The organism is Streptomyces sp. SCSIO 75703, assembly GCF_036607905.1.
Classification (GTDB): domain Bacteria; phylum Actinomycetota; class Actinomycetes; order Streptomycetales; family Streptomycetaceae; genus Streptomyces.
In genome coordinates this window covers 339,311-396,386 of record NZ_CP144555.1, presented here as the reverse complement: position 1 = coordinate 396,386, position 57,076 = coordinate 339,311, and the positions used below count along the sequence as shown (strand labels likewise).

The window sequence follows — 57,076 nt, the reverse complement described above, 5'->3', positions numbered from 1 at the left end:
GCCCAGCAAGTACGTGCACAAGAAGCCGCGGGCGAGCTACGCCACGCGTACCATGCGCTGGGGCGGGATCATCCTCGGCCTCTTCATCGTGTGGCACATCCTCGACCTGACGACCGGCACCGTGCACACCGGCGGTTTCGAGGCCGGCAAGCCCTACCAGAACGTCGTGGACACCTTCTCCACCTGGTACGGCAACGTCATCTACCTCGTCGCCATGCTCGCGCTCGGCCTGCACGTGCGGCACGGCTTCTGGAGCGCGGCCCAGACCCTCGGCGCCGGCAGCCGCACCCGCGACCGCGCCCTGAAGACCGTCGCCAACGTCCTCGCGCTGCTGCTCACGGCCGGTTTCATCGCCGTGCCCGTGGGCGTCATGACCGGATTGGTGAGCTGAAGATGACCTCCTACGCCGACTACACGGCCGGTGCCCCGATCACCGACACCAAGGCCCCCGCCGGACCCATCAACGAGCGCTGGGACACCCGCCGCTTCCAGGCGAAGCTGGTCAACCCGGCCAACCGGCGCAAGCAGACCGTCATCGTCGTCGGCACCGGGCTCGCCGGCGGCTCCGCCGGCGCCACCCTCGCCGAACAGGGCTACCACGTCATCCAGTTCTGCTACACGGACTCCCCGCGCCGCGCCCACTCCATCGCCGCCCAGGGCGGCATCAACGCCGCCAAGAACTACCGCAACGACGGCGACTCGATCCACCGCCTCTTCTACGACACCGTCAAGGGCGGCGACTTCCGCTCCCGCGAGTCCAACGTGCACCGGCTCGCGCAGATCTCCGTCGAGATCATCGACCAGTGCGTGGCGCAGGGCGTGCCCTTCGCCCGCGAGTACGGCGGCCTGCTCGACACCCGCTCCTTCGGCGGCGTCCAGGTCTCCCGCACCTTCTACGCCCGCGGCCAGACGGGCCAGCAGCTCCTGCTCGGCGCCTACCAGGCGCTGTCCCGGCAGATCGCGGCCGGCACCATCGAGATGCACGCCCGCACCGAGATGCTCGACCTGATCGTCGTCGACGGCCGGGCCCGCGGCATCGTCGCCCGCGACCTGGTCACCGGGAAGATCGACACCTACTTCGCGGACGCCGTGGTCCTCGCCACCGGCGGGTACGGCAACGTCTTCTACCTGTCGACGAACGCCATGAACTCCAACGCGACCGCCGTCTGGCGGGCGCACCGGCGCGGCGCCTACTTCGCCAACCCCTGCTTCACCCAGATCCACCCCACCTGCATCCCGCGCACCGGCGACCACCAGTCCAAGCTGACCCTGATGAGCGAGTCGCTGCGCAACGACGGCCGCATCTGGGTGCCGAAGCGCATGGGCGACGACCGGCCGCCGAACGAGATCCCCGAGGACGAGCGCGACTACTACCTGGAGCGCATCTACCCGTCCTTCGGCAACCTGGTGCCCCGCGACATCGCCTCCCGCGCCGCGAAGAACGTCTGCGACGAGGGCCGGGGCGTCGGCCCGGGCGGTCAGGGCGTCTACCTGGACTTCGCCGACGCCATCGCGCGGATGGGCCGCGAGGCGGTGGAGGCCAAGTACGGCAACCTCTTCGACATGTACCAGCGCATCACCGACGAGGACCCCTACCGGGTGCCGATGCGCATCTACCCGGCCGTGCACTACACGATGGGCGGGCTGTGGGTCGACTACGACCTGGAGACCACCGTCCCCGGCCTCTTCGCCATCGGCGAGGCCAACTTCTCCGACCACGGGGCCAACCGGCTCGGCGCCTCCGCGCTGATGCAGGGCCTGGCCGACGGCTACTTCGTCCTGCCGGCCACCATCAACGACTACCTGGCCCGCAACCCGCACAAGGACGAGGTCGACGCCTCCCACCCCCAGGTGCAGGAGGTGCTGGCCGAGACCGAGGACCGGCTCAACCTGCTGCTGTCCGTCGACGGCGACCGCACCCCGGACTCCTTCCACCGCGAGATCGGCGAGCTGATGTGGGAGTTCTGCGGCATGGCGCGCACCGAGTCCGGTCTGCGCAAGGCACTGGAGGCCATCCCGGCGATCCGCGAGGAGTTCTGGCGCCGCATCAAGGTGCCGGGCACCGGCGAGGAGTTCAACCAGTCGCTGGAGAAGGCCAACCGCATCGTCGACTACCTGGAACTGGCCGAGCTGATGTGCCTGGACGCCCTGCACCGCTCCGAGTCCTGCGGCGGCCACTTCCGCGAGGAGTCCCAGACCCCCGACGGCGAGGCGGAGCGCAGGGACGACCTGTTCTCCTACGCCGCGGCCTGGGAGTTCACGGGCACGGGCGAGGCCCCGGCCCTGCACCGGGAAGACCTGGTCTTCGAGTACGTCCACCCCACTCAGCGGAGCTACGCATGAAGCTCACCCTGCGCGTCTGGCGGCAGAAGAACGCCGACGCCGACGGCGCCATGTCCACGTACGAGGTGGACGGCATCTCGCCCGACATGTCCTTCCTGGAGATGCTCGACACCCTCAACGAGGAGCTCATCCTCAATGGCGAGGACCCGGTCGCCTTCGACCACGACTGCCGCGAGGGCATCTGCGGCGCCTGCTCGCTCGTCATCAACGGCGACGCGCACGGCCCGGAGCGCACCACCACCTGCCAGCTCCACATGCGGTCCTTCTCGGACGGCGACACGATCGACATCGAGCCGTGGCGGGCCTCGGCCTTCCCGGTCGTGAAGGACCTCGTCGTCGACCGCTCGTCCTTCGACCGCATCATCCAGGCCGGCGGCTACGTCTCCGTGCCGACCGGTGCCGCGCCGGAGGCCCACGCCACCCCGGTGCCCAAGCCGGACGCCGAGTTCGCCTTCGAGCACGCCGAGTGCATCGGCTGCGGCGCCTGCGTCGCGGCCTGCCCGAACGGCGCGGCGATGCTCTTCACCTCCGCGAAGATCAACCACCTCAACGTGCTGCCGCAGGGCGCCCCCGAGCGCGAGACCCGGGTGCTGGACATGGTGGCGCAGATGGACGAGGAGGGTTTCGGCGGCTGCACCCTCGCCGGGGAGTGCGCCACGGCCTGCCCGAAGGGCATCCCGCTGATGTCCATCACCAGCATGAACAAGGAGTGGCTGCGCGCCACCCGCAAGGTGGCCAAGCGCTAGAGGGACGGGCCCCGGTCCCCGGGGCCCACGACAGTCGTTCGCCGGGAAGCGCGGACGGGCGGGGCCGGGTGTGGTGCTCATTCTCGGCCCCGTCTCGCATGCCGGCGGCGGCACGCCGCGAGCCGGCCCGGCCCGCGCCCGCGCGGCGCCGTTCAGCATCCCCTCACCCTCCCCTCATCCCGTCTCCCGGCCCAGGTCACGCGGACGCCAACCGGCAACGGAAGAACAGGAGCGGCGGGACCGTACCCCACGGCCCGCCGCCCGCTGCCGCCGCACCGGCCCCCAGTCAGGAGACCCGCCATGACCGGCGTACTGACCCTCGACCGTCCCCCGCAGCCGCCCGCGCCCACCCGCTACACCGTCTCCCTCGCCCGCGACGAGGAGGACGTACGGGCCGCGCAGCGGCTGCGGCACGACGTCTTCGCCGCGGAGATGGGCGCCCTGCTCACCACCCCGCAGCCCGGACTCGACATCGACTCCTTCGACGCCTACTGCGACCACCTCCTGGTCCGCGAGGAGACCACCGGGCAGGTCGTCGGCACCTACCGGCTGCTGCCGCCCGAGCGCGCCGCCGTCGCCGGACGGCTCTACGCGGAGGGCGAGTTCGACCTCGCCCCGCTCGCCCCGATCCGCCCCGGCCTGGTCGAGGTCGGCCGCTCCTGCGTCCACCCCGACCACCGCGGCGGCGCCGTCATCGGCCTCATATGGGCGGGCCTCGCCCGCTACATGGCCGAGCGCGGCCACGCCTGGCTCGCCGGCTGCTGCTCCCTCCCGCTCGCCGACGGCGGCCACACCGCCGCCGCCACCTGGGAGCGAGTGCGCGAGCGCCACCTCGCCCCCGAGACGTACCGGGTCCGGCCGCTGCTGCCCTGGCAGCCGCGGCCCGCCGCGCCCTCGGGCCGCACCGAACTGCCCGCCCTGCTGCGCGGCTACCTCCGGCTCGGCGCCTGGGTCTGCGGCGAGCCCGCGCACGACGCCGACTTCGGCGTCGCCGACCTGTACGTCCTGCTGGCGATGGACCGGGTCGACCCCCGCTACCTGCGGCACTTCCTCTCGCTCCTGCCGGCCTGATGGACACCTGGTCGCCCACCGCGCCCTGCACCCCGGCGGGCTGCGTGCCGCGGGGGGCGGTGCCGGTGGCGCTCCCGCGCGCGGTGGCGCGGCTCGTCGCGCTCACCGCCCTGCTGGCCGCCGGGGCCGCCCTGGCGCCGCTGCGCCGCCTGGTCCCGGACGCCTGGGTGCGCCGCTGGTGCCGGACCCTGGTCCGCGCCGCCGGGGTCCGGGTCCGCGTCACCGGCGCCGCCGCGCCCGCCGGCGGGCTGCTCCTCGTCGCCGACCACGTCTCCTGGCTGGACATCCCGCTGCTCGCCGCCGTGCGCCCGGCCCGGATGGTCGCCAAGAGCGAGATCCGCCGCTGGCCGGTGGCCGGGGCGCTCGCGGCGCGCGGCGGCACCCTGTTCATCGAACGCGACCGGCCGCGCGCCCTGCCCGGCACCGTCGCCCGGATCGCCGGGGTGCTGCGCGCGGGCGCCGCCGTCGCGGTCTTCCCCGAGGGCAGCACCTGGTGCGGCCGGGCCCGGGGGCGCTTCCGCCGGGCCGTCTTCCAGGCCGCCCTGGACGCCGGGGTGCCCGTCCAGCCCGTACGCGTCCGCTACCGGGCGGGGGACGGTGCGCCCGCCACGGCCGCCGCGTTCGTCGGCGAGGACACCCTGCTCGCCTCCGTCTGGCGGGTGGTCTCGGCGCGGCACCTGAGCGCCGAGGTGGACGTGCTCCCCGCCGTGCCGCCCGGCCGTCACCGCGACCGCCGCTCCCTGTGCGCGGCGGCCCGGCCCGGACACGCCGGGGGACCGGCCGCCACGCTCGGTCATCAGAATGTGGCGAAATCAGAGAATATATGCCTTTGTGAGCGAAGTTCCGTTTCCCCGCTGCCGATGCGGACAACCGGAGGGCAGGCACCGGAAGGAGGGTGATGACAGATGATCACCCGTGAAGAGATCGCCAACGTCCTGGACCAGCCGGTCTACGACGGCGAGGGCAACAAGATCGGCGACGCCAAGCACGTGTTCTTCGACGACATGACCGGGCGACCCGAGTGGGTGACCGTCAGGACGGGACTCTTCGGCTCCAGCGAGTCGTTCGTGCCGGTCCACGACGCGGCGCTCGTCCAGGACCACCTGGAGGTCCCGTACGGCAAGGACCAGGTCAAGGGCGCGCCCAACGTCGACGTCGACGCGGGCGGCCATCTGTCGGAGACCGAGGAGCACCGGCTCTACGACTACTACGGGATCAACTGGGACAGCGTGCTGAGCGAGGCCGAGCGGCCCGCCCCGGACGACACCACCACCGCCGGAACGGCCGCCGGGGCCGCCCCCGCCGGGACGGACACCGGCATGGGCACGGGCACCGGCATGGGAGCCGCCGGAGCCGCCGGAACGGCGGGCCTGACCGGGACCGCGGACACCGCCGGACGCCCCGGCGAGGCCGGCCGGACCGGTCCGCGCGACGACGCCATGACCCGCTCCGAGGAGCAGATGCACGTCCGGGTCGAGCGGCGCGAGAGCGGCCGGGCCCGGCTGCGCAAGTACGTCGTCACCGAGGACGTCGAGCAGACCGTCCCCGTCAGCCACGAGGAAGTCCGCGTGGAACGGGAGCCGATCACCGAGGCCAACCGCGACGCGGCCCTGGCCGGGCCGGACATCGGCGAGGCCGAGCACGAGGTCGTCCTGCACGAGGAGCGCCCCGTGGTGGAGACCGAGACGGTGCCCGTCGAACGGGTCCGGCTCACCACCGAGCAGCACACCGAGCAGGAGACCGTACGGGGCCGGGTGCGCAAGGAGCGGATCGAGGCGGAGACCATGACGGACCAGGAGGGCGACACCGGCGGCACCTGGCGGGGCCGCGAGTGAACGCCCGCGGCGGTCACGTCCCCGGCACGCGCCGGTGAAGCGCCTTCACCGGCGCGTGCCGCCGTCCGCCAGCGCCCGCGCCAGATAGGGCGCCGTCGCGCTGCCCGAGGCCCGCGCCACCTCGGCCGGCGTCCCCGCCGCGACGATCCGGCCCCCGGCGTCGCCGCCGCCCGGCCCCAGGTCGATCACCCGGTCCGCGCCCGCCACCACGCTCATGTCGTGCTCGACGACGACCACCGTGTTCCCGGCGTCGACCAGACCGTGCACCTGCCGCATCAGCACCTCGACGTCGGCCGGGTGCAGCCCCGTGGTCGGCTCGTCCAGCAGGTAGATGTATTGACCCGCAGCGTTGTTGACACGGCTGATGGGCGGGTGTCCGTCCAGTGCGGTGTGGCAGCGGTGGTGGTTGTAGGTGTGGAGGAAGTCTGCCAGGGCTTCGGTCCGTTCGGTGTTTGAGGTGTAGGGCCGCAGGTAGGCCCATTCGTCGAGCAGGGTGCGGTTGAAGCGTTCGACCTTGCCGTTGGTCTGCGGCCGGTAGGCCCGGGTCAGCTTGCCGGTCGCGCCGAGCTCGGCCAGGACTGCCTTCCAGGCCAGGCCCTTGCGGTAGGCCCAGGCGTTGTCGGTCAGCACCCGCTCGATCCGGGTGATGCCCTGGCTGTGGAAGAACGTGGCCGCGCGGGTGAGGAAGCCCGCGCAGGTCGCGGTCTTCTCGTCGCCGTGGATCTCGCTGTAGGCGAGGCGGGTGTGGTCGTCGACGGCGGAGTGGACGTAGTCGAAGCCCATGTTGTTGCGGGTGGCCCGGCCGGCCTGGCGGCCCAGCGCTTTGTGACCGCCGCCGTCGGGGATCCGGCCGAGTTTCTTCACGTCGACGTGGATGAGTTCCCCGGGACGCTCGCGTTCGTAGCGGCGGATCAGCGTGCCGGTGGGGCGGTCGAGCCAGGCCAGGCGGTTGAGCCGGTGGCGGGTCAGGATCCGGTGGACGGTCGAGGCGGGCAGGCCCAGGATCGGGCCGATCCTGGCCGGCCCGAGCTTGCGGCTCTGTCGCAGGTCGCAGACGCGGGTTTCGACCGAGGCCGCGGTCCGGTGCGGCGTCGTGTGAGGCCGGCTCGACCGGTCGTGCAGGCCCGCCTCGCCTTCAGCCCGCCACCTGCGGATCCATTTGTGAGCCGTGGCCCGGGAGATACCCATCTCGGCGGCCACGTGAGCGACCGGACGGCCTGAGCAGACACGTTCGACCAGCAGTCTTCTACCGAAGACGGTCAGCCGGGCATTACGGTGGGGCACGAAGACCTCCGTGCGGTGAGTTCCTAGACAGCTCCCACCACACCGGAGGTCTTCGCCATGTTCAAGATCCAGCAGTGTCAACAACGCTCGTGATCAATACAGGTAGAGCGTGTGCCCGCGCCGGCTCCGCTGCAACTCGCTCGCCAGCTTGACGCGTTGTGCCTCTCCGCCGGACAGCTCCGTCGCGGGCTGTCCCAGGCGCAGGTAGCCGAGGCCGACCGCCAGCAGCGCCGACAGGCTGCGCGCCACCGCCGGCCGGTCGGCGAAGAAGGCCCCCGCCTCCTCCACCGTCAGGTCCAGCACCTGGGCGATGTTCCGTCCCCGGTACGTCACCTCCAGCGTCGCCGGGCCGTAACGCGCCCCGCCGCAGTCCGGGCAGGGCGCGTACGTGCTCGGCAGGAACAACAGCTCGACGCTGACGAAGCCCTCGCCCTGGCAGGTCTCGCAGCGCCCGCCGGAGGCGGTGTTGAAGGAGAACCGGCCGGCGCCGTACCCGCGTGCGCGGGCCGCGTCCGTGGCGGCGAAGAGCCGGCGCACCACGTCGAACAGCCCCGTGTACGTGGCCAGGTTGGAACGCGGGGTGCGCCCGATGGGCTTCTGGTCGACGCGCACCAGCCGCCGCACGCCGGGCAGGTCCTCGGTGATCGCGTCCAGGAGCGTCGACTTGCCGGAGCCGGACACACCGGTCACGGCGGTGAGCACGCCGAGCGGCACCTCGGCCCGCACCCCGCGCAGGTTGTGCCGGGTCACCGGGCCGACCGTCAGCGTGCCCCGGGCCTCGCGCACCGGCCGTGCGGGCGCGGGGGAGCGGTCGAAGAGGTACCGGGCCGTCGCCGAGCACGCCGTGCCGGCCAGCCCGTCCACGGGCCCGCTGTACAGCACCCGGCCGCCGTGCTCGCCCGCCCCCGGGCCCACGTCGACGATCCAGTCGGCCTCGCGGACCACGCCGAGGTGGTGCTCGACCACGAACACCGAGTTCCCGGCCGCCTTCAGCCGCCCCAGGATCGTCAGCAGCGCCTCCGTGTCCGCCGGGTGCAGTCCCGCGGACGGCTCGTCGAGGACGTAGACCACGCCGAACAGTCCCGAGCGCAACTGGGTCGCGAGCCGCAGCCGTTGCAGCTCGCCCGCCGAGAGGGTCGGCGCCGGCCGGTCCAGGCTCAGGTAGCCGAGGCCCAGTTCGACGACGGGCCTCACCCGGGAGACGAGGTCTGCGGTGAGCACCCGTGCCGTCTCGCCCTCGGTGGGCAGCACGCCGGCGAGGTCCGCGAGCGGCAGCGCGGCCAGTTCGGTGACCGTCCGCCCGCCGACGGTCACCGCCAGCGCCTCCCGCCGCAGCCGGGCCCCGCCGCACACCGGGCAGGGCTCGCTGGTCAGATGGCGCTCCGCCCGCGCCCTGAGCGCCGGGCTCCGGGACTGCGCGAAGGTCTTCAGGACGTACCGGCGGGCGCTCGTGTACGTCCCCTGGTACGGCCGCTGGACGCGGCCCGCCTCCCGGACCGGGTGCACCGTCACCACCGGCTGCTCGTCCGTGAACAGGATCCACTCCCGCTCCCGCGCCGGCAGCTCGCGCCAGGGCCGGTCCACGTCGTGGCCCAGCGCGTCGAGGACGTCCCGCAGGTTCTTGCCCTGCCAGGCGCCCGGCCAGGCCGCGACGGCGCCCTCGCGGATGGACAGCGACGGGTCGGGGACCAGCGACTCCTCGGTGACCCGGTGCACCCGGCCGAGCCCCTCGCACTCCGGGCACGCCCCGGCCGCCGTGTGCGGGGAGAAGGCGTCCGAGTCCAGCCGCGGCGCCCCCGGCGGGTAGGTCCCGGCGCGCGAGAACAGCATCCGCAGCGAGTTGGACAGGGTGGTGACCGTGCCCACCGAGGACCGGGAGGTCGGTGCCGCCCGGCGCTGCTGGAGCGACACGGCGGGCGGCAGCCCGGTGATCTCGCCCACCTTCGGCGCACCCACCTGGTGGATCAGCCGGCGCGCGTAGGGCGCGACCGACTCGAAGTAGCGCCGCTGCGCCTCCGCGTAGACGGTGCCGAAGGCGAGGGAGGACTTGCCGGAGCCCGACACCCCGGTGAAGACGGCCACGACGTCGCGCGGGACGTCGACGTCCACACCCCGCAGGTTGTGCTCACGGGCGCCGCGCACCCGGACGTAGGGGTCGTGGGGGCTGTGCATCGGCGGGCTCCGTAGGGGGTGCGGTCTCGGTCTGCGCCACGGGCTCCGGGCCCGGCGGCGGCGCCGGGGCGCCGGCCGGCCGCCGTCGCGCGCGGTGGTGACGCCCCGTCGTCATCGTCCGCCGTCCCGGCCCCCGGCACCAACCGAGCCGTCCGGCGCCGCGGCGGTCGCCGCGATCCGGGCCAGCCGGCGGTAGGAGTCCAGCAGCGCCGTCCGGTCGTACGTACTGGTCGTCACCAGGACCTCCTGCGCGCCCGAGTCGCGCAGCAGCGCCTCCAGCTCCGCCGCCACCTGTTCCTCGGTGCCCGCGATGTGCCCCCGCAGACCGGACTCGTACAGGTCGCGCTCCTTCGCGGTCATCGTCCGGGCCTCGACGGCCTCGGCCGGGGCGAGCGGCGGGAAGGTGCCGCGGGTGCGGGCGTGCGCCATCGACCACGCCTCCGGCACCAGCAGGCGCCGCGCCTGCCCGGGCGTCCCGGCCACGGCCACGGTCCCCGACACGATCACGTACGGCTCCGCGCTCCACTGCGAGGGGCGGAACCCGGCGCGGTAGCGCTCGATGCCGCGCAGCATCCGCTCCCGGCCGCGCAGGTCCCCGATGACCATCGGCAGGCCCGCCCGCGCGGCCACCTCCGCGCCCTCGCCCATCGCCAGCACGAACGGCGGGACGCGCAGCCCCTCCGCCGGGCGCGCCCGCACGCCCGTGGGGGAGGTGCCCCGGAACCAGCCCAGCAACTCCGCGAGCTGTCCCTCGAAGTCCTCCGCGTCCCCCTTGTCGCGGCCCAGCGCCCGGCGTACCCCGTCGGTGAAGCCGACCGAGCGGCCGAGCCCCATGTCGATCCGTCCCGGGAAGAGCGACTCCAGCACGCCGAACTGCTCGGCGACGACCAGCGTGCGGTGGTTGGGCAGCATCACGCCCCCGGTGCCGACCCGGATGCGGCCGGTCGCGCCCGCCACGGCGGCGGCCAGCACCGTCGGCGCCGAACCGGCCACCCCGGGCACCCCGTGGTGCTCGGCGACCCAGAAGCGGCGGAAGCCGAGCCGCTCCGCCTCCCGGGCCAGCGCCACGGTGTCGCGCAGCGCCCGCGCGGCGTCGTGGCCCTCGCGCACGCGGGAACGGTCGAGGACGGAGAACGGCGTGGTGGCGATCAGGGAACTCACACCCTGTTCAACGCCCGCGCGCCGCCGGGATTCCCCCGGCCGCCCCGGCCTCGCCTACGGTGGGGGCGTGACCGACCGCACCGCGCGCCCCCTGGCCGTGTTCGACCTCGACAACACCCTCGCCTCCACCGCACACCGGCAGCACTTCCTGGAGCGCCGGCCGCGCGACTGGGAGGCGTTCTTCGCCGCCGCGCCCGACGACCCGCCGCTCGCCGAGGGCCTCGCCCTGGTGCGCGAGAGCGCCCGCGTCTGCGAGGTGGTCTACCTGACCGGGCGGCCCGAGCGCTGCCGGCGGGACACCCACGACTGGCTGTCGGCGCACGGGCTGCCCGAGGGACGCGTGCACATGCGGCGCGACGCCGACCGCAGGCCGGCCCGGCTCACCAAGCTGGAGGTGCTGCGCCGGCTCGCCCGCACCCGCGAGGTCCGGGTCCTCGTCGACGACGACGCGCTGGTCTGCGAGGACGCCCGCCGGGCCGGGTTCACCGTGGTCCGCGCGGACTGGGCGCTCCCCTCGGCGGCGCTGCGGGACGCGCAGGAACGCCAGGGCCGCACCTGACGGACCGGCGGCCCCGGACCGCCCCGGCGCCGGGGCGGTCCGGGGCTGGTCCGGGGCTCCGGCGCCACCGCACCCGGCGGCGCGTCAGTCCTCGGTGCCCTCCAGGCGGAAGCCGACCTTGAGGCACACCTGCCAGTGCGCCACCCGCCCCTCCTCGATCTGCCCCCGGACCTGCGCCACCTCGAACCAGTCCAGGTTGCGCAGGGTCTTCGAGGCCCGGTCGATCCCGTTGCGGACGGCCTGGTCGACGCCGTCGGGCGAGGTGCCGACGATCTCGGTGACCCGGTAGGTGTGGTTCGACATGCCGGTGCTCCTTCCGCGCGGTCACGGCGGCGGCGGTGCCGGCGGTCCCGCCCGGCGCCGTGCGTCACTCCACGGTGCCCCACCCCGCCGCCGGGCGCGAGGCGACGCGGGGGCGGGCGACGGTGTCGAAACCGCCACGACCTTCACATTGGCCTTGACCTTACGAATGGTCCATACCAAAATCCCAGTCACCCGTTCGAGCCACTGGCTCGTCCCCCACGTCGGGTCTCCCTTCGCGTGCGCAGGACTCCGGTCCGCCCGCCGCCCCTGTCCGTCAGACAGAAAGACCCCCTCGTGAGACGTCGTCGCCTGCTCGCCCTTGTCTGTGTGTCCGCCTCCCTGCTCGCCGGCTGCGGCCTCCTGTCCGAGGGCGGTGCCGACGACCGGCGCTCCGTGACCGTGTGGCTGATGAAGAACAGCGCCTCGCAGGACTTCCTCAACCGCTTCAAGGAGGAGTTCGAGCGCGAGCACCCCAAGCTCGCCCTCGACATCCGCATCCAGGAGTGGACCGGCATCGGCGACAAGGTGCAGGCCGCGCTGAAGGCCGACGGCACCGAGAACGGCCCCGACGTCATCGAGGTGGGCAACACCCAGGTCGCCCAGTACGCCGAAGGCGGTCGCCTCCAGGACCTCACCCTGGAGTCCATGCGCAACTGGGGCATCCGCGAGTGGCTGCCCGGCCTCGCCGAACCGGGCCAGTACATGTCCCAGCAGTTCGGCATCCCCTGGTACGCCGCCAACCGCGTCGTCATCTACCGCAAGGACCTCTTCGAGGAGGCCGGGATCGGCGAGCCGCCCCGCACCCGCGAGGAGTGGATCAGCGCCACCGAGAAGCTCGACACCGGCGGCAACCAGGGCATCTACCTGGCCGGCCAGGACTGGTACACCCTCTCCGGCTTCATCTGGGACGAGGGCGGCGAACTCGCCCAGCAGAAGGGCGGCATCTGGAAGGGCTCCCTCGACAGCGACGCCGCCCTCGCCGGCATGGAGTTCTACCGCGAACTGCAGGCCCTCGGCCGCGGCCCCGCCGACGCCGACGAGGAACACCCGCCGCAGGCCGGCGTCTTCGCCAAGGGACGGGTCGCCCAGATCATCGCCGTGCCCGGCGTCGCCCAGACCATCCTGCGCGAGAACCCCGAACTGAAGGGCAAGCTCGGCTTCTTCCCCGTCCCCGGCAAGACCGCCGACCGGCCCGGTGCCGTCTTCACCGGCGGCTCCGACCTCGTCGTGCCCAGGAACACCGACAACCTGGAGGGCGCCGTCGCGGTCATCGAGGCCCTCGCCGGCGCCAAGTGGAACACCGAACTGGCCCGCGCCATGAACTACGTCCCCAACAAGGAGTCCCTCGCCGACGCCGTCGCCGGCGAGGAGGGCGTCGCCGCCATGGCGGCCGGCGCCGCCCACGGCCGCGCCACCCCCGCCACGCCCCGCTGGGGCGCCGTCGAGGCCGACAACCCGATCAAGGACTACATGACCAAGGTGCTCACCGGCGGCGACGCCCGCGAGGAGGCCCGCCGCTCCTCCGAGCGCATCACCGAACTGCTCGACCTCAACGCCCGCTGACGCGGCGGCGCGGCACCCCGCGCCACCGCGCGGCGACGCCCGGCGGGCTCAGCGCACCACGCTCAGCGACAGGGCGAACCGCCCCTCGCCGTCCGTCCACCAGTGGGACAGCTCCAGCCCGGCCGCCGCGAGTTCCGCGCTCACCCCCTCGCGCCGGAACTTCGCGGACACCTCGGTCCGCAGCTCCTCCCCGGCGGCGAAGTGCACGGCCAGCCCGAGCGCGCCCACCTTCACCGTCTGCGCGGTGCGCGCCCGCAGCCGCATCTCGATCCACTCCCGCCCGGCGTCCCACAGCGCCACGTGGTCGAAGGCGTCGGGCTCGAAGTCGGCGCCGAGTTCGCGGTTGACCACCGCCAGCACGTTCTTGTCGAACGCGGCCGTCACCCCGGCCGCGTCGTCGTACGCACGCACCAGCACGTCCGGGTCCTTCACCAGGTCCGTGCCGAGCAGCAGGGCGTCGCCGGAGGCGAGCATCGCCCGCACCGAGGCGAGGAACGCGGCCCGCTCGGCGGGCAGCAGGTTGCCGACCGTGCCGCCGAGGAACGCCACCAGGCGCGGGCCCGGCGTCGGCGGCAGCGTCAGCGCCGACGTGAAGTCGGCGAGCAGCGCGTGCACCTCCAGGCCGGGCCGCTCGGCCGCGATTGCCCGGCCGGCCCCGGTGAGCGCGCTCTCGCTGACGTCCACCGGCACATAGCCGCGCAGCGAGGTGAGGGCGTCGAGCAGGTAGCGCGTCTTCTCCGAGGAACCCGACCCCAGCTCCACGAGCGTGCGGGCGCCGGTCGCGGCGGCGATCTCCCCGGCCCGGTCCGCGAGGATCTCCCGCTCGGCCCGGGTGGGGTAGTACTCGGGCAGCGCCGTGATCTCCTCGAACAGCTCGCTGCCCCGGGCGTCGTAGAACCACTTGGGCGGCAGCCACTTCGGCATCGCGGTCAGCCCCGTCAGGACGTCGGCGCGCAGCGCCGCCCCCGTGGCGTCCTCGGCCAGCGTGCGGGTCAGTCGGAACGGGCTCACGTGCGGGACTCCTTCACCGAGGCGGACGGGGGAGCGGGGGAGCGTACGGGCGCGCCCGGCTCCTCCAGCGGGGTGAGCAGCACCGTCGTGCGGCTCGCGACGAGCAGGGTGCGGTCCGGCACCTCCCGCCAGCGCGGGTCCTCGTCGTACGGCTCCGAGGCGACGACGGTGCCGCCGCGCGGCCGGGCCAGGTACCACAGGGTGTCGCCCCAGGCGGTGGCGGCGATCGTGTCGCCGTCGGTCAGCAGCAGGTTCAGCCGCGAGCCGGGGGCCGCCGCGGCGACCTCCCGGACCGTGTCCGCCAGCGCCCGGCCCGCCGTGTGCCCGGGGCCGGCGCGCCGCCCGCCCGCCGCCGGGGTCGGCACGACGGCCGAGCCCCGCCCCGGCTCCCGCGCGGCCCCGGCGCGCAGCCGGTGCAGCACCAGCGCCCACACCAGCGCCGAGTCGTTGCGCGCCTCCAGCGACAGCAACTCCTCCGCCGGCAGCAGCGCCGCCGCCCGCGCCAGCGAACCGGGCCAGCCGGTCACCGCCCCGTTGTGGCTGAACAGCCAGGTCCCCGCGGTGAACGGCGCCGCCGCGGCCTCCGCGTCCGCACCCGTCAGGGTGGCGTCCCGGACCGCCGCCAGCAGCGCCCGGGTGCGCACCACCCGGGCCAGGTCGGCGAAGGACTGGTCCGCCCAGATCGGCCCCGCGCGCCGGTAGCGGGCCGGCACCCGGTCGTACGGGGCGTACCAGCCGACGCCGAACCCGTCGGCGTTGACCGTCCCGTACCGCTGCCGGCCGGGCGCCCAGGACTGGCGGTACAGCCCCTGCGGGGGCTCCACGAGGAGCCGGCCCAGCGGTTCGGCCGGTCCCAGGTAGGCGATGTGACGGCACATCAGGCGACCTCCGCCGACCGGGCGGTGCGGAAGCCGGAGAAGATCTGCCGCCTGACCGGCAGGTCCCAGCTGCGGAAGGTGCCGCGGCAGGCCACCGCGTCCACCGCGAACGAACCGCCGCGCAGCACCTTGTGCTCCGGCCCGAAGAACACCTCCGAGTACTCCCGGTACGGGAACGCCCGGAAGCCCGGGTACGGGGCGAAGTCGCTCGACGTCCACTCCCACACGTCGCCGATGAGCTGCCCCACGCCGAGCGGGGAGCGTCCCGCCGGGTAGCCGCCCGCGGGCGCCGGCCGCAAGTGCCGCTGGCCCAGGTTGGCGTGGTCCGGGCCCGGATCGGCGTCGCCCCACGGATAGCGCCGGGAGCGGCCGGAGGCCGGATCGTGCCGGGCGGCCTTCTCCCACTCGGCCTCGGTGGGCAGCCGCCGCCCGGCCCACCGGGCGTACGCGTCCGCCTCGTACCAGCTCACGTGGACCACCGGCTCCCCGGGCGGCACCGCCTCCGTGACGCCGAAGCGGCGCCGCAGCCACTGCCCGCCGTCCCGGCGCCAGTACAGCGGCGCGGTCAGCCCGTGCCGGCGGACGAGGTCCCAGCCGCCGGGAGCCCACCAGCGCGGGTCCGTGTAGCCGCCGTCCTCGATGAACCCCAGGTAGGCCGCGTTCGTCACCGGAGTGGTGTCCAGGAAGAAGGCGTTCACCTCGCGCCGGTGCGCGGGCCGCTCGTTGTCCAGCGCCCACGGCTCGGTGGAGGTGCCCATCGTGAACGGGCCGCCCGGCACCAGCACCTCGGCCGGCCCCGTGAACGGCGGCACCGGATCGGGGTCGGGCGCGGTCAGCGCCGGCGGGCCGGTGCGCAACTGGTGGGTGATGAGCATCGTCTCGTCGTGCTGCTGCTCGTGCTGGGCGACCATCCCGAAGGCGAAGCCCGCCTCGGTCAGCCGGCTCCCGCGGAACGCGGCGCCCTCCAGCACGTCCAGCGCGCGCGAGCGCACCTCGGCCGCGTACCGGCGGGCCTCCTCGGGCGGCAGCAGCGGCAGCCGGGGCCGTTCGGCACGAGGGTGCTCGAAGGCGTCGTAGAGGCTGTCGATCTCGGGGCGGATCGCCTCCTGTCCGGCGACCGCCCGCAGCAGCCACAGCTCCTCCTGGTTGCCGATGTGCGCCAGGTCCCACACCAGCGGCGACATGAGCGGCGAGTGCTGCGCGATCAGGTCGGGCTCCTCGACGCAGCCGGTGAGCAGCGCGGTGCGGTCGCGGGCGGCGGTGAGGGTGGCGAGGGCGCGTTCGCGCAGCACCTCGGGGTCGGTGACGGGGTCGGTCATGGGCGGACGTCCTTCCCGTGCGGGTGGCGGAGCGTGCCGTCGGGCCGGTCCAGCAGATCGTCGGCGGGACAGCGGCCCCGGACGACGTAGCGGTCCAGATACCCCGTGACGGCGTCGGTCACGACGGTGGTGGCGCCGAGCCGGGGCAGCGCGTCGAGCGCCGCCGCGAAGCAGACGCCGGCCGCCTCCCGCAGCTCGGGGTCGGCGAGACCGGCGCGTGCCGCGTCACGCCACAGCGGATTGTGCGGGGCGGGCAGGCCGAGGGTCCGCTCCGCCAGCGGCTTCACCGCCCGGTACGCGGTCTCGGACGCCTGCGGATCGTCGAACAGCGCCGCCGCCACGGCCAGCGGCACGATCCAGCCGTCGTCGCCGGGCTGTGCGTCGATCATGCGCAGTTCCAGGTGGCCGCGCGGCCGGACCGGCGGGAACACCGTGGTCAGGTGGTAGTCGAGATCGTCCCGGGTCGGCGCCCTGGGCGCACGGGACCGGGTCCACTCCCGGAAGCTCAGCCCCGTCGGCACCTGCCAGGGACCGTCGCCCTCGGCGCGCACGCACATCACCGGGGCGTCCAGCACGTGCCGGGCCCAGGAACGGCGCGGGGCGGCGTCCAGCGGGGGACCGCCGGCCCGGCCGACGCCGATCTGCGTCCACCGCAGTTGCCGGGTGGAGCGCCAGCCGGTCGGCCGGTCGGCGGCGAAGGGGGAGTTGGCGAAGGCGGCCACCAGGACCGCGCCGAGGTGGTGCGCGAGCCACCAGCGCCGCACGTGTCCGAGCGGACCCGGCTCCTCGTGGCCGGCGTCCACGCACACCTGCACCGACGCCGAGGCGCACATCATGGCGCGGCCGGCCGGTCCCGCGCGGTCCAGGCACGCCTCCATGGCGTCGTAGCGGGGCCGGCGCAGATAGCGCCGGGGCGGGTGCCAGGGGTCGTGGCCGAGGCCGACGAGGGCCAGTCCCTCCTCGCGCAGGACCGCGCGGACGGTGTCGAGGTCGGCGGAGACGGCGCCGACGCACTCCATGAGGGAGGTGGCGGGGAGCGAGCTCAGCTCGAGCTGGCCGCCGGGTTCGATGGTGAGGGCCGAGGACAGGGGCACGGCCCGCAGGGCCGCGTAGACCGCCGCGAGCCGGTCGTGGGGGACGGGGCGGCGGGGGGCGGCCCGTTCGTGGACGAGCCATTCCACCTCGACGCCGAGGCGGCGCGGTGGCCCGGTCTTGAAGCAGATGCCCTGGACCAGGGCCTCGGCCTCGGCCTCCCCGATGGCGGTGCGTGACCCCGCCGGGCCACGTAACGAATCTGACATGTCGGGATCTTCCTCCCTGAGATTCCACCAGGCCCGGCCCGGGGTCCGCCGGGCCGGGGTGGTGCGCTCACCCCAGCCAAGACCCTCGTGCCGCTCGGCACAAGGGTGCGTATCGGGGCGATTCGCCTCGGTTCTCTCCACGGTCCCGCGGCGCTCCGGACGGCCCCGGCCGGGCCGGGACCGGGGGGAATCCGGGGCACCGCCCCACCAGGATCACTCAGGTTTCCCGCGTGGGCACGGCGGACCGGTCCGCGCGGGAGCGGCGGGCGGACCCGGTCCCCGCGCGGCCGGCGGCCGGCGTCAGCTCCAGCCGTACCGCTGCCGCAGCCGGTCGCGGACCAGGTCGAACCGCATCCGGTCCAGGGCGCACGCCTCGCGCCGCATGCCCTCGTCGTGGAGCCGCAGCACCCGGTCCACGTCGACCCAGGAATCGCGCCCCGACCGGTCCCAGGGGCCGCTGCCGATCGGCACCCACTCCCGGTCGCCGTCGTGCCGCTTGCTGGAGAGCTGCACGGCCAGCACCGTCCCGGCCGGCTCGCGGGCGACGACCAGCACCGGCCGGTCCTTGCCCCGGCCGTCGTTCTCCTCGAACGGCACCCACGTCCAGACGATCTCGCCGGGATCGGGGTCCCCGTCGTGCGCGGGGGAGTACTCGGTGCGCACCCGGCCCACCTCGCGGGGGTCGGCCTCGGTGGTGGCGGCCGGGCCGTCGCGGCCGGGCACGTTCTCGTAGGGGTCTGACGTCTCAGGCATGAAGGCACTCACGGCCGTACCGTACGGGACACCGCCGTTCGCGTGATCAGGACTCCCCTCCGGCGGGCCGGGGGACACCCGCACCCGCACGCGGGGCACCCGAGTGGCACCGCCCGCCCCGAACGGCCAGCATGCAAGCCAGGACCACCGGACCCCACCCGCGACTCCCCGGACCGGAAGCCCGCCACCCCGGCCGGCGCGAGCGCAGAAAGCCGACCTCATGACCGAGAAACCCACCGTGACCGTCCTGGGCACCGGCATCATGGGCGCCGCCATGGCCCGCAACCTCGCCCGCGCCGGACACCCTGTGACCGCGTGGAACCGCAGCCGGGCCAAGGCCGAACCCCTCGCCGCCGACGGCATCCGGATCGCCGACACCCCCGAGGACGCCGTCCGGGACGCCGGCACCGTCCTGACCATGCTCTACGACGGCCCGGCCGCCCTGGACGTCATGCGCAGGGCCGCGCCCGGACTGCGGTCCGGCGCCGCCTGGGTGCAGTCGGCCACCGCCGGCATCGACGCCATCGGCGCACTGGCCGACTTCGCGCGCGCCCACGGCCTGGTCTTCTTCGACGCGCCCGTGCTCGGCACGAGGGCGCCCGCCGAGGCCGGCCGGCTCCTCGTCCTCGCCGCCGGGCCCAGCGGCGTCCGTGACGCGGTCACGCCCGTCTTCGACGCGATCGGCTCCCGCACCGTGTGGACCGGCGAGGACGGCGCCGCCGGCAGCGCCACCCGGCTCAAACTCGTCGCCAACAGCTGGCTCATCGCGGCGACCAACGCGCTCGGCGAGGTCCTCGCCCTCGCCGGGGCGCTGGACGTGGACCCGGACCGCTTCTTCGACGCCATCTCCGGCGGACCGCTCGACATGGGCTACCTGCACGCCAAGGCCAAGCTGATCCGCGACGGGGCCCTGTCCCCGCCCCAGTTCGCCGTCGACACCGCGGCCAAGGACGCCCGGCTCATCGTCGAGGCCGGCACGCGCCACGGCATCCGCCTCGATGTCGCCGAGGCCGGCGCCGGCCGGCTGGAACGGGCCTCCGCGCAGGGCCACGGCGACCAGGACATGGCCGCCTCCTACTACGCCAGCTTCGGCGGAGAACCCTCCCGCTGAACCCGGCCCGCGCTTTGGCCCGGCCCGCGCTTTGGCCCGGCCCGCGTCTTGGCGCGGCCCGCGCCCCGGCATGACTCGTGCCGCCACGGGGCAGCGGGAGAAACGAAACGCCCCGGCCCACCGGCCCACCACCCCCCGGAGGAAACCATGTCCAGGCCGCCGCTTCCGCCCGAGGCCGTCGCCCTGCTGCGCCGCCCCAACCCCTGCGTCATGGCCACCGTCCGCGCCGACGGCGCCCCCGTCTCCACGCCCACCTGGTACCTGTGGGAGGACGACGGCCGGGTCCTGGTCAACCTCGACGAGGGCCGCGTACGCCTCGGGCACCTGCGCCGCGACCCCCGGATGTCGCTCACCGTGCTCGACGCGGACTCCTGGTACACCCACGTCACCCTCATCGGCCGCGTCGCCGAACTCCGCGACGACACCGGGCTCGTGGACATCGACCGGCTCTCCGTCCACTACGGCGGCAAGCCCTACCCGGTACGCGACCGGGGCCGGGTCAGCGCCCTCGTCGAGGTCGAGCGCTGGCACGGCTGGGGCACCCTGAAGGACAGCGACCAGGCGTCGGGCTGAGCCGGGGGCCGGGGCGGCGGGGCCCGGTCCCCGGGTTGCCGTGGTGCCCGCCGGGTACCCGGCCGGCATGAAGTGGCGACAGGTGCAGGACGGCCCCTCGGCCGTGTACGTCGTGGTGCTCGACCCCGGCGAGGAGGCCGTCGACCGGCTCACCGCCTTCGCGCGGGACCGGTCGCTCGGCGCCTCCCAGGTGACCGCCGTGGGCGCCTTCTCGGAGGCGGTCGTCGGCTGGTTCGACCGCGCCGAGCACGACTACCGCCCCCTGCCGGTCGGGGCGCAGTGCGAGGTGCTGTCCCTGATCGGGGACGTCGCCGTCGGCCCCGGCGGCCCCGCCCCGCACCTGCACGCCGTCCTCGGACTCTCCGACGGCACCACCCGCGGCGGCCACCTGCTCTCCGGCCGGGTCTGGCCGACCCTGGAGGTCATCGTCCGGGACAGCCCCGCCGAACTCGCCAAGACCCACCGCCCCGACCTCGGACTCGCCCTGATCGACCTCGGCTGAGCGGCGCCGGGGCGTTTCACCGGGCCGGGTACGGGCTACGCGGCCCGCACGGAGTCCCACGGCAGCGCATCCACGGAGGCCCCCATGACACGGCGGATACGGGACGTGATGTCACCGGCGGCAGCGGCCGTCGAACCCATGACCACGGTGGCGCGGGCCGCCCTGCTGATGCGCGAGGAGGACGTCGGGGACCTCCTGGTCACCTACGACTGCGACCTGTTCGGTGTGCTCACCGACCGGGACATCGTGCTGCGCGCCGTCGCGGAGGGCCGCGACCCCGGCACCACCACGGTGGGCGCGGTCTGCACGCCGCCGCCCGTGGTGACCCTCGCCCCCGAGGACACCACCGACCACGCGGCCGACCTGATGCGGCGCCACGCCGTCCGCCGGCTCCCCGTCGTGGAGCGGGGCGGCGTCCCGGTCGGCGTCGTCTCCCTCGGCGACCTCGCCGTCGCGGAGGACCCCGGCTCGGCGCTGGCGGACATCAGCCGGGCCGCCCCCGACCACTGACGGAGGAACCATGAGCGACCGACGCCCCCACGGCGCCACGGACCCGGTCCCCCGCGCCCGCTCCGGCGTGATCGGCCGCCGCTTCCCGCGCACCGGCACCGAGCCGGTCACCGCGCAGAGCCCGCTCGGCCTGCGCCTGCTGCTGTCCGGCGTCTTCCTGCCGCTCTTCGTGGCGGGCACCGCCTACTTCGCGGTGTGGGCCGCGGACTCCGGCTCCGGCGACACCCCGAGCCGCGGGGCCCTCGTCGTCTTCGCCATCGTCTGCGCGGCGCTCGCCCTGCTCGCCGCGGCGGACCTGCTGGTCGTCCTGCGCCGCCTGCGCCGCGAACGCGGGACCCCCTCGCCGGCCCCCTGAGCGGCGGGCCCCGCGCCGTCCTCAGACGACGCCGTCCGCCCGCAGCGCGGCGATCTCGGCGGCGGAGTGGCCGAGCCCGGTGAGGATCGCCTCCGTGTGCTCGCCGACCGCCGGTACGGGGTCCATCCGGGCCGGCATCCCCGCGAGGTCGGCCGGCGGCAGCAGCGCCCGGACCGTGGCGCCGCCCGGCACGCCGACCGGACGCCAGCGGTCGCGCCCGGCCAGGACGGGATGGCCGAGGAAGGCGGCGACGTCGTTGACCCCGGCCGAGGCCACGCCCACGCGCCGCAGCGCGTCGAGGACGTCCCCGCTGTCGGAGCGGGCGATCCGCGCGGCGATGACGGCGTCCACCTCGTCGCGGTGGGCGACCCGGTCGGCGCCGGTGGCGAAGCGGGGGTCGCCGGTCAGCTCCGGCCGGCCGAGGAAGTCGGCGCACAGGGCGGCCCATTCGCGTTCGTTCTGCACGGAGAGCAGCACTTCGACGCCGTCGGCCGCCCGGTAGGTGCCGTACGGCGCGATGGTGGCGTGCCGGGTGCCCAGGCGCGGGGGCTGCGTGCCGCCGTGCTCGGTGTAGTAGGCGGGCTGGCCCATCCACTCGGCCAGGGCCTCGAAGAGGGAGACCTCGACGGGAGGGGCGGTGCCCGTGGTCGCGCGGGTGTAGAGGGCGGTGAGGACGCCGCTGTAGGCGTACATCCCGGCGGCGATGTCGGCGACGGAGATGCCGGTGCGGGCGGTGTGCTCCGGGGTGCCCGTCAGCGAGACCAGCCCGGTCTGGCACTGCACCAGGAGGTCGTACGCCTTGCGGTCGGCCCACGGCCCGCTCGTGCCGTATCCGGAGACGGTGCACGGGATCAGCCGGGGGCGGTCCGCGGTGACGGAGGCGGGGTCGAGGCCGAGCCGGGCGGCGGCGCCGGGCGCGAGGTTCTGGACGAAGACGTCGGCGTCGTCGAGGAGCCGGTGCAGGACCTCCCGGCCGCGGGGGTCCTTCAGGTCGAGGGTCAGGGACTCCTTGGACCGGTTCAGCCAGACGAAATAGCTGGAGTGACCGTGCACGGTGGTGTCGTAGCGGCGGGCGAAGTCGCCCTCGCCCGGCCGCTCCACCTTGATCACACGGGCGCCGAGGTCGGCGAGCTGCCGGGTGGCGTAGGGCGCGGCCACCGCCTGCTCCAGGCTGACCACCGTGACCCCGGAGAGGGGAAGCCGCTGCACGCCGATGTCTCCTGCCGCCGAGCCGGACGCCCCCGGCGGCTCGGGCCGGACGGGCCTTGGTCCGCGCAGTTCTACGGCCCCGGCCCCGCCCTGTCAACGCCGCCCCGGCCCGGTCGGGCGTCCGCCCTCCGGCCAGTGCCGGTGCCGGTGCCGGCCGGGCACCGGTGGCGGGCGGCCGGGGCTCACGGTCCGGCCGGGCCCCGGTGGGCCGGGGAGGGCCCGCTGCGGGAGACGACCCGGCTGCCGTGGTCGTCGACCACGCGCACCTGGAGGGAACCGCAGGCGCACCGGGTCCACACCGTGCTGCCCGCCGCCGTGGTGTGGGCCGACACCCTCCGGAAGGGCTCGGCGCCGTCGGGCCACCCGCAGTGCGGGCAGGCGGCACCGGTCGTGCTGTGCATGGCGGCTCCTCGTGCGTCGGACGCGCGCGGCGCAGGGCCGCCGCGCGGGGCGTGACCCGCCGTCACACCACCGACAGGGTGCGGCCCGGGAGCCCCGTCCGTCCACGCCGCCCCCGCGCCGGCCGCGAACCCCGGCTGTCCCGCGGGTCTCGCCGGCGGGCCCGGCCGCGCGCAGGAGCGTCCCCGCCCGGGGAGGGGAGCCGAAGGGGCGGGACTCGGAGCGGTGCCGGTGAGAGCGTCCCCGTATCCGCCGGACGGGACCGCGGGCGGTGCGCCGCGGTCCCGTCCGGTACGGGGCGTCGGGGTGCCGGTCAGGCGGCGACGGCCTCGGCGGCGTGGCCGTGCAGGCGGGCGATCACCTCGGAGAGCTGCCCCGCGACCTCGGCGTCGTCGGCCGGGTGGGTCTCGGCGAAGCGGGTCACCGAACCGGGGATGGAGAGCTTGACGTCCTCCAGGACCTTGCCGCCGGCGATGCCCACCGACTTGCGGGTCTCGTCCTGCGCCCACACGCCGCCGTACTGGCCGAAGGCGGTGCCGATCACGGCGACGGGCTTGCCGCCGAAGGCGCCGGCGCCGAAGGGGCGCGACAGCCAGTCGATGGCGTTCTTCAGGACGGCCGGAATCGTGCCGTTGTACTCGGGCGAGAACAGCAGGAAGGCGTCGGAGGAGCCGGCGGTCTCGCGCAGGCGGGCCGCGGCGGCCGGCACCCGGCCCTCGACGTCGAGGTCCTCGTTGTAGAAGGGGATGTCGGCGAGGCCCTCGTACACCTGGACCTCCGCGCCCTCGGGGGCGAGCCCGACGGCGGCCTCCGCGAGCTGACGGTTGTGCGAACCGGCGCGAAGGCTGCCGACGAGCGCGAGGATGCGGACAGACATGAGTCACTCCCAGGGAACCGCTGTAACAGGGCGTCAATGATCCGGACCGAGGTCCGTTTAATGTTCTAGCATCTTAAACGGACCAGGGTCCAGTTTCTTCCCGATGCTTTACGCTGGCTTCATGTCCGCCGCCCTGTCGCCCTCCTCCGAGCCCCGGGACGCCGACCACCCCGAGGCCGAGCTGCTGCGGCTCGGCGCCCTGGCCGCGGAGGACGAGCCCTGCCTGCGCGCCGACGCCGCGCGCAACCGCGCCCGCCTGCTGGAGGCAGCCGCCAGGCTGGTGGCCGAGCACGGCGCGGCCGGCCTCACCATGGAGGCCGTGGCCACGGCGGCCTCGGTGGGCAAGGGCACCGTCTTCCGCCGCTTCGGCGACCGCACCGGCCTGCTGTCGGCGCTCCTCGACCACTCCGAGAAGAAGTTCCAGGCCGCGCTCCTCGCCGGCCCGCCCCCGCTCGGCCCCGGGGCGCCGGCCGGGGCGCGGCTGCGGGCCTTCGGCCGCGCCTCGCTCCGCCGCTGCATGGACGAACTCGCCCTCCAGCTCGCCGCCGAGCCGGTCCCCGAGCGCCGCTACACCTCCCCGCCCCGCCGCTTCCTGCGCGGTCACCTCGTCCTGCTGCTGCGCGAGGCCGCCCCGGACGCCGACGCGGAGATCCTCTCCCACACGTTGATGGCCCACCTCGACCCGGCCCTCGTCCACCACCTCACCGCGCAGTGCGGCATGCCCCTGGAGCGGCTGGAGGCGGGCTGGCTGGATCTCGTCGCCCGGGTGACCCGCGCCCCGCACGAGGAGGAGACCCCGGCCCCCGCGCCCGCCGAGGGCCGCGAGGAGCGGCCCGGGTGCTCCGAGCAGGACGGCTCCCTCCTGCCGCCCCGCTGAGCGGCCCCCCGCGCACCGGCCCCGCCGACCGCCTCCGCGCACCGCACCGGAGGAGTGAACCCCCCCCGCAGGAGGCCGAGTTCGCCCACCCGGCCGCCGGCTCACCGGGCTCTGCCAAGATGCCGTACGTCATGGTGCAGATTCCGAGAACACCCGACCCCGCGCCTCCGGCGCCCCTCACCGTCCCCACGAGCACCGACGTGGCCCGCCGGGCCGGCGTCTCCCGCGCGACCGTCTCCTACGTCCTCAACGGCAGCGGCACCGTCCGGATCAGCGAACCCACCCGCCGCCGCGTCCGGCAGGCCGCCAGAGAACTGGGCTACGTCCCCCACGCCGCCGCCCGCGCCCTGCGCTCCGGACACAGCCGCATGGTCCTGGTGACCGCCCCCTCCTACCCGGCCGGCCCCCTCTACCACCGCTTCCTCGACGAACTCCAGTGGGCCCTCGGCCGGCTCGGCTACACCGTCGTCCAGCACGGCACCGGCCCCCGCCACGGCACCCGCGGCCCCCACGGCGACGACGCCGCCCGTGCCTGGGCCGAACTCCGCCCGGTCGCCGTCCTGGTGCCCGGCTCCGGGCTGCGCCCCGACGCCGTCGACCTGCTCAGACGCTCCGGCGCCCGCGCCGTCCTCACCCTCGGCCCGGAGACCGTCCCGGGCGCCCACGCCCTGATCACCGACCACGAGGCCGTCGGCCACCGCGCCGGCCGCCACCTGTACGACCGCGGCCGCCGCCGCATCGGCGTCGTCGTCCCCGCCGAAGCGGGCCACGAGGTCTTCGCCACGCCGCGCCTCGCCGGTGTCCGCCGCGCCGTCGCCGGCACCACCGCCACCGTCACCGAACTGCCCCTCGCCTACACCGAGGGCGCCGCAGCCCGGCTCGCCGCCGAATGGGGCCCGCTCGGCCCCGACGCGGTCTTCGCCTACAACGACGAGTACGCCATGCTGCTCATGCGCGCCCTCCAGGACGCCGGCCTGCGCGTCCCCGAGGACGTCGCCCTGCTCGGCGCGGACGACCTGATGCTCGGCCGCCTGCTGCGGCCCCGCCTGAGCACCGTCCACCTGGAACTGCCCTCCGGCCGCGACCTCGCCGCCCTGGTCGACCGCGCGGTCCGCGACCCCGCCGCCCCGCCCGAGCGGCACACCGTGCTGGGCGCCCGGGTGGTGCACCGCGAGTCGAGCTGACCCGGCGAACGGGGCCGCGCCGGTGCCGTACGCCGCGTGGCGCACGCCGGGCACCGGCGGCGGACGGCCCCACGACGTCGGCGGGCGGGTGGGCAGCGCCACGATGTCGGCGGGCAGGACAGGGTGGGCGCCACGACGTCGGCTGGTCCGGCGGGGCGGCGCCCGGACGTCGTACGGGCCGGGTGGGGGCGGTGTCTCCCGCCGCCTCACCCGGCCCGTACGAGCGTTCCGAAGAGCGTCGCTAGCCCGCCTGCCCGTCGGTGCCCGCCTGCCCGGCCTGGGCCTGCTGCTCGGCCACCGACTTGCGCACCTCGTCCATGTCCAGCCGCCGGGCCTGCCCGATCACGTCGGTCAGCGCCTCCTCGGGCAGCGCGCCGGGCTGTGCGAACACGGCCACCTGGTCCCGGACGATCATCAGCGTCGGAATCGACTGGATGCCGAAGGCCGCCGCCAGCTCCGGCTGCGCCTCGGTGTCCACCTTGCCGAACACCAGGTCCGGGTTGTTCTCGGCGGCCTTCTCGTAGACCGGGGCGAACTGACGGCACGGGCCGCACCAGGACGCCCAGAAGTCGATCAGGACGAACTCGTTGTCCGTGACCGTCTGGTCGAAGTTCTCCTTGGTCAGCTCCACGGTGCTGCTCATGACGTCATCCCTCTTCCTGTGGTCGGTCCCGCCGTCGGCGGAGGCCGTCGGCACAACACGGCCGAACCGGTGGCTATTCCGCGCACGTACCCATGTGGCCGGGCCGCACACCACCCCCCACACTGGCCCCATGACGCAGACGGAATCCAACGCGTACGACGTCGTCGTGATCGGCGCGGGCCCCGTGGGCGAGAACGTCGCCGACCGCACCCGCGCGGCCGGACTCTCCACCGCGATCGTGGAGAGCGAACTGGTCGGCGGCGAGTGCTCCTACTGGGCCTGCATGCCCAGCAAGGCCCTGCTGCGCCCCGTCATCACCCACGACGACGCCCGCCACACGGCCGGCCTGGCCCAGGCGGTCCGCGGCCCCCTCGACACCGCCGCGGTCCTCGCCCACCGCGACGAGTTCACCTCGCACTGGAAGGACGACGGCCAGGTCGCGTGGGTCGAGGGCATCGGCGCCGACCTGTACCGGGGGCGGGGGCGGCTCGCCGGCCCCCGCGCCGTGGAGGTCACCGGGCCCGACGGCGGGGTCCTCACCCTCACCGCCCGGCACGCGGTGGCCGTCTGCACCGGCAGCCGCGCCGCCCTGCCCGGTCTGCCCGGACTCGACGCCGTACGCCCCTGGACCAGCCGCGAGGCCACCAGCGCCCGTGCCGCGCCCGGCAGGCTGATCGTGGTCGGCGGCGGGGTCGTCGCCGTCGAGATGGCCACCGCCTGGCAGGCCCTCGGCGCCCGGGTGACGCTCCTGGTGCGGGGCAAGGGGCTCCTCGCCCGCATGGAGCCGTTCGCCGGCGAACTGGTCGCCGCGGCCCTCACCGAGGCCGGCGCCGAGATCCGCACCGGCACCTCGGTCGAGTCCGTCACCCGCGAGGGAGGCACCGTCGTCGCCGTCACCGACGCGGGCGACCGGATCGAGGCCGACGAGATCCTGTTCGCCACCGGCCGGGCCCCGCGCACCGACGACATCGGCCTGGAGACCGTCGGCCTGGAACCGGGCTCCTGGCTCCCCGTCGACGACAGCCTCCTGGTCGACGGCCACGACTGGCTCTACGCCGTCGGAGACGTCAACCACCGCGCCCTCCTCACCCACCAGGGCAAGTACCAGGCGCGGATCGCGGGCGCCGCCATCGCCGCCCGCGCCGCCGGGGACTCCCCCCTGGAGTCAGAGCCGTGGGGCGCGCACGCCGCGACCGCCGACCACGAGGCCGTGCCGCAGGTGGTCTTCACCGACCCGGAGGCGGCGGCCGTCGGCCTCTCCCTCGCCGAGGCCGAGCAGGCCGGGCACCGGGTCCGCGCCGTCGACGTGGACCTGTCCACGGTGGCCGGCGCGAGCCTGTACCGCGACGGCTACACGGGCCGGGCCCGCATGGTCGTCGACCTGGAGGACGAGATCGTCCGCGGGGTGACCTTCGTCGGACCGGGCGTCGGGGAGCTGATCCACTCCGCCACGATCGCCGTCGCCGGCCGGGTCCCCGTCGACCGCCTCTGGCACGCGGTCCCGTCCTACCCGACGATCAGCGAGGTCTGGCTGCGGCTGCTGGAGACCTACCGCGACACGTGAACGCCCCGCCCCGCAGGGTGAGGGCCGACAGAGGGGCCGACAGCGGGGGCGGGGAGACGGTGGTCCCGGGGCCGCCCCGGGGCGGACCCGGAGCGGCTGGGCGGGGGCCCAGGGGAGCCGGGGCCGGGAGCGGAGGTGATCCCGGCGGGTGCTCGGGGAGGTCCGGCGGGCGCGCGGAACGGCAGGCCGGGCGCGCCGAGGGGCAGGACGGGGGCTCAGGGCAGGTTGAAGCCGAGGGCCGCGGCGGCCCGCTCCGCTGTCGGCTGGGCCCAGCGCTCGGCCACCGCCTGGTGCGACGCGAGCGAGCGCGGCTCCGCCCGGTCCACGTACAGCGTGCCGTCCAGGTGGTCCGTCTCGTGCTGCACGATCCGCGCTGGCCAGCCGGTGACCACCTCGTCCAGCGGGCGCCCGCGCTCGTCCAGCCCGGTCAGCCGCACCGACACCGGCCGCGCCACGACGGCCTGCCAGCCCGGCACGCTCAGACAGCCCTCGTAGAACGCGGCCCGGTCGCCGCCGACCGGTGCGTACACGGGGTTGACCAGCACCCGGAAGGGCACCGGCACGCGCGCGCGGGCCGTGCGCACCTCCTCCGGGACCGTCGCCGGGTCCTCGATCACCGCGATCCTCAGCCCCACGCCCACCTGCGGCGCGGCCAGGCCCACGCCCGGTGCCGCGTGCATGGTGAGCCGCAGCGCCTCGACGAACCGGGCGAGCAGCGCGGGCCCCAACTGGCCGTCGTACGGTTCGGCGGGACGGCGCAGCACCGGATCGCCGGCCGCGACGATCGGCACCGGCCCACCGGCGCCGACCAGCGCCTCGACCCGTTCGGCGAGGGACGCGTGATCATTCGGGGTTCCCATGCGCCTCAGCATGGCACGGCCCGCGGGGGGTGCCGGCGCGTCCGCCCGGCGGGCGGCCGGAACCGGACGGCCGGTGCGGACGTCCCCCACGCGCCGTGCCCCGGGCGTGCGGCCAGGCGTGCCCCGGGCGTGCGCCCGGCGCTCGATCAGGCGCGCGCCGGGGCGTTCTCGGGGAAGTCCCCGGTGAGCGCGGCGGCGATCCGCAGGTGCGTCTCCGCCTCCTCCTGACGCCCCTGCCGTTCGAGGGTGCGGCCCAGCATCAGCCGGGCGTAGTGCTCGACCGGATCGCGTTCCACGATGACGCGCAGCTCGGCCTCGGCGCGCCGCAACTGGGCCGAGTGGTAGTAGGAGCGGGCCAGCAGCAGCCGCGGCCCGGTCTCGCCGGGCACCTCGTCGACGAGCCCGCCGAGGACCCGCGCGGCGGCGGCGTAGTCCGCGGCCTCGAAGAACTGCCGGGCGCGCTCCCAGCGCTCGGCGGGCGTTCCGTGCTCGTAGTACGTCGTGTCCACTCGTGACCTCCTTCGGGTAAGAGCGGCAACCGCCCCAGGTGGTTGAATATTCCACCACCTTGGTGGGGCCCGAGACGCCCGAGACCGCTGTGGTGTGCGAGGTGCCCGAGGGCTGCGCGAGGCGCTTGGGTGCCCGAGGTGCCTGTGGCGGCCGGGGCGCGCCGGCCCACGGGCAGGCGCCCCGGACGCGACGGTGGGCGGTGGGGGAGGGGAACGGGGAAACGGCGGCGCCCGGTGGAACTGACGCGGGGGCCGCACCGGGGCTAGGGTCGGCGCCATGAGCAATCTCGATCGCGAGGCGGTCCCCGCCCTGTGCGGCGGCCGCGGCTTCGTGGTGGCGGAGCCCGTACGGGAACTCCTCAGCCCCCGTCACGTCCAGCTCGGCGAGTCCACCGAGGTCCGGCGCCTCCTGCCCAACCTGGGCCGGCGCATGGTCGGCGCCTGGTGTTTCGTCGATCACTACGGCCCGGACGACATCGCCGACGAGCCCGGCATGCAGGTGCCGCCCCACCCGCACATGGGCCTGCAGACGGTGAGCTGGCTGCACCAGGGCGAGGTCCTGCACCGGGACTCCACCGGCAGTCTCCAGACGATCCGCCCGCGCCAGCTCGGCCTGATGACCTCCGGCCGGGCGATCAGCCACTCGGAGGAGAGCCCGCGCTCGCACGCCCGCTACCTGCACGGCGCCCAGCTCTGGGTCGCCCTGCCGGACGGGCACCGCCACACCGACCCGCACTTCGAGTTCCACTCCGAGCTGCCCCAGGTGACGGCGCCGGGGCTGACGGCCACCCTGCTCCTCGGCGAGCTGGACGGTGCGGCCTCGCCGGGCACCACGTACACGCCGATCATCGGCGCCGACCTGGCGCTGAGCGGCGGCGCGGACGTACGTCTCCCGCTGGAGCCGGACTTCGAGTACGCGGTCCTGTCCATGTCCGGCGAGGTCCACGTCGACGGTGTCCCGGTCCTGCCGGGCTCGATGCTCTACCTCGGCTGCGGCCGCGACGAACTCCCCCTGCGCGCCGAGTCCGACGCGGGCCTGATGCTGCTCGGCGGCGAGCCCTTCGAAGAAGAGCTGATCATGTTCTGGAACTGGATCGGCCGGTCGCAGGACGAGATCGAGCAGGCCCGCCGGGACTGGATGGAGGGGACGCGCTTCGGGGAGGTCAAGGGGTACGACGGGGCTCCGCTGCCGGCCCCCGAGCTCCCGCCGGTGCCACTGAAGCCGCGCGGAAGGGTGCGTTGACCTGCGGAAACGGCTGATTGGTCGGTGACGGACGGGCGGCTCGCCGTCGTGCGTTGCCTCCCGTCCCTCCATCGCGTGCGGGAGGGCGGCTGGACGTGCTGCAGGCCCCCTGTGCGGGGCCAGGCAATCCCACGGTGTGTCCGTCTGTGGGCGGCTGTGGCAGGACTCTTGCTAACCCATTGCTAACTCTACTGACGAGTCATCAGGTGTCGGCGGAGGTTCGTGTCGTACCTTCGCGACGGTGCAGTGGTCATCGCGGCTTGGGTGGCCACCGCACGGATGCTGACCTGGCGGGTGACTGAGTCACGCTCCGGTGCGGGAACTCGGTACTCGGCCTGTCGGTTTGTGGGAATTCGACAAGGTGTGAGCGGCCGTAGGGGGTGAGCGCTCTTGGCGCTGCTCCTTGGAGGGGTGTCGTGGTGGAGCGCTCCCAGCAGGTTCTTCGTTTGCTGGTGGTACACGCAGGGCGCCTGCTTTGACCTGCGGAAACGATAGTGCTGTAGGTGGTGGCCGCCAATTTGGTCCGGGAATGGCCCGGACGGTGATCGGCGGAACACCTCCCATCGCGCGGAGGTGGTGCGCCGGTCCGGGTGCTGATGGTGCCGACGGTGGCTGTCGCGCACGGCCGTGCCGTCGTCGGCGACGTCCGGGAGGACCTTCTGCAGGTCTTGGGCCGGTTTTCTCAGCCCACGATGTTGCGGCAGCCGTTCACTCTGCCTCCTCTCCTGGCTGCTCCTCGAAGGCAGTCACGTCGGCCGCACTCAGTCCGCAGCAGCCGATGAGGGCGGTGTCGAAGCGCAAGCGTGCCAGGGAGGCGAGGGGCTGGTGAGTACCCCGTAGCCCCCTCACATCGGTGCGCTTCTGCGCTCGGTCGTGGCATGTCGTGCGATGTGGTCTTTTCTAGGATCTCGCTGGTCCGTGAGGAACCTGTGGGTGCTGTTCGCGTGTGCTCTGGGATGTCGGCCACTGCACGGCGGAGCGATGCCGTGCCGCACGCGGTGGCGGGTGGTGTTGGCTCATCCCTGATGGTTCGTTTGCTTGCCGTTTGGAGACGAAGCCGACTCGGAGGCGATGATCTACTGAGAGGATGGTCAAGGGCTTGAAGGTGAAGGGCAGTTGCTGGGTGAGGAGCCGCGTGTGACCGGCATGATCAACGGGCGGTTTCATCTGCTGCCGCAGGCGGAGAAGCGCCAGGGCGGTATGTCCGAGGTGCGTAAGGCAGTGGATGTCCTGAGCTCGGAGGGCGCGTACGCGGCAGTGAAACTGCTCAAGCGGCGCGACGACGAGGAAAGTACGCGGATTTTCCTCGACCGCGAGACCGCATCGTTGCGGGCGCTGACTCATCCGAACATCGTGCGGATGCTGGACTCGGGCTGGGACGAGAGGCTGGAGCAGTACTTCATCGTTCTGGAGTGGGTCGACAGGAGTCTGAAGGATGAGATGAACGGGGGCCGGCCGCTGGACTGGCCGGCCTACTTCGCCCGGATCGGGCGGCCGTTGGCATCTGCTCTCGCCTACGCTCACGAGCAGCGGGTGGAGCACCGGGACATCAAGCCCGGAAACGTCCTCCTGACCAGTGACGGCACGGTCAAGCTCGCCGACTTCGGGATCGCCAAGGTCGTGGAGACGGCAGCGGCGCCCGCGACGGACCACACGGTCGCTGACTACGGTTCCAGCCTGTACAAGCCGTTGGAGAAGAGCAGCGTCGGCTGGGTCAGGGACGTCTACGCGTACGCCGTCCTGGCCATCCAGGTCCTGTCCAACAGCAAGGCCCGCGACTACCCCGGACTGCTGTCCGCGCTGGACGAGCTGGAGATGGACACCGATGTCCGCGCGATTCTGAAGTCCTGCATCGACCTCGAACCGCAGAAGAGGCCGGCCAACGCCATCGTGCTGGAGCACCAGCTGCTGGAGGCGGAGCGACGGTGCGGCAACCGGGACGCGCGGCAGCGCAACTCGGTGTGGCTGAAGATGACCAAGAGCGCCGCAGAGAAGCTCGTCACCGTGCCGGAGGGAGAGGAACTGAGCCTCGACCAGGTCATAGCACGTGCCAAGTCGGAGGTGATGTCCGACATCTCGGGCACGGTGCACGTCGACTACGGCTGGAACCCGGCCACGAAAGAGGTCGACACCGAGACGGTTCGGGTCTTCGGCCGGAAGCTGTTCCTGCGCATGGTCGGCGACGACCACAACTCCGACCGGTGCGTCATCGTGTCCGCGGAAGAGCGGCCGGAGGAGTGGCTGGCGAAACGCCGGGAGTCTGCGCTCAAGCTTGATCCGATTCTGAGCTGGACCTTCTACGATCCCGGCGAGGACCCGGCCAACCGCGGGCTGAACGTGCTGCTGGCGGGCCTCGAAACGCATGTGGAGGCCCGCGAGGAGAAGGGCCACGAGGACCGGCGGCAGAACCTCGGGGACCTTTTCGACGGCTGGCGGCACGTCCTGGACGCCCGCGAGGAGATCGCAGCGAACGGGCGGCAGCCCGTCGCCTACGACAGGACGGAGGGCACCTCGTACACGCGGTCCTTCCGCCTGGGCGCCACCGAAACGGTGGTGGAGATCGGTGACGAGTGGTCGGTCGTGGAGTACCCCTACAGCCGGCCCATCGACCGGGGTGTCGTCACCGGTCGGACCGAGGACACCGTCCAGCTCCGGATGACCCGTGCCAAGACGACGCTGCCGCGCCGCGGTTATCTGCTGCCCTTCCTCGGCCCCAGCCAGAGCGCCATCAACCGGCAGCGCGACGCGCTGTCCACGGTCGCCGCCCAGCAGAGCAGCAACCCTCATCTGGGCAAGATCATCGAGAATCCGCAGGGGATGCCGGTCCTGCCTTCGGCCGAGGTCACCTCCTGGGTCCGCGCCGACCTCGACCAGAGTAAACGGGATGTCGTCGTGCGCGCGCTGGGGACGCAGGACCTGGTGCTGGTCGAGGGCCCGCCCGGCACCGGCAAGACCACGGTGATTGCGGAGATCGTCGAGCAGACCCTCAGCCGCAAGCCGGACGCACGGATCCTCATCGTCAGCCAGACCCACATCGCCATCGACAACGCGCTGCGCCGACTGGAGGAGGCGGGTATCGACGGCCTGGTGCGCCTGGGCCGCCCCGACGATCCGCGCATCGATCCCGCCGCGCAATCGCTGCTGCTGGACCGGCAGGTCAAGAGGTGGACGCAGAGCGTTCGGGCCCGGGCGGAGAGGCACCTGGAAGCGGTTGCGACCCGGCAGAAGCTGGAGGCACGGCACCTGAAGGCGGCACTCCTGCTGGAGGAGGCGGCCGCTGTCGCCACCGACCTCGCGCACGTCGAGGCCCGGCTCGCGGAACTGACCGCTCAGCCTCTGCCCGACCGCACCACCTCCGCGCGGGAACTGGGAGAGGAAGCGGTCACCGTCGGCGCCCGCCTAGAGACACTCCTCGAACAGCGCGCGGCCCTGGTCGCCGAGATCCAGAGCGCCCTGGACGGTGACCTCACCCTGCGCGAGGCCATGACCGCGCGGGAGTGCCGGGACGCCGTCGAGGCCCTGTTTCCGGCAGCGGGCCCCGGACAGGACCTCATGCGGCTGCTGCGCCTGCAGGGCGAATGGCTCAAGCGGATCGGCAGCGACCCGCACCTGATCGCCAGTTTCCTGCGGACCCGGAACGTGGTGGGCGGCACGGCCCTGGGCTTCTTGGGGCATCCGGCAGCACGTGCCCTGGACTTCGACCTGTGCATCTTTGACGAGGCGTCGAAAGCGACCGCGACTGAGGCGCTGGTCCCGCTGGCCCGCGCGAAGCGGTGGGTGCTGGTGGGGGACACCAGGCAGCTCCCGCCGATCGACGAGGACCTGCTGCGCAACGGCAAGGCCATGGAAGACCACCAGCTGACCCCGGAGATCGTGCAGACGACGCTGTTCCAGCACCTGGCGGACAATACACAGCCGCCGGTCAAGCACCTGCTGCGCGAGCAGTACAGGATGACGCCTGCCATCGGCAACATGATCAGCAGCTGCTTCTACGACAACGAGCTACTCTCTCCCAATCCGCACGAGCTGCCGGGGTACAAGGGCATCAACCGGCCTGTGCTCTGGATGGACACCAGCTTTCATCCGGGGCGGCGTGAGACGGAGCGGTCCGGCATCGAGACCAGCGTCTCCAACCGGCTTGAGGCGCAGATCGCGGAGAAACGTCTGGAGATCATCGACTACGCGATCGGGAAGGGAGCGATCCAGCCGCCCGGCGGCAAGCCTCTGGAGGTTCTGGTCATCGCGCCCTACGGCCGTCAGGTCGAGACGCTCAAGAAGCAGCTGGCCAAGAAGAAGCTGAGGCACTTCACGCCCGAAGTGCTCTCCGTCGATGCCGTGCAGGGCCGCGAGTGCGACCTCGCGGTCTTCTGCGTGACCCGCAGCAACTCCGACGGCCAGTTCGGGTTCCTGGGGCAGCCCTACTGGCGGCGCATCAACGTCGCTCTCTCCCGCGCCCGGTTCGGGCTGATCATCGTAGGAGACGCCGGCTTCTGCCGCAGCAAACCCGGCGCCCTGCGCAACGTCCTCGACTACATGAGCAGCCACCCGGAAGACTGCGAGATCCGCGATGCCAACGTTCAGTGAGGACAGCCTGCTGGCCGTCCGCTTCGGAAATGCCCGCACCGGCTTCGACCTCGTCGGTATCGTCGACGCGGCCCTGCCCGTCGCCCGCATCACCGCCGAGGTCCTCGCCCAGGACAGCAAGGACCTCCCCCTGCTGGAGGAGTACGTCCTGCGGCTCGTCGACCAAGGGGAGAGGACACCGGAATCCATCGCCGGGTTCCTCGGCCTGGACGTCGCCATGGTCAACCAGACCCTGGCGGTCCTCTTCGGCTCCGACGACCTGCGCTGGACCGCTCCCGTGCCCGGCACAGCGCCCGTTCCGCTGCTGCGCCTGACCGAGAAGGGCCGCTTCACCGCGACGAAGGCGGCTGCCATCGTCCCGGTCCGGGTCAGCCAGTCCCTCGTCTTTGACCAGATGCTATGGCGGGCCTCCCCCTACAGCCGCCGCAGCACCATCGCCCGGGACGTGGCCACCGAAGCCGGCATGATCATGCTGCCTGCCGCGCGGTCCGGTCCCGTCGAGGACGGCGAGGTGACCGCCGAGGAGATCACCACCCTCCTTCAGGAGAACGGCACAACCACCCGCGAAGTCCTGCAGATCAAAAGCATCGTCCAGACCCGGACCCGTCACGTCCTGCCGGTCAAGCTCCTCGTCTACGCGGACGCTGAACGCGTCGACATCGAGCTCGGTGTCGTCATCGACGGCGAACTGAGCGACCGCCACGAGATCGAACTGATCGGCTTCGGCGGCGCCAAGGGCCTCGGCATCAACGTAGAGCCCGAGCCTGAGCGCCCCCTGCTGGAGCCCGACCTCGAAAAGGCCCGGATCCCCCTGCAGGAGGTCACCCAGAAACGCGCAGAGCAGGCCGCCGTCCAGCTCAACTCCCCGGCACCCCTCCCCTCAGAGCCGGAAGCCCAAAAGCCGCAGGCAGAGGAGATCCGCGCAATCGGTGTCTTCGAGCACCCCGAGCTCCTCGACGAAGCCCTCACCAGCGCCCGGAAACGCATCCTGATCATCTCGCCGTGGATCACCGGCGCGATCGTCACCACGGCGTTCGTAGGTAAACTGGAACGCCGACTGCAGCGGGGTGTGAAGGTCGACATCGCCTACGGCTACGACGACAGCGAGAACAGGACCGACCCGAACGCCATCAGAAGGCTCACCAACCTCGCTGCGCGATACCCCGAGAAGCTGCGCGTGGCACGCCTCAAGAGCAACCACGCCAAGATCCTCCTCTTCGACGACGCCTGGGTGACCACCTCCTTCAACTGGCTCTCATTCAAGGGCGACCCGGACCGCACCTACCGCGTGGAGGAGGGCACCCTGATCCGAAACCGAGAGAAATCCGACACCTACTACACCCGCTACCTCGAACTCATCGACGACAACCGCCGATAGGCCCGCACTGCGGAGCCCTGCCTGCTCCGAGCCGACTCCCTGACCCTTGGGTCGGAAGGGTGGGAGCGGCTGTCCGGCTGGCAACAGGACCAGGTGGAAGCCGCCGCGAAGACGGAGCTGGCCCGCCTGGAGGCCCTGTTGGCGCAGCAGGGTGGCGCGCCGCGGCCGCTGGCCGACCGCTCACCGACCGGCGGTCGGAGATCGACGGCGAGCCCCGGATCACCGGCGCGTACGGGTGGCTGATCCGGCGGGGCCTGGTGCCGTGGCCGTCCTGCTCGGACCCGCAGTTTCGCCTCCCACTCACGCGGAGCAGTCTCGGAGTGAGCCGTCCTTGACGAGCGACGGGGGTTCGTTCATCCATGTCGCGCGGGGACGGACCCGACGAACGGTCCTTCGCAGTGACCGCGCGCACGAACCGGTGCAGGGGAGGCAAGGATCCAACCGACTGGTCCCCGCCGCTGGCCGAGGCTCGCTGCACCTATCCCACCGACTGGGTGGCGGCGAAGCTGCGCTGGAACCTTGCTGTCGACGGCCGAGAGCGGGCCGCGCTTGGCTAGTACTCCAGCAGTACTTCGTGGCTTGACGTGGGGAAACATCGAGCGGTGGGAGTGTAGCGGGCAGGATGCTGTCGCGGACGGCTTCTGCCCGCAGGCCCCTTGAAGGAGTACCCACGACGGCGATAGTGGCAGCGGCGGGCCACCGCCTGGCGTCGTCGGCGCCACCGCGACCAACTCAGCGCGCGGGTGCGGGCGCGGGGATCTCGAGGCGCGCGAGCTGCCAGGAGTCGCCGCGCTTCTGCCACAGTGAGCGCGATGACCTCGGCATCCTCACTGGTGGATCCCCCTTTTCGCCTGGCAATGCGGGACTGCGTACGTGGAGCATTGGCCCGGATACGGCCATCGTGGCCGAGGTCCTCGCATTCGCGCATGTCAAGCGAGGGGAACCCCTGACGGCACTCCAACCGCAGCGATAGGGTGAACCTCCGGCGAAAGTGTGACGTGCCCGGACAGGCCAGCACGAGAGGGTGACGCGGGGGAGATGACTGAGGTGCCCGCGCAGATCGGCCGGTACACGGTCGAGCGCGAGCTGGGTGCGGGGGCATGGGGCAGGTCTATCTGGCCTACTCACCCGGTGGTGACCCGGTCGCGGTGAAGGTGATCAGGAACGACAGGCTCGACCAGGCGACCAGAGCGCGCTTCGAGAAAGAGGCACTGATTGCCCGGAAGGTCGTAGTGACCTGAGTCAGAGATTCGGTGGCAGTAGGCGGCGACTTTGTCGAGGATTTCGTCGGCCGTTTTGGTCCAGATGAAGGGCCTGGGTTGGTCGTTCCAGTCGGCCAGCCAGGCCCGGATATCGCGTTCGAGAGCCTGGACGGAGCGGTGGACGCCGCGCTTGAGCTTCTTCTGTGTGAGTTCGGCGAACCACCGCTCGACCAGGTTCAGCCACGACGCGCTGGTAGGTGTGAAGTGCAGGTGGAAGCGCGGGTGGGCCAGCAGCCACTTCTTGATCTCGGGCGTCTTGTGCGTCGCGTAGTTGTCGAGGATCAGGTGGACCTGCAGGCCGGCGGGGACTTCCCTGTCGAGCTCGGCCAGGAACTTCTTGAACTCGACGGCCCGGTGGCGGCGGTGGAGCGAGCCGATGACTTTTCCGGTCGCCAGTTCCAGGGCGGCGAACAGGGTGGTCGTGCCCGCTCGGACGTAGTCGTGGCTGCGGCGTTCAGGGACCCCGGGCATCATCGGCAGGACCGGCTGGGAGCGGTCCAGGGCCTGGATCTGGGACTTCTCGTCCACGCAGAGGACCAGGGCCTTCTCCGGCGGGTCGAGGTAGAGGCCGACGACGTCGCGGACCTTGTCGACGAACAGCGGGTCGGTGGACAGCTTGAAGGTCTGTGAGCGGTGCGGGGCCAGGGCGAACGCCCGCCAGATCCGCGAGATCGTCGACTGCGACATCCCGGTGGCGGCCGCCATCGATCTGGTCGACCAATGGGTGGCGTTCTTCGGCTTCTCCTCAAGCGTCTTGACGATGACCCGCTCGACATCCGCGTCAGTGATCTTGCGCGGGACGCCCGGACGCGGATCGTCACACAGGCCGTCCAGGCCTCGTTCGAGGAAGCGGCGCCGCCAGGTGCGGACCGTGTCCGGACTGACCCTCAGCCGGCGGGACACCTCCATGATCGAGTACCCCTCGGCGCACTCCAGCACGATCCGCGACCGCAAGGCCAGAGCCTGGGCCGTCGTGCGACGACGGACCCAGCCCTCCAGCGCGGCTCGTTGGGCATCAGTCACCGACAGCGGCGGAATCTTCGGACCCGGACGACTCATACCCAACCAACGACGAATCTCCGACTCAGGTCAGTAGGGACCAACCGGGTGGCACGCTTCCTCGACGCCGATCCGTATGCCGACCGCCGTGGATGGCCGTGGAGTACGTGCCCGGCCGTACCGTCCTGGAGCAGGTGGAGAACGCCGGGACCCTGCCGGTGCCTCTGGTGGCCAGCCTCGGCGCGCTGCTCGCCGAGGGCCTGGAGGCGGTGCACGCCGTCGACCTGCTGCACCGCGACCTCAAGCCGCAGAATGTCATGCTCGGCGAGTACGGCCCGATCCTGATCGACTTCGGGCTCGGGGCGTTCATGGACGCGGGCAAGGACACGCTCACCCAGGAAGGCGTGATCGTCGGCACGGTGCGCTGCATGCCGCCGGAGCAGGCGTTCGGCCGCTCCCGGGTGAAGGCGCCGGCCGACGTGTACGGCTTGGGCATGGTCCTGCTGTACGCGGCGACCGGCCACTACCCGTACGAGGGCAACGGCTGGCCGGCGATCGTGGCCAAGGTGACCGACGAGACCCAGGCGCCGGACCTCTCCGGGCTGCCCGGGGCGCTCGCCCCGCTGGTCACCGCGATGCTCGCGCATGCTCCGGAGGACCGGCCCACCCTCACCGAGGTCACCAGTCAGTGCGTGGCGCTGATGAGGGCCGCGGGGCTCACACCGGCCGAGGCGCGGCACGCCCTGATCGACGCCTCGGCCCTCCCCGGCGGGATGGCCGGGGAGCGTCGGCCGGGGCCTTCGCCGGCGGTGTGGGAGCGCATCACCGCCCAGTACGCCGACGCCCTCAACGTGCACACTTCGGTCGTGGACGAGGAAGGTCTCGACAGCCCGCTGGACCGCCCTGACCGCATCGACCCGGTCAAGGACGAGGAGCAGGCCGCGCCTGCGGTCCCGGCGGGGGTCGGCGCCGAGCCCACTGCCGCACCGCCGGACAAGGGCCGGGAGGGTCGTCCCCGCGCATGCGGGGGTAGCTCGCCGCGGGGGAGGGGCCGCTGACCTGGGGCAACGCCTGATTCCCGGCGACCGGCGACCGGCGACCGGTGACCGGTGGGCGGGCGGTCGGGCGCTGCGTCCCGCTGGCCGCCCGTTCGCGGGACGACGGCTGAGCGGAGTGCGGCCCGGAGTCGGGAAGGCAGGCGTTTCAGCGGTGCGAGGTCGCGCGCGACCCGCGCGATGAGCGGGACGGGCCAGGAAGGCCCTTTCCGACGAGGCGTGCCTTGTCGAGGACGCCTCTGCGGCGGGGCACCGGAGCGCGTGGCGGACGTCGGGCAGACGGGTGGTGAGCGCGGTCCGCGGGGCCGGGGCTGTTCCACGGCGCGATGACCGCGGGCGATGACCCCAGGACGGCGTTCGGGACACCCCGGCCGGTCCCTGGGCGTGCTCCACCGGGGGTGGTCACGACGCCGTGGGCGCCCCCGACGACGAGGGTGTGGCGGTGATCCCCGGCCGGTCCGGGCCGCGGATCGTGCGCTGCGAAGGGGGTCGCAGCAGGCGGGGTAGCCGATCGGGTCGGCCTCGGTGGGAGCGCGGAGCGCCGGACAGCCTGCGGCCGCAGGGAGAGCCGACGGGGGTGCGGCGGCTCCGGTGGGGGTTTCCCTCGGCGTTCAGGGCGGAGGGGCGAGGCGCGGGCCCCCGCCGGCCGGGGTGGAGAAGGCGGGGAGGCCGGCGCCGCGGCGCGCAGCGTGCCCTGGGATCAGCCCCACGGTCACGTACGACCCGGGCGAACTCCTTGCCCGCGCCGACGCGGGGGCCGGTCACCCCCAGGCCGGGTCGTGCGGGTGGGCGGGTCCACGCCAGTTCCGTCCCCGGACGGCGGATGGGCCGGGGAGCGGGGTGGGCCATGTGCGGGCGTTCCACGGTTTTCACGAAATGACGCGTGTCGGCGACGGCCGCGAAATGCCGAACGTGCCTGGTTTCCCTCGGGCTGCCCCTTTCCTGTCGGGGCCCTCGAATGCGCTTCAGTGTAGGGAGGGAACCGCATGGGCTACCAATACCTGGTTCGCGGGTATTGAGAGGGTGCCGATATCAATACCCCCCTGGGTCAAGCCTGGGGGAATGTCTGGGGCCGACTCTTCACCGCGCTGTCATGGTGCTGCAAAGCAATGGCAATGAAGCCGCCGACCAGGTCGGCCGGCTCGGTCGAGGTGAAAGGGAGGGGAACATGGCCGACTTCAGCCGTGCGCGGTCCATCCTCGAAGACGCCCTCGTGGACGACCCGGACAACGGTGTTCACCGGGTCCGACGCAGTGTCTTCACCGACGAGGAGCTCTTCGAGCTGGAGATGAAGCACATCTTCGAGGGGAACTGGGTCTACCTTGCGCACGAGAGTCAGATCCCCGAGGCCGGGGACTACTTCACGACGTACATCGGCCGTCAGCCCGTCGTCATCTCCCGCGACAAACAGGGCGAGTTGCACTGCCTGATCAACGCGTGCAGCCACCGCGGCGCGATGCTCTGCCGCAGGAAGACGGACAACCGCACCACCTTCACCTGCCCCTTCCACGGATGGACGTTCAGCAACAGCGGACGGCTGCTGAAGGTGAAGGACCCGCGCGAGGCCGGCTACCCGGAGCAGTTCCACACCGACGGTTCGCACGACCTGAAGAAGGTCGCCCGCTTCGCGTCCTACCGCGGGTTCCTGTTCGGCAGCCTGAACCCGGACGTCAAGCCGCTCACCGCACACCTGGGGGATGCGGCGGTCGTCATCGACATGATCGTCGACCAGTCGCCGGAGGGCATGGAGGTGCTGCGCGGCTCGTCGACGTACTACTACGACGGCAACTGGAAGCTGCAGGCGGAGAACGGCGCCGACGGCTACCACGTCTCCGCCACTCACTGGAACTACGCCGCCACCCAGGCCCGCCGCACCTCGGGCGAGTCGAAGAACGACGCGAAGACGATGGACGCGGGCGGCTGGTCCAAGCAGAAGGGCGGTTTCTACTCCTTCGACCACGGCCATCTGCTGCTGTGGACCAAGTGGCTGGACCCCGCCAACCGGCCGCTGTACGAGAAGCGGGACGAACTGGCCGCCGAGTTCGGGGAAGAGAAGGCCGACTGGATGATCGGCGTCTCCCGGAATCTGTGCCTGTACCCGAACGTCTACCTGATGGACCAGTTCAGCTCCCAGATCCGGCACTTCCGGCCCATATCCGTCGACAGGACCGAGGTCACCATCTACTGCATCGCCCCCAAGGGCGAGCCGGCCGAGGCCCGCGCCCGCCGCATCCGGCAGTACGAGGACTTCTTCAACGCCACCGGCATGGCCACGCCGGACGACCTGGAGGAGTTCCGCTCCTGCCAGATGACCTACCTCGCCGAGTCCATGCCCTGGAACGACCTCAGCCGCGGCGCCGTGCACCAGATCGACGGCCCCGACGAGGACGCCAAGAAGATCGGCATCAACCCGATCGCCAGCGGCGTGTGCACCGAGGACGAGGGCCTCTACCCCATCCAGCACGGCTACTGGCTCGACATGCTGCGCACCGCCCTGGAGTCGGAGGAGGCGAAGTGACCACGGCGATCGACGGCACCGCCCTCGAGGCGATCCGGCAGTTCCTCTACCGCGAGGCCCGGTACCTGGACGACCGCGAGTTCGAGAAGTGGCTGGAGTGCTACCACCCGGACGCCGAGTTCTGGATGCCGGCCTGGGCGGACGACGGCGAGCTCACCCGCGACCCGCAGCGCGAGATCTCCCTGATCTACTACCCGAACCGGGCCGGCCTGGAGGACCGCGTCTTCCGCATCCGCACCGACCGCTCCAGCGCGACCAGCCTGCCCGAGCCGCGCACCGGCCACCACATCACCAACGTCGAGATCACCGGCCGCGACGGCGACACCGTGGACGTGCGCTTCAACTGGTTCACGCTCTACTACCGCTACCAGGCCGTCGACACGTACTTCGGCACCTCGTACTACACCCTCGACCTGTCGGGGCCCGAGCCGCTCATCACGCGCAAGAAGGTCGTCCTGAAGAACGACTACGTGCACCACGTCGTCGACGTCTACCACGTCTGATCCCCCCCGAGACCGCTGAAATGAGCCCCCGCATGTCCTTCCAGGTCGCCCTGAACTTCGAGGACGGCATCACCCGCTTCATCGAGTGCCGCCCCGACGAGACCGTCGCCGAAGCCTCCTACAAGGCCCGGATCAACATCCCCCTCGACTGCCGCGACGGCGCCTGCGGTACCTGCAAGTCACTGTGTGAGTCAGGAAGTTACGACGGCGGCGACTACATCGACGAAGCCCTGACCGACGACGAGGCGGCAGCAGGCCACTGCCTGCCCTGCCAGATGACCCCGCACAGCGACCTCGTCCTGCGCATCCCCTCCTCCTCGGCCGCCGCCAAGACCGGCCCGGCCGCGTTCGCCGCGACCATGGCCGACCTCAGGCGGCACTCCGCCACCACGGTCGAGTTCACGCTCGACGTCGACAACCGGCAGGGCCTCGACTTCCTGCCCGGCCAGTACGTCAACATCACCGTGCCCGGCACCGACCAGGCCCGCGCGTACTCCTTCAGCTCCGGCCCCGCCCAGCGGCAGATCTCGTTCCTGGTGCGCATCGTCCCGGGCGGCGTGATGTCCGGCTACCTCACCGAGCGGGCCAAGGTCGGCGACCGCGTCGAGTTCACCGGCCCGATGGGCAGCTTCTACCTGCGAGAGCTCTCCCGCCCCAGCCTGCTGCTGGCGGGCGGCACCGGCCTCGCGCCCCTGCTGTCGATGCTGGAACGCATGGCCCAGCGGTCCCTGGCCCATCCGGTCCACCTGCTCTACGGCGTCACCACCGACCAGGACCTCGCCCACCTGGACACGTTGGAGGACTACACGGAGGTCATCCCCGGCTTCACCTTCGACCACTGCGTCGCCGACGCCTCCAGCACCGCCCGCAACAAGGGCTTCGTCACCGGGCTGATGGACACCGGCACGCTGCACGACGGCGACGTGGACGTCTACCTGTGCGGCCCGCCCGCCATGGTCGAGGCCGTACGCGGCCACATCGCCTCCCTCGGCGTCGTTCCCGCGAGCTTCCACTACGAGAAGTTCACCCCGGCCGCCGTACGCACCACGGCGGAGGCGGCGTGAGCGTGCATGGCGAGCGGTTCACCGGAAAGAACGTCGTGGTCACCGGCGCGGCCCAGGGCATCGGCCTCGCGGTCGCCCGCCGACTGGCCGCCGAGTCCGCCCGGCTGACCCTCGTCGACCGGTCCGAACGCGTCCACGAGGAGGCCGCCGGACTGGGCGCACAGGCCGTGACCGCCGACCTGGAGTCGTACACCGGGGCGCAGGACGCGATCACCGCGGCGCGGGAGCACCACGGCCGGATCGACGTCCTGGTCAACAACGTGGGCGGCGCGATCAACTTCAAACCCTTCACCGAGTTCACGGCCGAGGAGATCCAGGCGGAGATCACCCGCTCGCTGATGACCACCCTGTGGTCCTGCCGTGCGGTGCTGCCGACCATGACGCGGCAAGGACACGGCGTGATCGTCAACGTCTCCTCGTGCGCGACCCGCGGCATCCACCGCATCCCGTACTCCGCGGCCAAGGGCGGCGTCAACGCGCTCACCGCGGCGCTCGCCTTCGAGTGCGCCGACGCCGGAATCCGTGTGGTCGCGACAGCACCCGGCGGCACCGACGCACCCCCACGCCACATCTCCCGGGGCACGCCCGCGCCGCGCAACGACCGGGATAAGGAGTGGTTCCAGGCCCACATCGACCAGACCCTCACCTCCTCCCTGCTGAAGCGCTACGGCACGCTCGACGAGCAGGCCGCGGCGATCTGTTTCCTCGCCTCCGACGAGGCGTCCTACATCACCGGGACGGTGCTCCCCGTGGCCGGCGGCGACCTCGGCTGACCGTCACTCCCGCCCCTCGCACCTTGCTTCCCCCACCCGATTGAGGCAGATCACCTCCCCACGCGCCGCTGCCCGGCCACCTCCCCCCGGGCCGGCCGCCCAGCGGAGACACCCCCGTCCCCTCACACGAACACGGAGTCCCCCGATGAACACTCCGCGGCTCAGAACCACCGATCCACGGCACCGGGCCACCCTGCGCTGGATCGTCGCCATCACCGCCGCCACCCTCGTGTTCGACGGCTACGACCTCGTCGTCTACGGCACGGTCGTCCCCGTCCTCCTCCGCGACCCGAGCCAGATCGGACACCTCACCCCCGCCCAGGCCGGCGCCCTCGGCTCCTACGCGCTCATCGGCGTCATGATCGGCGCTCTGGTCGCCGGCGCCGTCGGCGACCACCTCGGACGACGCCGCGTCATGCTGGCCGGCATCGCATGGTTCTCGATCGGCATGGGGCTGAGCGCGTTCGCCACCGACATGACCGTCTTCGGCGCCCTGCGTTTCCTCACCGGCATCGGGGTGGGCGCGCTCGTAGCCACCGCCGGCGCCCTGATCGCCGAGTTCGCCCCACCCCACCGCCGCAACGTGTACAACGCGATCGTCTACAGCGGAATCCCCGCCGGAGGCGTGCTCGCGGCCCTCCTGGCACTGCTCGCGCCCGACGGCGACGGCTGGCGCCTGCTGTTCCTCTTCGGCGCCGCACCCCTCGTCCTGCTCCTCCCGTTCGCCGTCCTGCGGCTGCCCGAGTCCCCGACGTGGCTGCTCGCCCGTGGGAAGCCCGTACGCGCACGTCAGGTCGCCGAGCGCACGGGCGTGCCGCTGCCCGGAGCGGCCGTTGGCGAGGCGGCGTCAGGGGCGAAGGCCAAGGTGGGCTTCGCCGCCCTCGCCACCCGCCGCTACGCCCCGGCCACCTTCCTCCTGGGCCTCATGAGCTGCTCGGGCCTGCTGCTCACCTACGCGTTGACCACCTGGCTTCCCGAGATCATGGGACAGAGCGGCTTCGGGCAGTCGTACGCCCTCCTCTTCCTGCTCACCCTGAACGGCGGTGCCATCGCCGGCGGCCTGATCGCCTCCCGGTCCGCCGACCGACTCGGCCCGCGACGGGTGATCGCCACGACGTTCGTGCTGGCCGCCGTATCCCTGGGCCTGCTCACTGCCGGACTGCCGCTCGGCTTCCTGCTGGCCCTGATCGCCGTCGCCGGTGTGGGCACCATCGGCACCCAGGTCCTCATCTACGGCTTCGTCTCCACCTACTACGACACCGTGGCCCGCGCGGCCGGAGTCGCCTGGTGCGCCGGATTCGGCCGGCTCGGCGGCATCGGCGGCCCCCTCGTGGGCGGGGCGCTCATGAGCTCGGGACTCTCCGCGCGCCACGCCTTCCACGTCTTCGCCGGCGTCGCCGTCGTCGGCGTCCTGGTGACCTGCCTCGTCCCGCGCCGGCCCGCCGTGCCCGCCTCCGCCCCGGCCGCCTCCGTCCCCGGGCCCCTGGGCGGCGGTGCTAGCGTGCTCGCCCATGAATGACCGCCCTGAGCTGCGGCGAAGTCTGATCGGGCGGGCCGGCGAGGTCGCCGCGCTGACCCGCGCGATCGGTTCCGCCTGCGCGGGGGCTCCCGACCTGGTGCTCGTCGAGGGACCGGCCGGCATCGGCAAGACGGCCCTGGTGGAGCAGACCCTGCGCGTCCACCAGGGCCGCGCCGAAGGACCCGCGCCCCGTGTGCTGCGCGTCACCGGTGTCGCGTGGGAGTCGGACCTGCCGCTCGGCATCGCCGGCCAACTCGTCCGCGCCCGCGGCACCGGCACCCTTCCGCCCGACCCCACGGCCCCGGACGCCGTACTCGCCACCTCCCGCGTTCTGCTCCGCCAGTGGACGACCGCGCAGGAGACGGAGCCACTGGTGGTGATCGTCGACGACGCCCACTGGGCGGACGCGGAGAGCCTGCGCGCCATCCGGTCGACGGTGCGCCGGATGTCGAACGAACGGCTGCTCGTCCTCCTCCTCGCGCGGAACGAACCGCACGAGCTGTACGACACGCGCGGGGCGCACGAGGAACTGCCACTGTCGGCCCTGCGCACCCTGGAGTTCCTCGACGGCTGCCGGGACGCCGCCGTACGGCCCGGGCCACTGACCGCCGAGGACGTCCGGACGCTCGCCTGCGAGGTCCACGGACTCACCCTGGACCTGCTCGCAGCCCGCCATCTGTGCCGCCACACCCTGGGCAACCCCCGCCACCTCACGCAACTGCTGGGCGAACTGCCCCGCGAGACCTGGCACGACTGGCGGCCCGAACTGCCCGCGCCCGCCCGCTGCGCCGCGGCCGTCCGTCACCGGCTCGCCCAATGCGGTGAGAGCGCCCGCCGGCTGGTCCAGGCGTGCTCCGTCCTCGGCGACGACGCCTCGCTCGCCGAGGCCACCGAACTGGCCGGCGTCGCCGACGCCCTGCCCGCGGTCGACGAAGCACGAGCGGCAGGGCTGCTCACCGCGACCATCGACCCCGGACGCGCCCAGTTGTCCTTCACCCACCCTCTGGTGCGGGCCGCCGTTCTCACCGGTATCCCGCTCACCCACCGCGCCGAGCTGCACCACCGCGCCGTCGAGGTCACCGCGGACCGCGGCAGTCGGCTCGCGCACCGGGTCGCCGCCACCAGCACGGCGGACGACGTGCTGGCCGGCGAACTCGACGCGTACGCCGCCGAACGCGCCACGGCCGGCGAGTGGTCCACCGTGGCCGACACCCTGGTGCGGGCCGGCCGCCTGAGCAGCGTGCGAGCCGTGCGGGAGGACCGGCTGCTGCGCGCCGTGGACGCGATGATCGCCGCCGGCGACGTGCCACAGGCCACGGCGTTCGCCGCGGAACTGGAGAGTTTCCCCGCGGACATCCTGCGGGGCGCGGTCCTCGGCTACCTCGCCATCATGCGTGGTCGTCCGGCCGAGGCCGACACCTTCCTGGCCCAGGCGTGGGAACGCTGCGAGCCGGCGCGGCACGCCGACCTGATGGCCAGGATCTGCCAGCGGCGGGTCCTGCACGCGCTCGCCCGCTTCGACGGCCGCGACCTCGTCGCCTGGGCCCGCCGGGCCATCGAGCTGGCGGACCCCGACGACCCCTCGGCCATCGAGTCGCAGGCCGTGCTCGGGCTCGGCCTGGCCGCGATGGGGCAGCCCGACGAAGCGCTGGCCGCCTACGAGACGGCCGCCGCCGAACTTCCCGGCGGAGCGCAGTCCCAGCGCTTCCAGCTCGGCCGCGGCTGGGTGGACCTCGCCCTGGACGCCCCGGAAGGCGCCCGTCGCACGCTCGAAGCGGCCGTGCCCACGGGCTACCGGATGGGCTCCACCCGTATCTCCCTGTGGGCGCAGGGCTGGCTGGCCCGCACCCAGCTCGCACTCGGCGCCTGGCCGGAGGCCCTGGAGACCGTGCAGCGGGCCGCCGTCCACCTCGCCGAGGTGCGCATCGAGCTGTGCCGGCCGCTGGTGCACTGGACCGGGGCGCAGATCCACGCCCTCCGGGGCGACTGGGAGGCCGCAGAGCACCACGTGGGCGAGGCCCACGCCGCCCCGCATCACTACGAGGTCATGCTGATCCCGTCCTGCCTGGCCCGAGCCCACGTCGCCGAGGCGCGCGGCGACTACGAGCGCGTCGTGGAGGCTCTGTCGCCGCTCGTCCACCTGCCCCAGCGGCTGTCGGTGGACGAGCCGGGCTTCTGGCCCTGGCCCGACGTGTACACCAACGCCCTGGTGATGACCGGCCGCCTCGACGAAGCCGACCTCTTCCTCGCACCGCACGAGGACCGGGCCGCCCGCCGTGTCCGCCGCTCCGCCATGGCCCGCCTCGGTCTGGCCCGCGGCCGGCTCACCGCGGCCCGAGGCGACATCGAAACCGCCCGCAAGGAGTTCGAGCAGGCCCTCGCCCACCTCGAACACCTCCCCCTCCCCTACGACCGCGCCCGCGTGAACTTCGCCTACGGCCAGACCCTGCGCCGCGCCGGCAAGCGCCGCGAGGCCGACACCGTCCTGAAGAACGCCCGCGACGCCTACGCCGCGCTCGGCGCCCGCACCTACGTCGAGCGCTGCGACCGCGAACTCAAGGCCGGCGGCCTGCACACCGCCCGCCTCACCCCCGGCCTGGCCCGCCTCACCCCGCAGGAGCAGGCCGTCGCCCGCCTGGTCGCGGACGGCGCCACCAACCAGCAGGCGGCTGTGGAGCTCTTCATCTCCGTCAAGACCGTCCAGTACCACCTGACGCACGTCTACTCCAAGTTCGGCATCCGCTCGCGCAGCGAGCTGGCGGCCCGTTTCCGGGAGGTGCCGGCGCAGGACTGACCGTCGAGCCGCCCGTCGGCCGATCACGGTGCGGTCCGCCGGCGGGGGCGGGGTGAACCGACGGCGACACGTGCACCCACTGCCGGAGTCGGGTAGCCGCCTCGTCGGCCGGCCGCCGGCGCGCAACACGTTCCCATCAGTACCGGACTCCGTGCCACTGCACGGGCATTGACGAGCGGCCGGCGCCGGCGGAAGCACGAGTGCCGGATCCCGCCCGTCGGAATCCCGCCCGCCGGGACGTTTCCGGAAGGCGAGCAACGAGAGTGAGGAGAACCGTGCCGTCCGACTCCGCCCCCACCACCCCTGTCGAGGTCGCCGGCCGTTCGGCCCCGCCGCAGCGGAAGGATGGTGAGCACCGCTTCGAACGTCCCGTCTGGCCTCCGCCGGGACCGCGGCGCGTCGCCGCGGACTTCGGCGCCCTGTACGCGGCGAACGGTGTCGTCGCGGCGGTCTTCTCGATGACCGGGCCGGTCGCCGTGATTCTGGCCGAAGGCACCCGCGGCGGGCTCTCACAGGCCGAGATCGCCTCGTGGATCTTCGGTGTGTTCTTCCTCAACGGGCTGCTGACCATGCTGGCCTGCTGGCTCTACCGTCAGCCGCTGGCGTTCTTCTGGACCATCCCCGGAACCGTGGTGGTCGGGACGTCCTTGAACCATCTGTCGTGGCCGGAAGTCGTCGGTGCGTACGTCGTCACCGGCACGCTGATCCTCGTCCTCGGACTGACCGGCTCGGTGCGCCGCGTCATGTCGTGGCTGCCGATGCCGATCGTGATGGCGATGGTCGCCGGGGTCTTCCTCACATTCGGTACGGATCTGGTGCGGGCGGTGGAGGGACAGGCCGTCCTCGCCGTGCCGATGGTGGCCGCGTTCCTGCTGCTCAGCGCCCATGCGCGTGTCGGACGCTGGATGCCACCGGTGCTCGGTGCGCTACTCGTGGGCGCCGTGGCCGTCGCCGTCGCCGGGGACGTTCGGGCGGTGCCCGGCGCGGGGTGGCTGGCGGCACCGGTGGTCCAGGCACCGCAGTGGTCCTCGGGCGCGATGCTGGAACTGGTGGTGCCGTTGGCCATCACCGTGCTTGTGGTGCAGAACGGGCAGGGCATGGCCGTACTGACCGACGCCGGCCATCGGCCGCCGATGAACATCGCCACGGTGCTCTGCGGCGTCTGGTCCCTCCTCGCCTCCGTCGTGGGAGCCGTGTCCACATGCCTCACCGGCCCCACGAACGCCCTGCTGACTGCGTCCGGCTGCCGCACGAGGCGGTACACCTCGGGCATCCTCTGTGGTGTGCTGGCCGTCGTCTTCGGACTTCTGGCCCCGGGCTTCGTACGGATGATGACGGCGATGCCGGAGGCGTTCGTGGCCGCCCTCGGAGGTCTGGCGATGCTCCCGGCACTCAGGTCCGCGTTCACGGCGGCGTTCGGCTCCGCGTGCACCTTCGGCGCGCTCGTGAGCTTCCTTGTCACGGTCGCGGACGTGCAATTCCTGAACGTGGGGTCGGCGTTCTGGGGCCTGCTCGCCGGGCTGGCGGTCAGCCGGCTGCTGGAACCGGCCGACTTCCGGCGGGCGACCACCGCGCCGCCCACGAGCGGCTGACTGCCGGAGCACACGACCCCGCCCCGTTCGGCCAGGCTGCGTGACGACCGCGCCTCGACGGGACTTCGCGGTGACGGTGGCTCACGCGCGCATCGCCTCCTGAGGCGCGCGGCGCCGCTTCCCCTGCCCGCAGCGGGGTGACATCCCGCCGAGGTGACTGGCCGACCACTGCGGACCTGTCTGTGTCCTACGTCTCACCAAGACCGTTCGCCGAGCCGTCCGCGCTGCTCACGGCACCCCCACCGCGGTGCGTACGCGGCCGGTCGTCGCGCGCGCGGGGCAGGCGATCTTTCGCGTGTGGGCCGGCGAACTTAGCGTGGTGCGCCTCAGAGTGAATCGGACTGTCGAAAGGTGAACTCAGGTGCGATTACTTCGGCATGTGCTGCTCTCCCTGCCCGCGGCCGCCATGGTCGTCCTCGCGACCACCGCACCCGCCTCGGCCCAGCCGGAGCGGACGCAGGACGCCCACGGGACGACCGCTTCCCCGGCCGTCGCGGCCGACGGCGCCCGGATCGACACCCTCGGTGCCGCCGAGGAGGTGGAGGAGTACTGGACGCCCGAACGCATGCGGAACGCCATCCCCGTGACGCCGGAGGAGCCCGGTGCCGGGAGATCGTCGGGCACCGCGGAGCAGCCCGGTGGCCCGCCCGGTTCCACCCCGGCCGCCGCCCCCTCGGGCGAGATGAGGGCGAAGCTCGTCGAGACCTCCGTCGCCGGCAAGGTCTTCTTCACCAAACCGAGTGACGGCAAGAACTACGTCTGCTCGGCGAGCGCCCTGAACAGCGGATCGAAGCAGATGGCGATCACCGCGGGCCACTGCGTGCACGAGGGCAAGGGCGGTGACTGGATGAAGAACTGGGCGTACGTTCCCCAGTACCGCAACGGCGACAAGCCCTACGGCACCTTCGTCGCCAAGCAGATGCGCACCTTCAACGGCTGGATCAACGACGGCAGCTTCGACTGGGACGTCGCCATGGTGACGACCTGGCCGCAGGGCAGCGACAAGCTGGTCAACCGCACCGGCGGCAACGGGCTGAGCTGGAACTACTCGCGGGAGCAGGACGTCACGATCAACGGCTACCCGGGGAACAAGGACAACGGCCAGCTCCAGTGGTACTGCCAGGGCCGGACCTCGAACTCCGGCGGCAAGCTCGCGCTCGGCTGCGACTTCGGCGGCGGCTCCAGCGGCGGCCCGTGGATGCGCGAGTTCAGCGAGTCCTCGGGGCTGGGCCAGACCAACGGGGTCACGAGCACCATCGACTCCGCCGGGGTGAACCGGAGTTCCTACTTCGGTGACAGCGTCAAGCAGATGTTCGACGACCAGGGCTCCGTCACCTGAGGTTCGGCGAACGGTGTGCGCCCCGCCGCGCTGCCAGTAGCGTGGCGGGGTGAGCGCCGTTCCCGTACGGCTACGCACCCGCCAAGGAGGCCGCCCCCATGAAGCGCTTCGGCGTCCGCGCCCTCGTCGTCGCCGCAGGCGTCGCGGCGACGGTGTTCACCGTCGTGGCACTTCGCCAGGACACGTCCGCGTCACCCGTCTCGCCGCCGGAGCCCAGGGGCGACACCTCGACCTCCGATGTGCAGCGTGACCAACGTGACGTGGAGCAGTACTGGACCGACCGCCGCATGGAGGAGGCCGAGCCGGCGCCGATGCCGACCGAGGAGTGACGGCCGCCTTCGGGTCGTCCCGTTGCCTGGGTGACCACGTGACCGTAGGCGTGCGTCATGGATGGAGCACCTCGTGGTTCGCCATCATGGTGACGAACTTCTCGATCCGCCGGGCACGTGTCTCGGGCCTCTTGGCGCTCTGTACGCGGTACAGGATCGCGTACCGGTTCTTGCTGTTCAGGGTGGCGAAGAATGCCGCCGCCTCGGGGACTCGCAGGAGGGCCTCCCGCAGGTCGTCCGGGACGGCCATCCTGCTCTGCGAGGCGTAGGCCGCCTCCCACCGTCCGTCGGCTTTGGCGGCCTCGATCTCGCGTTGCCCCGCCGGCCGGACCCGGCCCTGCGCGGCCAGCCGTTCGGCCCGCTCCCGGTTCGCCTGTGACCAGGGGCTCTTCTTCGACCGCGGTGTGAAGCGCTGCCGCCAGTACAGGTCGTCGACCTTGTCGCGCCGACTGTCGATCCACCCGAAACAGAGGGCGACCTCCAGGGCCTCGGTGTACGTGAGGCCCGGGAGGCCGGTGGCCTTCTTCGGGATGCGCACCCACACCCCGGCCGCGCTCTCGTGGTGCTCTTCCAGCCACTGCTCCCAGCGGACGTGATCCTCGAAGGTGATGGTCGGTTCGCTCATGCACGGATTCCATCAGGACCGGGTCGAGGGCGCGGCCTCTTCGCAGAACCGGGGGCCCGGTGCCACGGCGGCGGGGCGCGGTGCCACGCGGATGCCACGCCGTTGCCACGCCGCGTCGGCACAGTGGGACACCACGGCATCCGCTGTGGCGGGGAAGCCGGCGAGGGGCCGTACGGGGGCGGCCTCCTCGGACGCTCCGGCGACCCCGCGACGACCGACGAAGGGATTCCCATGAGCCGGCCCGAGAAGATCCGCACGCGTCTGGCCGGTGGCCTGCTGGCCGCCGCTTCCGTCGCCGTACTGGCCGCGCCCGCCACGGCGCAGGCCGCGGCCCCGGCCGCGCACCGGAGCGCGGTCTCCGCGGCGCCCGCGTCCGAGGCGGGGATCACGGCGTCGTGGCGCACCATCGCCACCTACCGGACGTCGCTCGGCTGCAAGGGCGAGAAGGCCTCGCTCGAACTGTCCACGCCGTGGGTCCTGCGCTGCCAGTCCGCGGGCGCCTTCACCCACCACCTCCAGCGCTACCACTGAGCCGGCCCGCCGGGCCCCCTCGCGCCGCTCCTCCCACACACTCGGACACAAGGTGAACATGAAGCTCCGTACGTATGCCGCCGCCACGGCCGCCGCTGCCGCCGCGCTGGCCGTCGTGACCGCCACTCCGGCCCAGGCCCTGTCCGTCACCGGTGACTACCAGCAGCACAAGAACAAGCTCAGCGGGTACGTGCACGTCAAGATCGACGGGAAGAAGGCCGGTACGGTCACGTGGAACGCCGACCCGGGGGACTGGGGCGTGAACTCCCTCGGCGACTCCCTGTACGTCAGGGACTCGCGGTCCGACGGGTACGCCATCCAGGGCGAGGCCATCGTCCTGTCGACGGGCGAGGGGATCAACGTCTCCACCTCCGGCAGGACCGCGCCCGTCGAGGTGCGCAAGACGAGGAACCTGCCCGAGGGAACGAAGATCCGCTTCCGCGGCTGCGTGGTGAAGAAGGGCGTCAAGTACGGCTGCACGGCCCTCTACGACGGGAAGGCGTGAGCGCGGCGCCGCCGGCTTCCTCCCCGCCGGCGGCGGCCTCGGCCGCCACCGGCGGGGGCAGCCGCCGTCGGCGGGGCAGACCGCCGTCAGTCGGACACCGCCTCGCCCCCGGCCCTGCTGTCGACCTCCAGGTCCACGCGCTCACGGGAGTTGAGGCTCTCCATCAGCTCCCGTGACCGTTCCTTCGCCGCCCGGCCCGGCGCGTCCCGGCCCAGCCCGTGCAGCGCGTCCCCGAGCATCGAATGCAGCCGGGCGACCTCCAGCACGTTGACCGACGCCTCGGCCGCGTGCTCCAGGCCCTGCTCGGCCCACCGCACCGTGGCCTCGAAGTCGCCGGTGGCCAGGCCGAGTTCCGCCAGCCCGGCGAGTGCCGACAGCCGGTAGTAGGCCGTCGACGCACCGCCCGAGACGGTCTTGGCCTCCATGGCGGACAACGACTCCACGGCCGAGGTCAGGGCCCGCTCGGCGGCCGCGAAATCGCCGATGTGCAGGTAGCAGTGGCCCAGGTTGTTGAGCAGCGAGCAGAGCGAGCCGCTCGGCCCACGGTCGCGGCGGGCGGCGATGACCGCCTCGGACACCTCGATCGCCTCGGTGATCCGGCCCAGGGACACCAGACACGGCGCCAGGTTCGCCTGCGGGACCAGGGACTCCGTGACCGCCCCCACCGTCAGGAAGAGCCGCTGCCCCTCGCGGAGCCGGGCGACCGCCGTCTCCCACTCTCCGCGCTGGCCCGCCACCTTGCCGAGCTGGGCGCAGACCACCGCGCGGGCGTAGCCGTCGTCCAGCCGCTCACCGACCCGCTGTGCGGTGCCCAACAGGCGCTCCTGAGCACGCCAGTTGTGCGAGACGGTGAGGTAACGCTCCAGCGCCCGGCAGGACTCCACGGCGAAGGTGGAGAGCGCGGCGCGGCCGTTCGCGGTGTCCGGCAGCCCCTCGCCGTCGTCGTACTCCGGCGCGGCGAGCTGCTCGGCCAGCGCGATCACGTCGCCGAGACTGCGCTCCGCCCACGCCAGCGCCTCCCGCGTACCCGAGAACGTCATGCCCGCGGCGAACCGCGCGGCGGTCCGCCGGTGGAACTCCTCGTACTCGCCCTCCTCGACCAGGACCCGGTTGACGCCGTGCAGGGTGCCCAGATACCAGCAGGCCAGCCGCACCAGCGCCGCCCGCTGCACCGGCTCGGGCAACCGGGCCGCCTGCCACACCGCGGCGGCCCGCAGCAGATCGTGCAGGGTGTACGCGCCGCGCCGCGGACTCGTCACCAACTGCGCGTCCACCAGCCGCTCCAGGGCCGCCGCCGCCCGGTCCTCCGCCGCCCCGGTGAGCGCGGCCAGGGACTCCGGCCCGTAGCCGGCGGCGGCCGAGATCCCGAGGTAGGGGAACCATCGCGCCGCGTCCCGGTCCGCCGTGCTCCCGCTGCGCGCGAGCTGCTCGATGCCGGCCATCAGACCGGCCCGCAGGTCGAGGTCGGCGACGGCCAGTTCGTCCATGCGCCCGCGCTCGTCCCGCAGCGCGGCGATCCAGTCCCGCAGCGCCCAGTCCGGCCGGGCCGCCATCCGGGTGGCGATGATGCGCAGGGCCAGCGGCAGGTGCCCGCACAGCCGGACCAGCTCCTCCCACTCACCGGGGGCCGCCGGCTCGGGCGCGCCCACACAGACCGTGCGGACCAGGGCGACGGCCTCCTCCGGGGCCAGCACGTCCAGGTGCAGGTGGCGGGCTCCGTCCACCCCCAGCAGCGGGGCACGGCTGGTCACGATCGCGGCCGAACCCGGCGCGTCGGGCAGCAGCGGGGCCGCCTGCTCCGCGGTCAACGCGTTGTCCAGCACGACCAGGATCCGCCGGCCGCGCAGCCGCCGCCGGTAGAGCGGTACCGCGGCGGCGGCGTCGGCCGGCAGCAGCTCGTGGGCGACGCCGAGGTCGGCCAGGAGCGCGCGCAGCGCGTCGACCGTGTCCAGCGGCGGGCGGCGCGGATCGGCGCCGCACAGATCGACGTAGAGGAGCCCGTCCGGGAACCGGTCCGCGGCGGCCGACGCGGCCCGCACCGTCAGGCTGGACTTGCCGACGCCCCCGGGGCCGTCGATCAGACAGCGCGCGGGGCCCACGTCGACGTCCCGCAGGCAGTCGAGCAGCGTGGCCACTTCGTCCCGGCGGCCGACGAAGGTGCTGTGGGCGGCGGGGAACGAGGGGCTGCGCGCCGGCGTCCCGGGCGGCGTGGCCGGCGTGGTCGGCGCGGTGGGCACACCGGCGTCGGGCGACGCGGCGGCCTGCGGCGGGGCGGGCGCGGCGGCCTCCGGGGAGCCCCGCAGGATCGCCCGGTGCAGGTGCCGAAGCGGGCCGCCGGGCTCGACGCCCAGCTCCTCGACCAGTGTGTCCCGCAGCGACCGGTACGCGTCGAGCGCCTCGGCCGTGCGGCCGCAGCGGTGCAGCGCGAGCATCAACTGCCCCGCCAGGTGCTCCCTGAGCGGATGCGCGCGGGCGGCCTCGGCGATCTCGCCGACGGCCTCGGCGTGCCGCCCGCGGTCCAGCAAGAGCCGGAAGCGTTCCTCGGCGGCGGTCAGCAGCAGGTCCTCCAGGCCGGCCCGCGGCCCGGCGAGGGCGGGCAGGTCCTCCAGACCGGACAGCGGTGTGCCGCGCCGCAGCCCGACCGCCTCGTCCAGCAGACCGGTCGCGCCGTCCGGGTCCGTACCGTCGAGGGCCCGCGCCCGGCGGAGCAGCTCCCGCAGCCTGCCGACGTCGGTGCCGGTGTCGTCCAGCAGCAGCCGGTACCCCTCCGGGCCGGTGCGCACACTGCCCGGGGGCAGCGCCTTGCGCAGGCGCATCACATACGTACGGACGCTCGCGCGAGCCGTGGGCGGCGCCTCACCGCCCCACAGCCGGTCGGCCAGGACGTCCGCGGGGACGCCACGCCCCGGTGTGAGCGCGAGCAGCGCCAGGAGGGACCGGAGCCGGGGCGTGCTCAGTTCGATCGGGGTGCCGTCGCCGGAAAGGACTTCC

General features: G+C 73.1%; 47 protein-coding genes and 4 pseudogenes (2 of these 51 cut by a window edge). 31 read left to right on the top strand and 20 right to left on the bottom strand.

The annotated features are described in order from the left end of the window. The 6 genes from VM636_RS01850 to VM636_RS01825 all read left to right on the top strand — a co-directional run. Nucleotides 1-391: the 3' portion of a succinate dehydrogenase gene (locus tag VM636_RS01850; RefSeq protein WP_030418858.1), read on the top strand. Its footprint begins 281 nt before the window's first position; the window shows 391 of its 672 coding nt (coding positions 282-672); the start codon falls outside the window, past its left edge; it ends in the stop codon at nt 389-391. A 2-nt stretch (nt 392-393) separates the two neighbouring features. Beyond that, nucleotides 394-2,343, top strand: a complete 1,950-nt coding sequence (locus VM636_RS01845; protein ID WP_030418859.1) for a fumarate reductase/succinate dehydrogenase flavoprotein subunit — start codon at nt 394-396, stop codon at nt 2,341-2,343. Next, nucleotides 2,340-3,089 carry a succinate dehydrogenase/fumarate reductase iron-sulfur subunit gene (locus tag VM636_RS01840; RefSeq protein ID WP_338483010.1) on the top strand — a complete coding sequence of 250 codons (750 nt, stop codon included), beginning with the start codon at nt 2,340-2,342 and terminating at the stop codon, nt 3,087-3,089. The genes VM636_RS01845 and VM636_RS01840 overlap by 4 nt, the downstream gene beginning before the upstream one ends. A gap of 300 nt (nt 3,090-3,389) precedes the next feature. Next, nucleotides 3,390-4,160, top strand: a complete 771-nt coding sequence (locus VM636_RS01835; RefSeq protein WP_338483009.1) for a GNAT family N-acyltransferase — start codon at nt 3,390-3,392, stop codon at nt 4,158-4,160. After that, on the top strand, nt 4,160-5,059 hold the full coding sequence (locus VM636_RS01830) for a lysophospholipid acyltransferase family protein (RefSeq protein WP_338483008.1): 900 nt from the start codon (nt 4,160-4,162) through the stop codon (nt 5,057-5,059). Before VM636_RS01835 ends, VM636_RS01830 begins: the two co-directional genes overlap by 1 nt. Before the next feature lie 6 nt (nt 5,060-5,065). Next, a complete protein-coding gene (locus tag VM636_RS01825) occupies nt 5,066-5,995 on the top strand; it encodes a PRC and DUF2382 domain-containing protein (RefSeq protein WP_338483006.1) in 930 nt (309 codons plus the stop codon). A 45-nt stretch (nt 5,996-6,040) separates the two neighbouring features. Here the strand turns inward: VM636_RS01825 and VM636_RS01820 are convergent. From VM636_RS01820 to VM636_RS01805, 4 genes and pseudogenes are all read right to left on the bottom strand, one after another. Beyond that, nucleotides 6,041-6,328, bottom strand: a pseudogene (locus tag VM636_RS01820) (ABC transporter); the annotation flags it as partial. Then, nucleotides 6,326-7,279 (bottom strand): annotated as a pseudogene (locus VM636_RS01815) (IS481 family transposase); the annotation flags it as partial. The pseudogenes VM636_RS01815 and VM636_RS01820, both read right to left, overlap by 3 nt. A 93-nt stretch (nt 7,280-7,372) precedes the next feature. Then, complete coding sequence (locus tag VM636_RS01810) at nt 7,373-9,451, bottom strand: excinuclease ABC subunit UvrA (RefSeq protein ID WP_338483005.1); 2,079 nt, start codon at nt 9,449-9,451, stop codon at nt 7,373-7,375. Nucleotides 9,452-9,562: 111 nt separating this feature from the next. Then, nucleotides 9,563-10,612 (bottom strand): LLM class flavin-dependent oxidoreductase, encoded by a 1,050-nt coding sequence (locus VM636_RS01805; RefSeq protein WP_051821211.1) that lies wholly within the window; start codon nt 10,610-10,612, stop codon nt 9,563-9,565. 67 nt (nt 10,613-10,679) lie between these two features. Here VM636_RS01805 and VM636_RS01800 point away from each other — a divergent pair, with 67 nt between their 5' ends. Further along, entirely contained in the window at nt 10,680-11,171 is a 492-nt protein-coding gene (locus VM636_RS01800) for a nucleotidase (protein WP_030418866.1), read from the top strand. An 84-nt stretch (nt 11,172-11,255) separates the two neighbouring features. Here the strand turns inward: VM636_RS01800 and VM636_RS01795 are convergent, their stop codons facing one another. Next, complete coding sequence (locus VM636_RS01795) at nt 11,256-11,474, bottom strand: dodecin (protein WP_030418867.1); 219 nt, start codon at nt 11,472-11,474, stop codon at nt 11,256-11,258. A 327-nt stretch (nt 11,475-11,801) separates the two neighbouring features. Here VM636_RS01795 and VM636_RS01790 point away from each other — a divergent pair, with 327 nt between their 5' ends. After that, a complete protein-coding gene (locus VM636_RS01790; RefSeq protein WP_030418868.1) occupies nt 11,802-13,037 on the top strand; it encodes an extracellular solute-binding protein in 1,236 nt (411 codons plus the stop codon). Between the two features lie 48 nt (nt 13,038-13,085). Here VM636_RS01790 and egtD read toward each other — a convergent pair whose 3' ends face one another. From egtD to VM636_RS01765, 5 genes are all read right to left on the bottom strand, one after another. Further along, nucleotides 13,086-14,048, bottom strand: a complete 963-nt coding sequence (gene egtD, locus VM636_RS01785) for an L-histidine N(alpha)-methyltransferase (RefSeq protein ID WP_030418869.1) — start codon at nt 14,046-14,048, stop codon at nt 13,086-13,088. Beyond that, on the bottom strand, nt 14,045-14,926 hold the full coding sequence (locus VM636_RS01780) for a class II glutamine amidotransferase (RefSeq protein ID WP_030418870.1): 882 nt from the start codon (nt 14,924-14,926) through the stop codon (nt 14,045-14,047). Before VM636_RS01780 ends, egtD begins: the two co-directional genes overlap by 4 nt. Then, nucleotides 14,926-16,245: an ergothioneine biosynthesis protein EgtB gene (gene egtB / locus VM636_RS01775; RefSeq protein ID WP_338483003.1), complete on the bottom strand. Its 1,320-nt coding sequence runs from the start codon at nt 16,243-16,245 to the stop codon at nt 14,926-14,928. Before egtB ends, VM636_RS01780 begins: the two co-directional genes overlap by 1 nt. Then, nucleotides 16,242-17,546 (bottom strand): ergothioneine biosynthesis glutamate--cysteine ligase EgtA, encoded by a 1,305-nt coding sequence (gene egtA / locus VM636_RS01770; protein WP_338483001.1) that lies wholly within the window; start codon nt 17,544-17,546, stop codon nt 16,242-16,244. The genes egtB and egtA overlap by 4 nt, the downstream gene beginning before the upstream one ends. Nucleotides 17,547-17,846: 300 nt before the next feature. Beyond that, complete coding sequence (locus tag VM636_RS01765) at nt 17,847-18,299, bottom strand: type II toxin-antitoxin system PemK/MazF family toxin (protein ID WP_030418873.1); 453 nt, start codon at nt 18,297-18,299, stop codon at nt 17,847-17,849. A 220-nt stretch (nt 18,300-18,519) separates the two neighbouring features. On the opposite strand from VM636_RS01765, the gene VM636_RS01760 reads away from it, so the two are divergent. The 5 genes from VM636_RS01760 to VM636_RS01740 all read left to right on the top strand — a co-directional run bounded on the left by VM636_RS01760 (nt 18,520) and on the right by VM636_RS01740 (nt 21,350). Beyond that, nucleotides 18,520-19,410, top strand: coding sequence for an NAD(P)-dependent oxidoreductase (locus VM636_RS01760; protein ID WP_338482999.1), 891 nt, complete (start codon nt 18,520-18,522; stop codon nt 19,408-19,410). Between the two features lie 147 nt (nt 19,411-19,557). After that, nucleotides 19,558-19,983, top strand: coding sequence for a PPOX class F420-dependent oxidoreductase (locus tag VM636_RS01755; RefSeq protein WP_053912809.1), 426 nt, complete (start codon nt 19,558-19,560; stop codon nt 19,981-19,983). Between the two features lie 67 nt (nt 19,984-20,050). After that, nucleotides 20,051-20,485, top strand: a complete 435-nt coding sequence (locus VM636_RS01750; protein ID WP_030418876.1) for a PPC domain-containing DNA-binding protein — start codon at nt 20,051-20,053, stop codon at nt 20,483-20,485. Between the two features lie 84 nt (nt 20,486-20,569). After that, complete coding sequence (locus tag VM636_RS01745; protein ID WP_030418877.1) at nt 20,570-20,995, top strand: CBS domain-containing protein; 426 nt, start codon at nt 20,570-20,572, stop codon at nt 20,993-20,995. A 10-nt stretch (nt 20,996-21,005) separates the two neighbouring features. Then, entirely contained in the window at nt 21,006-21,350 is a 345-nt protein-coding gene (locus VM636_RS01740; protein ID WP_030418878.1) for a DUF6343 family protein, read from the top strand. A 21-nt stretch (nt 21,351-21,371) separates the two neighbouring features. Here the strand turns inward: VM636_RS01740 and VM636_RS01735 are convergent, their stop codons facing one another. From VM636_RS01735 to VM636_RS01725, 3 genes are all read right to left on the bottom strand, one after another. Further along, nucleotides 21,372-22,565 carry a CaiB/BaiF CoA-transferase family protein gene (locus VM636_RS01735; protein WP_030418879.1) on the bottom strand — a complete coding sequence of 398 codons (1,194 nt, stop codon included), beginning with the start codon at nt 22,563-22,565 and terminating at the stop codon, nt 21,372-21,374. Nucleotides 22,566-22,741: 176 nt separating this feature from the next. Then, on the bottom strand, nt 22,742-22,960 hold the full coding sequence (locus VM636_RS01730) for a hypothetical protein (protein ID WP_030418880.1): 219 nt from the start codon (nt 22,958-22,960) through the stop codon (nt 22,742-22,744). 311 nt (nt 22,961-23,271) lie between these two features. Further along, nucleotides 23,272-23,835 carry an NAD(P)H-dependent oxidoreductase gene (locus VM636_RS01725; RefSeq protein WP_030418881.1) on the bottom strand — a complete coding sequence of 188 codons (564 nt, stop codon included), beginning with the start codon at nt 23,833-23,835 and terminating at the stop codon, nt 23,272-23,274. A 121-nt stretch (nt 23,836-23,956) separates the two neighbouring features. Between VM636_RS01725 and VM636_RS01720 the strand changes: the two genes are divergently transcribed. Next, nucleotides 23,957-24,712: a TetR/AcrR family transcriptional regulator gene (locus VM636_RS01720; RefSeq protein ID WP_078855760.1), complete on the top strand. Its 756-nt coding sequence runs from the start codon at nt 23,957-23,959 to the stop codon at nt 24,710-24,712. Between the two features lie 131 nt (nt 24,713-24,843). Then, complete coding sequence (locus tag VM636_RS01715; protein ID WP_030418883.1) at nt 24,844-25,896, top strand: LacI family DNA-binding transcriptional regulator; 1,053 nt, start codon at nt 24,844-24,846, stop codon at nt 25,894-25,896. A gap of 241 nt (nt 25,897-26,137) precedes the next feature. On the opposite strand, the gene trxA is transcribed toward VM636_RS01715, so the two are convergent. Further along, the gene (gene trxA / locus VM636_RS01710) at nt 26,138-26,539 is read right to left on the bottom strand and encodes a thioredoxin (RefSeq protein WP_030418884.1); all 402 of its coding nucleotides are present in this window, start codon (nt 26,537-26,539) and stop codon (nt 26,138-26,140) included. Nucleotides 26,540-26,669: 130 nt separating this feature from the next. Between trxA and VM636_RS01705 the strand changes: the two genes are divergently transcribed. Then, nucleotides 26,670-28,103: an NAD(P)/FAD-dependent oxidoreductase gene (locus tag VM636_RS01705; protein WP_030418885.1), complete on the top strand. Its 1,434-nt coding sequence runs from the start codon at nt 26,670-26,672 to the stop codon at nt 28,101-28,103. A gap of 215 nt (nt 28,104-28,318) precedes the next feature. Here VM636_RS01705 and VM636_RS01700 read toward each other — a convergent pair whose 3' ends face one another. Further along, a complete protein-coding gene (locus VM636_RS01700) occupies nt 28,319-28,963 on the bottom strand; it encodes a peptide deformylase (protein WP_338482998.1) in 645 nt (214 codons plus the stop codon). Between the two features lie 146 nt (nt 28,964-29,109). Beyond that, nucleotides 29,110-29,472, bottom strand: a complete 363-nt coding sequence (locus VM636_RS01695; protein WP_053912806.1) for a tetratricopeptide repeat protein — start codon at nt 29,470-29,472, stop codon at nt 29,110-29,112. 277 nt (nt 29,473-29,749) lie between these two features. On the opposite strand from VM636_RS01695, the gene VM636_RS01690 reads away from it, so the two are divergent. Continuing rightward, the gene (locus VM636_RS01690; RefSeq protein ID WP_053912805.1) at nt 29,750-30,715 is read left to right on the top strand and encodes a pirin family protein; all 966 of its coding nucleotides are present in this window, start codon (nt 29,750-29,752) and stop codon (nt 30,713-30,715) included. Between the two features lie 735 nt (nt 30,716-31,450). Here the strand turns inward: VM636_RS01690 and VM636_RS01685 are convergent. Then, nucleotides 31,451-31,534, bottom strand: a pseudogene (locus VM636_RS01685) (decarboxylase); the annotation flags it as partial. 327 nt (nt 31,535-31,861) lie between these two features. On the opposite strand from VM636_RS01685, the gene VM636_RS01680 reads away from it, so the two are divergent. Both VM636_RS01680 and VM636_RS01675 read left to right on the top strand, forming a co-directional pair. Further along, complete coding sequence (locus tag VM636_RS01680) at nt 31,862-35,299, top strand: serine/threonine-protein kinase (RefSeq protein WP_234340371.1); 3,438 nt, start codon at nt 31,862-31,864, stop codon at nt 35,297-35,299. After that, nucleotides 35,283-36,677 carry a phospholipase D-like domain-containing protein gene (locus VM636_RS01675; protein ID WP_053912804.1) on the top strand — a complete coding sequence of 465 codons (1,395 nt, stop codon included), beginning with the start codon at nt 35,283-35,285 and terminating at the stop codon, nt 36,675-36,677. Before VM636_RS01680 ends, VM636_RS01675 begins: the two co-directional genes overlap by 17 nt. Before the next feature lie 1,250 nt (nt 36,678-37,927). Here VM636_RS01675 and VM636_RS01670 read toward each other — a convergent pair. Beyond that, a pseudogene (locus VM636_RS01670) lies at nt 37,928-38,998 on the bottom strand (IS630 family transposase); the annotation flags it as partial. Nucleotides 38,999-39,090: 92 nt separating this feature from the next. Between VM636_RS01670 and VM636_RS01665 the strand changes: the two are divergent. From VM636_RS01665 to VM636_RS01620, 10 genes are all read left to right on the top strand, one after another. Further along, nucleotides 39,091-39,996 (top strand): serine/threonine-protein kinase, encoded by a 906-nt coding sequence (locus VM636_RS01665; RefSeq protein ID WP_051821213.1) that lies wholly within the window; start codon nt 39,091-39,093, stop codon nt 39,994-39,996. Nucleotides 39,997-41,161: 1,165 nt separating this feature from the next. Further along, complete coding sequence (gene benA / locus VM636_RS01660) at nt 41,162-42,511, top strand: benzoate 1,2-dioxygenase large subunit (protein WP_030418891.1); 1,350 nt, start codon at nt 41,162-41,164, stop codon at nt 42,509-42,511. Next, nucleotides 42,508-43,014 (top strand): benzoate 1,2-dioxygenase small subunit, encoded by a 507-nt coding sequence (benB, locus tag VM636_RS01655; protein WP_030418892.1) that lies wholly within the window; start codon nt 42,508-42,510, stop codon nt 43,012-43,014. The genes benA and benB overlap by 4 nt, the downstream gene beginning before the upstream one ends. A gap of 32 nt (nt 43,015-43,046) precedes the next feature. Continuing rightward, on the top strand, nt 43,047-44,078 hold the full coding sequence (gene benC / locus VM636_RS01650) for a benzoate 1,2-dioxygenase electron transfer component BenC (RefSeq protein WP_037857561.1): 1,032 nt from the start codon (nt 43,047-43,049) through the stop codon (nt 44,076-44,078). Continuing rightward, nucleotides 44,075-44,851 carry a benzoate diol dehydrogenase BenD gene (gene benD / locus VM636_RS01645; RefSeq protein ID WP_053912803.1) on the top strand — a complete coding sequence of 259 codons (777 nt, stop codon included), beginning with the start codon at nt 44,075-44,077 and terminating at the stop codon, nt 44,849-44,851. Before benC ends, benD begins: the two co-directional genes overlap by 4 nt. A 145-nt stretch (nt 44,852-44,996) precedes the next feature. Continuing rightward, nucleotides 44,997-46,370 carry an MFS transporter gene (locus VM636_RS01640; RefSeq protein WP_338482997.1) on the top strand — a complete coding sequence of 458 codons (1,374 nt, stop codon included), beginning with the start codon at nt 44,997-44,999 and terminating at the stop codon, nt 46,368-46,370. Beyond that, complete coding sequence (locus tag VM636_RS01635; protein WP_338482996.1) at nt 46,363-49,164, top strand: AAA family ATPase; 2,802 nt, start codon at nt 46,363-46,365, stop codon at nt 49,162-49,164. Before VM636_RS01640 ends, VM636_RS01635 begins: the two co-directional genes overlap by 8 nt. Before the next feature lie 275 nt (nt 49,165-49,439). After that, nucleotides 49,440-50,756, top strand: a complete 1,317-nt coding sequence (locus VM636_RS01630) for a benzoate/H(+) symporter BenE family transporter (protein WP_030418897.1) — start codon at nt 49,440-49,442, stop codon at nt 50,754-50,756. A 361-nt stretch (nt 50,757-51,117) separates the two neighbouring features. Continuing rightward, on the top strand, nt 51,118-52,095 hold the full coding sequence (locus tag VM636_RS01625) for a hypothetical protein (RefSeq protein WP_030418898.1): 978 nt from the start codon (nt 51,118-51,120) through the stop codon (nt 52,093-52,095). A 98-nt stretch (nt 52,096-52,193) separates the two neighbouring features. Further along, complete coding sequence (locus VM636_RS01620; protein ID WP_338482994.1) at nt 52,194-52,424, top strand: hypothetical protein; 231 nt, start codon at nt 52,194-52,196, stop codon at nt 52,422-52,424. 55 nt (nt 52,425-52,479) lie between these two features. On the opposite strand, the gene VM636_RS01615 is transcribed toward VM636_RS01620, so the two are convergent. Beyond that, a complete protein-coding gene (locus VM636_RS01615) occupies nt 52,480-53,049 on the bottom strand; it encodes a YdeI/OmpD-associated family protein (protein ID WP_030418900.1) in 570 nt (189 codons plus the stop codon). Between the two features lie 231 nt (nt 53,050-53,280). Here VM636_RS01615 and VM636_RS01610 point away from each other — a divergent pair, with 231 nt between their 5' ends. Further along, the gene (locus VM636_RS01610) at nt 53,281-53,580 is read left to right on the top strand and encodes a hypothetical protein (RefSeq protein WP_030418901.1); all 300 of its coding nucleotides are present in this window, start codon (nt 53,281-53,283) and stop codon (nt 53,578-53,580) included. A gap of 58 nt (nt 53,581-53,638) precedes the next feature. Continuing rightward, nucleotides 53,639-54,085 (top strand): hypothetical protein, encoded by a 447-nt coding sequence (locus tag VM636_RS01605; protein ID WP_030418902.1) that lies wholly within the window; start codon nt 53,639-53,641, stop codon nt 54,083-54,085. 86 nt (nt 54,086-54,171) lie between these two features. Here the strand turns inward: VM636_RS01605 and VM636_RS01600 are convergent, their stop codons facing one another. Next, nucleotides 54,172-57,076 carry the 3' portion of a BTAD domain-containing putative transcriptional regulator gene (locus tag VM636_RS01600; RefSeq protein ID WP_338482993.1) on the bottom strand. The gene runs 26 nt beyond the window's last position, so the window shows 2,905 of its 2,931 coding nt (coding positions 27-2,931); its start codon lies beyond the right edge, outside the window; its stop codon occupies nt 54,172-54,174.

Excerpts from the sequence above, each read along its gene's own strand:
- VM636_RS01845 (WP_030418859.1), top strand. The coding sequence starts at position 394 with ATGACCTCCTACGCCGACTACACGGCCGGTGCCCCGATCACCGACACC.
- VM636_RS01840 (WP_338483010.1), top strand. The coding sequence starts at position 2,340 with ATGAAGCTCACCCTGCGCGTCTGGCGGCAGAAGAACGCCGACGCCGAC.
- VM636_RS01835 (WP_338483009.1), top strand. The coding sequence starts at position 3,390 with ATGACCGGCGTACTGACCCTCGACCGTCCCCCGCAGCCGCCCGCGCCC.
- VM636_RS01830 (WP_338483008.1), top strand. The coding sequence starts at position 4,160 with ATGGACACCTGGTCGCCCACCGCGCCCTGCACCCCGGCGGGCTGCGTG.
- VM636_RS01825 (WP_338483006.1), top strand. The coding sequence starts at position 5,066 with ATGATCACCCGTGAAGAGATCGCCAACGTCCTGGACCAGCCGGTCTAC.
- VM636_RS01810 (WP_338483005.1), bottom strand. The coding sequence starts at position 9,451 with ATGCACAGCCCCCACGACCCCTACGTCCGGGTGCGCGGCGCCCGTGAG.
- VM636_RS01795 (WP_030418867.1), bottom strand. The coding sequence starts at position 11,474 with ATGTCGAACCACACCTACCGGGTCACCGAGATCGTCGGCACCTCGCCC.
- VM636_RS01780 (WP_030418870.1), bottom strand. The coding sequence starts at position 14,926 with ATGTGCCGTCACATCGCCTACCTGGGACCGGCCGAACCGCTGGGCCGG.
- egtB (WP_338483003.1), bottom strand. The coding sequence starts at position 16,245 with ATGACCGACCCCGTCACCGACCCCGAGGTGCTGCGCGAACGCGCCCTC.
- egtA (WP_338483001.1), bottom strand. The coding sequence starts at position 17,546 with ATGTCAGATTCGTTACGTGGCCCGGCGGGGTCACGCACCGCCATCGGG.
- VM636_RS01765 (WP_030418873.1), bottom strand. The coding sequence starts at position 18,299 with ATGCCTGAGACGTCAGACCCCTACGAGAACGTGCCCGGCCGCGACGGC.
- VM636_RS01760 (WP_338482999.1), top strand. The coding sequence starts at position 18,520 with ATGACCGAGAAACCCACCGTGACCGTCCTGGGCACCGGCATCATGGGC.
- VM636_RS01755 (WP_053912809.1), top strand. The coding sequence starts at position 19,558 with ATGTCCAGGCCGCCGCTTCCGCCCGAGGCCGTCGCCCTGCTGCGCCGC.
- VM636_RS01750 (WP_030418876.1), top strand. The coding sequence starts at position 20,051 with ATGAAGTGGCGACAGGTGCAGGACGGCCCCTCGGCCGTGTACGTCGTG.
- VM636_RS01745 (WP_030418877.1), top strand. The coding sequence starts at position 20,570 with ATGACACGGCGGATACGGGACGTGATGTCACCGGCGGCAGCGGCCGTC.
- VM636_RS01740 (WP_030418878.1), top strand. The coding sequence starts at position 21,006 with ATGAGCGACCGACGCCCCCACGGCGCCACGGACCCGGTCCCCCGCGCC.
- VM636_RS01730 (WP_030418880.1), bottom strand. The coding sequence starts at position 22,960 with ATGCACAGCACGACCGGTGCCGCCTGCCCGCACTGCGGGTGGCCCGAC.
- VM636_RS01725 (WP_030418881.1), bottom strand. The coding sequence starts at position 23,835 with ATGTCTGTCCGCATCCTCGCGCTCGTCGGCAGCCTTCGCGCCGGTTCG.
- VM636_RS01720 (WP_078855760.1), top strand. The coding sequence starts at position 23,957 with ATGTCCGCCGCCCTGTCGCCCTCCTCCGAGCCCCGGGACGCCGACCAC.
- VM636_RS01715 (WP_030418883.1), top strand. The coding sequence starts at position 24,844 with ATGGTGCAGATTCCGAGAACACCCGACCCCGCGCCTCCGGCGCCCCTC.
- trxA (WP_030418884.1), bottom strand. The coding sequence starts at position 26,539 with ATGAGCAGCACCGTGGAGCTGACCAAGGAGAACTTCGACCAGACGGTC.
- VM636_RS01705 (WP_030418885.1), top strand. The coding sequence starts at position 26,670 with ATGACGCAGACGGAATCCAACGCGTACGACGTCGTCGTGATCGGCGCG.
- VM636_RS01700 (WP_338482998.1), bottom strand. The coding sequence starts at position 28,963 with ATGGGAACCCCGAATGATCACGCGTCCCTCGCCGAACGGGTCGAGGCG.
- VM636_RS01690 (WP_053912805.1), top strand. The coding sequence starts at position 29,750 with ATGAGCAATCTCGATCGCGAGGCGGTCCCCGCCCTGTGCGGCGGCCGC.
- VM636_RS01680 (WP_234340371.1), top strand. The coding sequence starts at position 31,862 with ATGATCAACGGGCGGTTTCATCTGCTGCCGCAGGCGGAGAAGCGCCAG.
- VM636_RS01675 (WP_053912804.1), top strand. The coding sequence starts at position 35,283 with ATGCCAACGTTCAGTGAGGACAGCCTGCTGGCCGTCCGCTTCGGAAAT.
- VM636_RS01665 (WP_051821213.1), top strand. The coding sequence starts at position 39,091 with ATGGCCGTGGAGTACGTGCCCGGCCGTACCGTCCTGGAGCAGGTGGAG.
- benA (WP_030418891.1), top strand. The coding sequence starts at position 41,162 with ATGGCCGACTTCAGCCGTGCGCGGTCCATCCTCGAAGACGCCCTCGTG.
- benC (WP_037857561.1), top strand. The coding sequence starts at position 43,047 with ATGTCCTTCCAGGTCGCCCTGAACTTCGAGGACGGCATCACCCGCTTC.
- VM636_RS01640 (WP_338482997.1), top strand. The coding sequence starts at position 44,997 with ATGAACACTCCGCGGCTCAGAACCACCGATCCACGGCACCGGGCCACC.
- VM636_RS01635 (WP_338482996.1), top strand. The coding sequence starts at position 46,363 with ATGAATGACCGCCCTGAGCTGCGGCGAAGTCTGATCGGGCGGGCCGGC.
- VM636_RS01620 (WP_338482994.1), top strand. The coding sequence starts at position 52,194 with ATGAAGCGCTTCGGCGTCCGCGCCCTCGTCGTCGCCGCAGGCGTCGCG.
- VM636_RS01615 (WP_030418900.1), bottom strand. The coding sequence starts at position 53,049 with ATGAGCGAACCGACCATCACCTTCGAGGATCACGTCCGCTGGGAGCAG.
- VM636_RS01610 (WP_030418901.1), top strand. The coding sequence starts at position 53,281 with ATGAGCCGGCCCGAGAAGATCCGCACGCGTCTGGCCGGTGGCCTGCTG.
- VM636_RS01605 (WP_030418902.1), top strand. The coding sequence starts at position 53,639 with ATGAAGCTCCGTACGTATGCCGCCGCCACGGCCGCCGCTGCCGCCGCG.